The organism is Streptomyces sp. NPDC088097 (genome assembly GCF_044741845.1).
Taxonomy (GTDB): Bacteria; Actinomycetota; Actinomycetes; order Streptomycetales; family Streptomycetaceae; genus Streptomyces.
Map to the genome: position 1 here is coordinate 394,598 of NZ_JBIUTJ010000004.1, position 57,217 is coordinate 451,814.

Consider the following 57,217-nt stretch of genomic DNA (forward strand, 5'->3'; position numbering starts at 1 on the left):
CTCCCTGTGGCCGCTGGTGGTGATCGCCCTGATCGAGGGGATCCTGCTCGGCCTGGCCGGCCCGGCCTCCGGGGTGCTCCTGCCCATGTTCGCCCGGGGGGAGCAACTGGCCCGCGCCAACTCCCTCTACGCGATGGTCCTGCGGGTGGCCCCGATCCTCGGCGCCCCGGCCGGCGCCTTCCTGATCACCGTCGGCGAACTGTGGGTGGCCCTCGTCGTCGGCGCGGTGAGCGGCGCCCTCTGGTTCGGCTGCCTGCTGCACGTCACCCACGGGTTCGTCCGGCCCGAGCCCGAGCCCGGCGTCTCCCTCGTCAAGCGCTCCGGTGACGGCTTCCGCCTACTGGCCCAGAACCCGCGGCTGCGCTGGATGTTCATCGCCGCGCTCTGCCTGGACCTGGCCTTCAGCTGGCCCGCCGAGGTCGCCCTGCCCCTCCTGGTCTCCGAACGCGGCTGGGGTGTGAGCGCGGTGGGCATCGTGCTCGCCGCCTTCAGCGTGGGCGCGCTCGGCTCCAGCGCGGTGGGCGCGGCCCTCGCGCACCGCATCCCGATGTTCGTACGCCTCGTCGTGACCGGCATCGGCCTGGCCGCCGGGATCCTGGTGATGGCGCTGATGCCCTCGGTGACCTCGCTCACCGTCGTCGCGGCCGGCGTCGGACTGCTGTCGGGCCTCAACGGCCCGGCCATCGTGACCCTCTACCAGCAGTCGGCCCCCGAGGACCGGATGGGCGCGGCGATGTCCACGCTGTCGCTCGCCGGGATCGGTACGGCGCCCCTGTCGATCGCCGTCTTCAGCTCCCTCTCCCTGGTCCTCGGCATCCAGACCACCTGGCTCCTGTGCGGGGCCATCGCCTTCGTCTCCCCGGTCGCCGCGGTCATGGCCCTGCGCCAGCCGGAGCGGGTCGACGCCGTGGAGCCGGCCGTGACGGAGTCGCCCGTCCCGGCCGCGGTGTGAGCGGGGCCGGGGTGGGCCTGCTCGCCGAAGGGCTGCTCCTGCCGCGGGAGCTGGACCCACAGGCCGCGCCGACCCTGGTCCTCCCGCTGGGCGCCGGTCCGGAGCTGTGGCTGGTGGACACCACCGCGCACCGGGTGCAGGCGGCCCGGCACGCGCCGGGCACGCTGGACGCCCAGGAGCTGGTGCGCGCGGCGGAGTTCGCCCTCGCCGCCGACCGGGACAGCTACGTCTGCGCCCACGTGGCCCTGCGCCGACTGCTCGGGGCCTACCTGGGGACGGCCCCGCGCGAGGTGGTCGTCGAGCGGGCTCCGTGCTCGCACTGCGAGGAACCGCACGGGCGCCCCGTACTGCCGGGCGGGGCCCTGCACTTCTCGCTCTCGCACTGCACCGGGATCAGCCTGCTGGCCTTCGCGACGGCCCCGGTCGGGGCGGACGTGGAGGAGCTGATCCGGCCGGACGTGATCGCCGACACCGCCGACGTCCTGCACCCGGGGGAGGCGGCCGAGATCGCCCTGCTCCCGGCCGTCGAACGACCCTTGGCCTTCACCCGGGTGTGGACCCGCAAGGAGGCCTACCTCAAGGGGCTGGGCGTCGGCCTCTCGGGGGACCCGGCCGCCGACTACGTGGGGTCGGGTCCCCGCCCGAGCGATCCCCCGGACTGGAAGGTCTCGGACGTCCGGGCTCCGCGGGGGCACTGCGCGGCGGTGGCCCTGCGGACGGGCTGACGCCGTCGGCGCGCTCAGCCGCGCGGGAGGACCGAGGCGAGGACCGCCGGGAGCGGGTACCAGTCCGAGGAGGCGATCGAGGCGTGGTGGGAGGCCATCAGGGCGAGGCGGGCCCGCGCCTGCTCCTCGGTGGGGTGGACGGAGTCGATGGCGGGGGCGACGCCGTGGGCGTCGGTGGCGATCAGGAGGTAGTGGTTGCGGTCGTACCAGGCCGTGTCGATGGAGCCGGAGGCGTAGGCGCTCGCGTCCCCGTCGAAGACCACGAACCAGGGCCGCAGGGAGGCGTCCGCGTAACGGGCGCGCGGGTCGCCGGCCTCGGCGCGGTGCACGGCGGGGAAGGCCGCGGCCCGGTCGAGGCGCCCCGAGGCGGCCAGGGAGCGCAGGTGTTCGGCGTACTCCCGGTCGGTCCACAGCTTGTCGGCCGCGTTGCCCTCCTCCAGCGTGCCGGGGATCAGCTCGACGAGGAACTTCCCGGCCATCGCGGAGCGGGCCGGCCAGGCCCCGGCGCGGGCGGCCGCGTCCAGGTCGGGGTGACCGGCGGCCAGTTGCCCGGGCCGGTAGAGGGCGTCGCCGAGCTTGGAGTCCAGCAGGGCGTCGAGCTCGGCGGGGCCGCGTCCGAGGTTGGCGGCGAAGCCGTCCTTGAGCTCCATCTTGAGGACGATCGGGCGGTGTCCCGGGTGGGCGTCGTGCCAGCTGCGGATGTCGGAGAGGCAGCCCGCGAGGTTCTGGTCGCGGGACTTGGTCCGCAATTGCGCGGGGCTCGTGGCGTTCTCGCAGTTGCTGTTGTTGCCGAAGGGGTTGTCGTGGGCGACCCGCCAGGAGCTGCCGAAGAAGTTGGTCCACACGTCGAGTTCGAGCATGGCCGCGCCGGAGTCCAGGGCGTCGGCGAAGTAGGGGAACTTGGCCTTCTCGTAGGCGTTGTGCACCCCCACCCCGGTGGAACCCGCGTACGGCAGGTCCGCCGCGCCGGCGGCCGGGCCCGTCGCGCCCGCGGGGGCCGTGCCCAGGGTGAGGGCCAGGGTGAGGGCGGTCAGGGCGGCGACCGCCGCGCCCATCGTCCGGTGTCGCGTGCTCATGCGTCCGACTCCCATTGGCTCGTGGCATTCAAATCGCCGCGAGACTAAGGGAGTTGGATGGACTCGGAAAGGACTCCGGATGACCGGCGGGCAGCGTGGCCTGATACCGCCGGTCCGGGTCGATGGGGCGCCGGGGGCCGGGGGCGGGGGCCGGGGTGGCGCCTCGGAATCCGGTGGGCCTCGGGATCACCCCGGCCTCGGGACTACTTGGATTCGACGCGTCCGTAGGCGTCGGGTCCGGTGGTCAGCGCGTCCCGCGCCGTCTGCCAGGCGTCGTCGGCCGGATTGAAGGCGGTGCGGAGGTAGGCGGCGGCGAGTTCGGCGACCACGGCGACGCGGTCGGGGCTCTCGTCCGTGGTCTCGGTGCTGTCGAAGCCCTGGATGCCGCCCAGGAGGTGTTCGCCGTCGAAGACGGTGAGCAGGGCCTTGGGGCCGGGGGCGAGGTGGTAGGGGTCGGCGTGCCAGTCCGGTCCCATGGTCGTCCAGTGCCGAGAGTCGTCCTTGTCGCCGGCGACGACGAGTGCGGGGGTGGTCATGGTGGTGAGGTCGGTGGTGCGGAACACCGGCATGTACTCGGCCATGAACCCGTTGAAGGTGTCACCGCCCCGGCCGATGCCGCAGAGGACCACGCCCTGGGTGATGCGGGCGTCGAGCGCGTTGACCTCTTCCCCCGTGTCGGGGTCGGTGACCTTGGCGCCGAGGAGGAGTTCCGCGGTGAAGGCGCCCAGGGAGTGTCCGGCCACGGCGATCTTGCTCCGGTCCACGCGTCCGGCGAGCTGCGGGACGGCCTGCTCGATCTCGGCGAGGCGGTCGATGATCGCGCTCATGTCCTGAGTGCGGGAGCGCCAGAAGTAGGGCGCTCCGGGCTTGTCGCCGACCTGACGGCCGAGCCGGGGGGCGCTGAGGTGGTTGGGCTGGATCACGACGAAGCCGCGGGCCGCCCAGACCTTGGCGAGGGGGAGGTATCCGTCGGAGGAGGAGAGGCCGTAGGCCGCGCCGTGGCCGTGCGACAGGAGGATGACCGGCAGATCGGTGCCGGTGACGGGCGCGGAGACGCGCACTTCGAGGTCCAGCGGGCGTCCGGGGACCGCCAGCGTGACGGGGCTGACCGACATCACGGGCGGGGCGGACGGGTTGAGGTGGGTGTCGGCGACGGAAGTCCACTCGGCCATGGTGTGCCATTCCCTTCAGGGGGTCCGCCGCGCGTCCCGCGGGGCGACGCGGCTAGACTGGATGCAAAACGGAACGTTGCTCCGCCGACGATACGGAACAGCGCTCCGCTTCGCAATCGGACACGCCCCGCCGTGGCGGCGGTCGTGGGAGACGGGGGACCTGTGCCCGGTACGGAACGGCCCGGAAAAGCCCCGGCCGCGACCAAGCGGGCCGATGTGGCGCGCAACGAGGAGAAGCTGCTCGCCGCCGCCGCGGAGGTGTTCGTGACCTCCGGCGTCGACGCGCCCGTCCGGGAGGTCGCGGCACGGGCGGGAGTCGGCATGGGCACGCTCTACCGCCACTTCCCCACGCGCGCCGACCTCGTCGTGGCCGTCTTCCGCCACCAGGTCGAGGAATGTGCCGACGCCGGACCCCGCCTGCTGGCCGAATCCGAATCGCCGCTGACGGCCCTACGCCAATGGATCGACCTGTTCGTCGACTTCCTGGTCACCAAACACGGCCTCGCCGACACCGTGCAGCCGACCAGCAGCGGCTACGCCACCCTGCACACCCACTTCATCGACCGCCTGCTCCCCGTCGCCGGACAGCTCCTCGACGCCGCCGTCGCCGCGGGCGAGATCCGACCCGCCATCGAGCCCTACGAGCTGATGCGCGGCATCGGCAACCTCTGCCTGGCCCCCGACCCCCGCTGCGACCCGCGCAAACTCATCGCCCTGCTCCTGGCCGGGCTCCAGCACCCGAAGGCACCCTGACCAAGGTGATCAGGCACCGACCGCGCGGACTCGACGTCCCGGCACCACACGTCCCCCAACCTCCCAAGGGAGAGCCGATGTTCCTCACGAGCGCGTGCGCGCCGTGTCCGGTGGTGCGGTGAGACGGCGGCGGGGCGCGCGGGTCGGTGTGCTCGTCGCCGTCTGCTGCGCGGCGCTCGCGGCCGGGGTGGGGCTGCTCTGGCCGCGCCTGTTCGGCCCGCTCGCGGACGGGGACCCGGTGCTCGGGCGGTACGTCCAGGACGCGGCGCTCGCCGACGCCTCGGGCGCCGCCCTGGAGGGGCTGACCCGGGCCGCTCCGCCGGTCGGGGCCCTGGCGCCCCGGGCCCGGGGCGAGTGGCGGCCCTCCGAACCGCTGGAGGCCGTGGTCGCGCCGACCGAGCCGGCGATAGGGGCGCTGTTCTCCCCCGGCGCGGACTGGGACGGCGACCACCACTGCTCGGGCAGTGTGGTCCACTCCCCCGGCGGGGACCTGATCGTCACCGCCGCGCACTGCGTGTACGCGGGCGGCTTCCGCACCAACCTCGCCTTCGTCCCCGGCTATCGGGACGGCTCCGCCCCCTACGGCGTCTGGGTGCCGACCCGCATCGAGGTGGACCCGCGCTGGGTGGAGTCCTCCGACCCCGACCACGACGTGGCCTTCATCCGGGTGCGCCGCTCCGGGCCGGAAGGGGAGCCCGGGCCGCGGTTGGAGGAGCTGACGGGGGCACATCCCCTCGGGATCCGCGCCGCCCTGCCGGAGCGGGCCCGCCTGGTGGGCTACCCGAACGACTCGGAGGAGCCCCTGGGCTGCGCCAACACCGCCGAAGCCGCCGGACCCACGCAGCTGCGGCTGGACTGCGCGGACGTGCCCAACGGGACCAGTGGCGGCCCCGTCCTGAGCGCGGCGGGAACCCTGATCGGGGTGATAGGCGGTCGCGACGGGGGCGGGGACGAGGTGACCTCGTACAGCAGTCGGTTCGGCGAGGACGCCCGCGCCCTGTACGAGCGGGCCGTCAGGGGCTGACCCGTGGCGGGGCCGCGTGGTGGGGCGGGTAATCCTCGGTCGGCGGGGCCGTCGGCAGGCGCCACTTGGACAGCACGCGCAGCACCGTCCAGGGGGTGAGGAGGGTGTTCGGCGGGGCGGACAGCGAGAGGACGCCGAAGAACCGCGCGCAGATCTCCGGGTCGGTGTTGGCCCCGACCATCACCCGGGACATGTAGCCCTGGAGGAACCGCGTGGCGCGGTCGGGCGGCGGTCCCTCGGTGCCGGGGTAGCGGAGGTCCTCGCTGGTGGCGATCTGCCAGGCGACGGAGGCGGCCTCGGCGATACGTCGTTGCACGCGCCGGGCGGCGGCCGGGATCCGCTCGGCGTCCAGCCCGGCGAGCGCCTCGTCCAGGGCCTCGGCACCGAGGGCGGCGACGGTCATGCCGTGTCCGTAGACCGGGTTGAAGCGGCAGGCGGCGTCCCCGAGGACGACGAGGCCGTCGGGCCGGCGGTCCATGCGCTCGTAGTGGTGCCACTCGTTGGCGGTGCCGCGGAACCCGACGGGGTCCGAGAGCGGCTCCGCCCCGCGCAGGGCGTCGTGGAGGGCGGGGCTGCGCAGGCCTCGGGCGAACTCCAGGAACGCGGGGTCCTTGGTGGGCGGCGCGTGCTCGCCGTTGCCGATCAGGGTCACCAGCCAGCGGTCCCCGTCCAACGGCACCAGCACGCCCCCGCGCGGGCTGTCCGGGCGGCCCTGGACGTAGACGCCGTGCCAGCGCCTGTCGGCGTCGGCGGGGACGGCGTAGGTGCGGCTGGAGTAGGCGAGGTGGGAGTCGTAGCGGGTGGTCTCGGGGACGGGGTGGCCGAGCGCGGCCAACCAGGCGGGGGTCTTGGAGCCGCGGCCGGTGGCGTCGACCACCAGCGCGGCGGTGATCGGGTCGCCCTCGCGCAGGGTCACGCCGGCCACGGACCGGTTCCCGTCGGGCCCTGGGAGGAGTCCCGTGGCGAGGGTGCCGCCCAGGATCCGGATCCGGGGGTCGCGCAGCACGGCCCGGCGGACGGTCCAGTCGACGGTCTCGCGGGCGCCGACCAGCACCCGGGCGCCGGGGACCGACCCGAACCAGTCGGCGGGGCTCAGCCAGAGGAAGTCGCGCGGGGACTCCAGCAGCGCGGAGCCGCCGGCCGTCAACTCCGCCGTGATGCCGGGCAGTAGCCGCTCCAGCGCCTCGATGCCCCGGGACCACAGGATGTGCACGTGCCGGGACTGCGGGACGCCGGGCCTGAACCGCGGCCCGTCCTCGGGGAGTTCGTCGCGCTCCACGACGGTGACCCGGGCGAAGCGCTCCGCGAGGACCCGCGCCGCGAGCAGCCCCGCGATGCCGGCCCCCAGGACCACGGCGTGGTCCCGGGGGGCGGGTCGTGCGGTTTCTGGGTGGTTGTCCGGAGTGTCGTCCATGCCGTCGAGTGTCCGCCCCGTCCGCCGCCCCGGTCAGGGGTCGCCCGGGGCGGACGGAGGCGCGGCGGGGCGGACGGGGGCGACCGGGGGCGCGCCCCGGGGCGGACGGGCTCCGAAGGGCCCGGGTCAGGGGCAGAGGACGGTCCAGGTGACCTTCACCAGGCCGTCGTCGTCCCCGCGGAACTCCGTCGTCCGGGTGCCCGGTCGGTCCGTGTACGGGTCCCAGGCCGCCGTGCCCCGGGCCGCGAGGTCGTCGGCGGAGGAGGCGTCGTGGTCCCAGAGAAACGCGGACACCTCGAACGGACCCGGTCCGTAGCCCGTCCCGTCGCCGACCCGCTGGTGGAAGTAGGGGTCGGGGTTGCTGCGGGCGCCCTTGTTGGGGAAGGTCGAGGGGTCGGATCCGGAGCGCGTCCAGACGGCGGTGCGGGCGCCGGGCGCGGCGGGGTCGGCGCCGACCGAGAGGTCCCCGTAGAGCGCGGGGCGGGTGGTTCCGTCGTCGAAGTACGTCAGCTCCGCGCCGTCCACCCGCAGCCGGCAGGCCGGGACGCCCGAGGCCGGGGTCACGGTGTAGGTCACCGAGGCCTCGCCGCCGTCCACTCCGCGCATGCGGGCGGTGAACCGCCCGAAGCCCAGGGACGGGTCCCAGTGCACGCGGCCCGCCGCCATCACGTCGTCGTTGTTCCCGGCGGTGTGATCGGCGTCGGTGAGGTAGGCGGTGACGGTGGCGCCGGTGGTGAAGGTGCGGCTGCGGGTCGAGTCGTCCAGGCCGAACCAGGGGTCGTGGGCGGGGAAGGCGGTCGCGCCGTCGCGGTCGCGGTGCCACAGCGGGCGGGCGGCCCCGTCGGTGGTGAGGGTGAGGCCGTCGTACAGCTCGGGGGCGCTCTCGCCGGTGGAGGTGAAGCGGGCCTCGTTCACGGTGATCCGGAACGGCCCGGTCTTGAGCTCGGCCGGGGTGCTGGGGTCGAGGGAGAACTCCTCGACGATGCGGGCGCGGACCCAGTCGTTGGACAGCAGCCCGTAGTGGGAGGGGCAGCCGCTGTCCCCGACGGGCAGGAGGTGGTTGACGGCTCCGGCGAGCGCGGTGGAGCGCGGGGCGCGGTCGTCGCCCGGCGGGATCTGCTCGTCGCAGGCGGAGGCGAAGGTGGTGTAGCGGGTGGCGCCGGGGGTTTCGTCGCCCGCGTTGAGGGAGGTCAGGAAGGCGCTGCCGGGGGCCATCTCGGCGAGGGAGGCGGCATGGATGTCACAGAAGGCGCCGAAGGGGCCGCAGGGGGCGGCGTCGCCCGCGCCGTGGTTGGGTCCGCCGAGCGAGACCCAGGCGCGGACCCGCGAACTTCCGCCGTCCTTGAGGAACTTGCGGGTCAACAAGGAGCCCATGCTGTGCGCGACCACGTTGACGGGCCGGTCGGCGCCGAAGCGTTCGGTGAGGAAGTCGGCGAAGCGGCCTGCGTTGGAGTCGTTGGTCGCGGCCCAGTCGTAGCCGAACTCGGCGAGGTCGGAGGCGAGCCAACCCCGGGCCCGGAGGTGGTCCTCCAGGCCGTCGAGGGAGGCGGCGGTGTCCCCGAACCCGTGGACGAGGACCACCGGCGTACGGTGCCGCGCGCCGGGGGCGCCGGCGGTGTCGGCCCGCGCCGCCGTGGGAGCGGTGACGAGGGCGGCGCACAGGGCCAGGAGCAGGGCCGGGAGCAGGGCGGGGAAGAGGGCGCGGAGCGGGGACGGGCGCGGCGGGGAAAGGGGGGTGAACGGGCGGGCGGGCAGGGCTGATCGACGCATGGCTCTCCCGTGGGGGTTGCGGCTCGACGACCTCAAGTGACCGGCGGGTAGCCACCGGCGAGTAGCAAGCTAACCCCCGCGCGGTCAGCGCGGTAGGGATGCGTACGAGACTCCCGTGAGCTTCTCGGAGGCGGCCCAGAGCCGTTCGCCGGACTTGTCGTCCAGGGTCCATTTCGCCCGCCAGGACGGTGCGGGCGCCCCGCGCCAGCCGAGCCTCGGCCCGAGGAACGCGTTCTGCTCCACCCCGGGCGCGGTGGCCGCGTAGAGGGTGGGCAGGGCCCCCGAGGCGGCGGGCTGGGCGAGGACGGAGTTGCCGAACGCCATGGCCCGGGAGCCGAGCGTGCGGCCCTCCATGCCGGAGGCTCCGGCGTGGAGGTTGGTGGAGGCGTAGCCGGGGTGCGCGGCGGCGGCGGTGATCGTGGAGCCGGCGGCGGCGAAGCGGCGGCCCAGCTCGTGGGTGAAGAGCAGGTTGGCGGTCTTGGAGCGGCCGTAGGCGGTCCAGCGGTGGTATCCGTCGGCGCCCCCCACGAGCCGGGCGGGGTCGGCGAGTTCCTCGGGGCCGAGCCGGCCCAGCACGTGGAAGCCGCTGGAGACGTTGACGATCCGGGCCCCGGGGGCGGCGGCCCGCAGCCGGGGCAGGAGCAGGCCGGTGAGCGCGAAGTGGCCGAGGTGGTTGACGCCGAACTGGGTCTCGAACCCGTCGACGGTGCGCCCGTAGGGCAGCGCCATCACGCCGGCGTTGTTGACGAGGAGGTCCAGGGTGGGCCGGCGCCGCCCGTACGCCTGCGCGAACTCCCGTACCGAGCCGAGGTCGGCCAGGTCCAGCTCGGCGAACTCCACCTCCGCTCCCGGCACTTCGGTGCGCAGCCGGTTCACCGCGGCCCGGCCCCGGGCGGCGCTGCGGCAGGCCAGGGTGACGGCGGCCCCGCGCCGGGCCAGCTCGCGGGCGGCGGCGAGGCCGATCCCGCTGTTGGCTCCGGTCACTACGGCGGTCCGGCCGCTCTGGTCGGGGATCTGGGTGGCGCTCCAGCCGGGCATCTCGACTCCTTCACGACGGCCTCGTCGGGCGCGGCCAGGCTACGCCGCCGCCCGCGCTCCCCCGGCCCCGGGGCGGGCGGCCGGGAGGAGCGGGGACGGCGGCCCGCACCGCGCGGGGCGGTCGCCCGGACCTCGCGGGGGCGGTCGCCCGGGAGGAGTGGCAGGCCAGTAGGCTGCGGGTCCACCCACAGGCCCCAGGACCGCCCCCGGCCGGCCCGCTCCCTTCCTCCCGAGGTACCGCGCAGTGAGCCCCGCAGCACCCCCCACCCCCGTGACGGTCGTCGGCCTCGGCGCCGACGGCTGGGCCGGGCTCTCCGCCGGCGCGCGCGCCGCGCTGGCCTCGGCCGAGGTGCTGATCGGCGGCCCCCGGCAGCTGGACCTACTGCCGGCCGAGGAGTGCGCCGGGGAGCGGGTCGCCTGGCCCAGCCCGCTGCGCCCCGCCGTGCCGAAGCTGGCCGCCGAACACGCCGGGCGCCGGATCGCGGTGCTGGCCAGCGGTGACCCCATGTTCTACGGGATCGGCCGCGCCCTCTGCGAGGAGCTGGGCCCGGACGCCTTGCACGTCCACCCGCACCCCTCCTCCGTCTCCTACGCGTGCGCCCGCCTGGGCTGGCCCGTGGAGGACACCGAGGTCGTCACCGTGGTCGGCCGGCCGGTGGCCCGGCTCGCGGCGGCCCTGCACGAGGGGCGGCGGGTGCTCGTGCTGAGCGCCGGAGCCGGGAGCCCCGCCGAGATCGCCGCCCTGTTGCGGGAGCGGGGCTTCGGCCCGAGCCGGATGCGGGTGCTCGAACAGCTCGGCTCCGAGCGCGAGGACGCGTACGAGGGCACGGCCGCGCACTGGGAGCGCCCACCGGGCGACCCCCTCAACGTGGTCGCCGTCGACTGCCGCCGCGACCCCGCCCACCCCGCGCCCCGGCTCGGCGCCACCCCCGGTCTGCCCGACACGGCGTACGAGCACGACGGCCAGCTCACGAAACGGCACGTGCGCGCCGCGACCCTGTGCGCGCTGGCGCCGGCCCCCGGCGAGCTGCTGTGGGACATCGGCGGCGGCTCCGGCTCGATCGGCATCGAGTGGATGCGTACGCACCCCTCCTGCCGTGCGGTGGCCGTGGAGCGCGTCCCGGAGCGGGCCGCGCGCATCGGACGCAACGCGGACGCGCTCGGTGTGCCCGGCCTGCGCGTGGTCGTCGGAGCGGCCCCGGACGCCCTGGCGGGGCTTCCCGCGCCCGACGCGGTGTTCATCGGCGGCGGGCTGACGGCGCCCGGCCTGCTGGACGCGGCGTGGGCCGCGCTGACGCCCGGCGGCCGGCTGGTCGTCAACACCGTCACCCTGGAGTCGGAGGCCGTCCTCGGGGCGCGCCACCGCCTGTACGGCGGGGAACTGGTGAAGCTGGCCGTGTCGCACGCCGTGCCGGTGGGCGGCTTCACGGGCTGGCGTCCGGCGATGCCCGTCACCCAGTGGTCGGTCACCAAGCCGGCCGCCACCGCCTCGAACGAGAAGGATCAGACGACATGACCGTGTACTTCATCGGAGCGGGCCCCGGCGCCGCCGACCTGATCACGGTGCGCGGTGCCCGGACCCTGGCCGCCGCCCCCGTCTGCCTCTACGCGGGCAGCCTCGTCCCGACCGAGCTGCTCGCCGAATGTCCGGCCGGCGCCCGCCTCGTGGACACCTCGGGGCTGAACCTGGACGAGATCGTCGCGGAGTTCGTACGGGCCCACGGGGCGGGGCTCGACGTGGCCCGGCTGCACTCCGGCGACCCCTCCGTCTTCAGCGCCGTCGCGGAGCAGATGCGGCGCCTGGACAGCGCCGGCATCCCCTACGAGGTGGTCCCGGGCGTCCCGGCCTTCGCCGCGGCGGCCGCCGCCCTCAAGCGGGAGCTGACCGTCCCCACCGTCGGCCAGACCGTGATCCTGACCCGGATCTCCCAGCAGGCCACGCCGATGCCGCCCGGCGAGGACCTGGCCACGCTCGGCCGCAGCGGCGCGCTGCTGGTGCTGCACCTGGCCACCCGGTACGTGGACCGGGTGGTGGAGGAGCTGCTGCCGCACTACGGCGCCGCGTGCCCGGTGGCGGTCGTGGCGATGGCCAGCCGCCCCGACGAGCTGATCCTGCGCGGCACGCTGGCCGACATCGCGCCGCGGGTGAAGGAGGCGGGTCTGGTGCGCACCGCCGTGATCATCGTGGGCCAGACCCTGGGCGCGGAGCAGTTCCCCGACAGCCACCTGTACTCCCCCGAGCGCGACCGGCATGTCTGCTGATCCACCCGGCCCGGCGGACCGCCCCGGCGGCCCTCCGTACGAGCCCGCCGACCTGACGCGCGAGCACGTCCTGATCCTGGGCGGCACGACGGAGGCCCGAAGTCTGGCGGAGGCGCTGGCCGGCGATCCCGCGTACCGGGTGACGAACTCCCTTGCCGGACGAGTGAGTTCCCCGGTGCTGCCGCCGGGCGAGGTCCGGATCGGCGGCTTCGGCGGGGTGGCCGGACTCGCCGGCTGGATCGTCGCCCACGATGTGACCCGGGTCGTCGACGCCACCCATCCCTTCGCGGAGCGGATGAGCTTCCACGCCGCCGAGGCCGAGGCGCTGACGGGCGTACCCCTGCTGGCGCTGCGGCGGCCCGGTTGGAGTCCGGGTCCGGGCGACGACTGGACCTTCACCGACTCCCTCGCCGGGGCGGCCTCGCTGCTGCCGGGGGCGGGCCGCGAGCGGGTCTTCCTCACCACCGGGCGGACGGGCCTGCACGCCTTCGCACACCTCACCGAGCCCTGGTTCCTGGTCCGTTCGGTGGATCCGCCACAGGCGCCCGTGCCGCCCCGCCTGGAAGTGCTGCTGGAGCGGGGGCCGTTCACCCTGGACGGGGAGCGGGAGCTGCTCGCGCGGCACCGGATCGACCTGCTGGTCACCAAGGACAGCGGCGGCGGGGCCACCGCCCCCAAACTGACGGCCGCCCGCGAGGCCGGCGTCCCGGTCCTGGTCGTACGACGCCCACCGGTCCCGGAGGCAGTGGCCCGGGCGGGCTCGGTGGAGGAGGCCCTCGCCTGGCTCCGCGCCGACGACCGGCCGGACGCGGGCGGGCGCGCGCCGCACTGACGGCGCGGCAGGTCGGCCGGCCGCCCCGTCGCGGCCACGTCCCGGCCGCTCCCGGTGCGTTCGCCCACCCTCTAGGCTGAGGGAATGCGGATACGTCACTCCCTCGCCCTGCTCCTCGCCGCCGCGACCCTGCTCACCGGGTGCGGCGAGAAAGGGGAGCCCAGGGGATGGGAGCCGGACGACGCACTCCAGCGGGCCGACAAGAGCCTCGGTGAGGACACCGGCAACGGTGGCCGCGTGACCCAGCGGGGGACGGGGTTCCTCGCCTCGGGGCTGAACAAGACCCTGGAGACCGGCGGGGAGAGCCAGTACCGCTTCGACATCGCCTGTGACAGCGAGGAGAGCCCCCGGGTCAGTCTCGTTCTGTCACGGGACGGCGGGGCCGGCGACCGCTCGTTCGACGTGGCGTGCACCGCCGGGGAGGTCACCCGGATCAATTTCCCCGCCGGCGGCGCGCTCACGGCGCGCGTCGAGCCCCCGGCGAAGGACGATTCGCCGCCGCTCGGCGTGCTGTCCTGGCAGTTGCTCACCCTCGACCCGAAGAGCGTCCAGGGCTGTACGGACCAACTCTCGGGCTGCCAGGGCTGAACAGGAGCCGGTGTCCGGATCGATCCCCGGCCCGGGCATCGCTGTCCGGGGCCGGACCGGGCCGATGAGCGGCCGGGTCCGGTCCCGGGTGGCGCTCACGCGTAGCGGCGCGGGGTCCACGTCACGCGCGAGCCGTCGGCCCGCTCGGTGACCTGGGTCTGCGAGGATCCGATCAGCAGGATGGTCCGCATGTCCACCTCGGCCGGCTCCAGTTCGGCCAGCGTGAGGATCCGCACCGACTGCTCCGGGCCGCCCACGTCCCGCGCCACGACCACCGGGGTCAGCGGCGAACGCAGCTCCAGCAGCAGCTCCTTGGCCCGCGCCACCTGCCAGGTCCGGGTGCGCGAACCGGGGTTGTAGAGGGCGAGCACCAGGTCGGCGGCGGCCGCGGCGCGCAGCCGCTCCGCGATGACCTCCCACGGCTTGAGCCGGTCGGACAGCGAGACGGTGGCGTAGTCGTGGCCCAGCGGGGCCCCGGCCGCGGCGGCCGCCGCGTTGGCCGCCGTCACGCCGGCGAGCACCCGTACGGGTACGTCCGCGTAGTCGGGCTGGGCCGCGACCTCCAGGACGGCGGTGGCCATGGCGAAGACCCCGGGGTCCCCGCCGGAGACCACGACGACCCGCTTGCCGCGCCGGGCGAGGTCGAGGGCGAACTCGGCCCGCTCGGACTCGACCTTGTTGTCGGAGCCGTGGCGCACCTGGCCCGGCCTGACCGGCACCCGGTCCAGGTAGGTGGTGTAGCCGACCAGCACCTCGGCGTCGGCCAGGGCCCGCCGGGTCTCGGCGGTCAGCCAGAGGGGACCGGCCGGCCCGGTGCCGACGACCGCGACCTCGCCGGGGCCGGACGGCACGCTGCCCGGGTTCCCGATCCGGCTGGGCACCACGGCGACGGCGAAGTACGGCACCGAGTCCGGGTCCGTGTCGGCGAGGACCCCGGTGCGCTCCCCCTCCATCGTGGCGCGCTCCACGTAGCGGGCCTCGGCGAGCCGTCCGCTGCGCTCCATCGCGCGCCGCACGGTGGGGAAGGTGCGGCCGAGCTTCATGACGACGGCCGAGTCGGTGGCGGCGAGGCGGGCGGTCAGTTCCTCCTCGGACAGGGTGCCGGGCAGGATCGTCAGCACCTCCTCGCCTTCGACCAGCGGGGTGCCGAGGCGGGCGGCGGCGGCGCTCACGGAGGTGACGCCGGGGATCACCTCGGCCTCGTAGCGGTCCGCGAGGCGCTTGTGCATGTGCATGTACGAGCCGTAGAAGAGCGGGTCGCCCTCCGCGAGCACGGCGACGGTGCGGCCGGCGTCCAGGTGGGCGGCGAGCCGGGCGGCGGAGGCCTCGTAGAACTCCTCCATCGCGCCCTGGTAGCCGCCGGGGTGGTCGGTGGTCTCGGTGGTGACCGGGTAGACCAACGGTTCCTCGACGTGGTCGGAGCGCAGGTGCTTCGCGGCGATGGACCGGGCGATGGACCGGCCGTGGCGGGCGCTGTGGTAGGCCACGACGTCGGCCTCGGCGATCACCTCGACGGCCCGCAGGGTCATCAGGGACGGGTCGCCGGGGCCGAGCCCGACGCCGTACAGCTTTCCGGTGCTCATTCTTCCTCGCTCGCGATCGCGTTGACGGCGGCGGCGGCGATGGCGCTGCCGCCGCGCCGGCCGCGCACGATCAGGTGGTCGAGGCCGGAGGAGTGCGCGGCGAGGGCGTCCTTGGACTCGGCGGCCCCGATGAAGCCGACGGGCACGCCGATGACGGCGGCCGGGCGCGGGGCGCCCTCCTCGATCATCTCCAGCAGTCGGAACAGCGCGGTGGGCGCGTTGCCGACGGCGATCACCGCACCCTCCAACAGGCCCCGGTCGCGCCAGACTTCGAGGGCGGCGGCGCTTCGGGTGGTGCCCATCTTCGCGGCGAGCGCGGGCACGGCCGGGTCGGAGAGGGTGCAGATCACCTCGTTGTCGGCGGGCAGCCTCTTGCGGGTCACCCCGCTGGCGACCATCTGTACGTCGCACAGGATCGGCGCGCCGGCCCGGAGGGCGGCGCGGGCCCGCAGGACCACCTCGGGGGTGTAGCCGAGGTCCCGGGGGAGATCGGTCATCCCACAGGCGTGAATCATGCGCACCGCGACCTGGGCGACGGAGGCGGGCAGCCCGGAGAGGTCCGCCTCGGCGCGGATCGTGGCAAAGGACTGGCGGTAGATCGCGGCGCCGTCCTTCTCGTACTCGAACACGGTGTACTCGCTCATTTCTTCACTGCGACGGGTCTGTTGCGGGTGTGGTGCGTGCGGCGCGGAGGGCGTCCGCCAGTGCCGCGAGGTCCTTACGGGGGGTCGTCGCCGGGGTCCGGCCCGGCGCGGTGAGCGCGTAGCCGTCCGGGGTCGCCACGAGGTCCACCCAGGCGGCGCCGCGCGGATGACCGCAGCGCCGTTCGCAGCCGGACCAGTGCACGGGGAGTTCCCCGGCGGACCGCTCGACGACGGCCCGCGCGTCGGCGCGCACGTCGGCGCGGGACTTGGCGCAACCGGGCTGTCCCGTACAGGCGGTGACGGACCGCCAGGGGTCTTCGGCGGAGGTGACGAGCCCTGCGGCGGCGAGGTCCGCGAGGGCGCGCGGGGCGGCTTCGGCGGGCAGGCCGGGGACGACGATCCCGCGCCAGGGCGTCAGCCGCATCCGGCCGGTGAGGCCGGCCAACCGCGACCACTGGGCGGTGCTCAGCCGGCCGAGGGGGGCGAGGACGCTGAGGGCGACGGTCCCGCCGGGGACGCCGGCGATCGGGCCGAGCGCGGGGGTGGGGGCGGGTGCGGGCGGGCGGCGCGGTACGTCCGCCACTTCGCCCCCTCGACCCACCCGACGGGCCAACTCCGTTACATCCAAGGCATGTTCGGGGGGCAGCTCGCCGACCCGCCAGGCGCGGGTGCCGGCGGCGCGGACGGAGTCGAGGAAGTACAGGGCGGCGGCGAGGGCCGCGCGGGGCGCGTCGGAGGCCGCGACGACGACCCCCCGGCGGGCGCCGCTCGTCCACAGCAGGGCCCCGCCGGTCCCGTGGGCGGCGAGGGTGATGTCGCCGTCGAGGGCGGCGACGTCGCCGCGGCCGTCGTCGAGGGCGAAGAGGAAGCGCCCCGACAGTTCGGCCGCCGCCGGGCTCGCGCACAGCAGCCGGTCCAGCTCGGCGACCCAGGCGGACACGTCGGGCAGGCCCGCGCGGTCGAGGCCGGTCAGCGGCGAGGCGACGACGTTGCGGACCCGTTCGTGCGTGGGCGCCGGCAGCAGCCCGGCCCGCGCGAGGACCGCCTCCAGTTCGCCGCCGCAGCTCGCGCCGAGTCCGCGCAGCTGGGCGTTGCCGCGCGAGGTGAGGTCGATGTGCCCGTCGCCGAGCCGGTCGGCGGCCTCCGCGAGCAGCAGCGCGGCCGGCCCGTCGAGCAGCCCGCCGGGGATCCGGATCCGGGCCAGGAACCCGTCGTCCGCCGCGTGCAGGCGCAGCGCGCCCGGGCAGGCGTCGCCGCGATCCCGTATGACGGGTTCGTCCCGCGGCGCGGCGGAGGGGGGCTGGGGCATGGCCGCGAGCATACCCACGATTGCGCGGCCCCGACCTGTGGCCGTCACCACCCCCGCCCCCCGGACCAGCGAGGACCCCCGCCCCCGACGGCAGCCCGTCGGCGCACCCGACGGCACCCCACCGGCGCACCCCACCGGCACCCCGCCGCCCGTCCCGCCGCCCGTGCACCGGACCCGCCCCGGCCCGCCCCGAACCCGCCCGGCGCCCGGCAGGATCGACGGGAGCGCCCCGGTGCCGCACCGCACCACCGCACCACCCCGAACCGAACCGAACCGGCCCCGGCCGGGGTTTCGCGGGCACGGGCGCGGGAAGAGCCCCGACGTCACAGCGTCCCGCCCCCGACCGTCCCGCCCCGCGCCCCCGACCGTCCCGCCCCCGCGGATCGCGGCGGGGCCCGCCGCAGCTCCGTCCGGTCCGGTACGACCCCCACTCCCGGCCAGGGAATTCGCCGCCTAGGATGACCTTCCGACGGGCCGTTCGGCCCGTCATCGCCGAGGACGGCGACATGGGAGGAAGCCCGGTGCGATTCCGGCGCGGTCCCGCCACTGTGAACCCCGCGGAGCGATCCGCCGGGTGAGTCAGGAACTCCCGCCGTCCTCACTGCCCGGGGCGCGGAAACCCCGAGGAAGGCCTGCCGCCGCATGATCCTGCTGCTGTCGACGTCCGACACCGATCTGCTGAGCGCTCGCGCCGCCGCGGACGGACCCGTCCCGTACCGGTTCGCGAACCCCTCCCGCCTTCCCCTGGACGACCTCCCCGGGCTCCTCGACGGCGTCACCCTCGTCGTCGTACGCCTCCTCGGCGGCCTCCGCGCCTGGCAGGAGGGCCTCGACCTGCTGCTCGCCCCGGGGCAGACCCGCCCGGTCGTGGTGCTCACCGGCGAACAGGCCCCCGACGCCCAGCTGATGGAAGCCTCCACCGTCCCGATCGGCATCGCCGCCGAGGCGCACGGCTACCTCGCGCACGGCGGCCCGGCCAACCTCGAACAGCTGGCGCGCTTCCTCTCCGACACCGTGCTCCTCACCGGCCACGGCTTCGAGCCGCCCGCCGCCTCCCCCACCTGGGGCCCCCTGGAGCGCCCGGCGTCGCAGGTCGACGGCCCCCGGGTCGCGGTGCTCTACTACCGCGCCCACCAGATGAGCGGCAACACCGCCTTCGTGCACACCCTGTGCGAGGCCATCGAGGCCAAGGGCGCGCGTCCGCTGCCGCTCTACGTCTCCTCCCTGCGCACCCCCGAGCCGGAACTGCTCGCCGAACTGGCCGGGGTCGACGCCGTCGTCACCACCGTCCTAGCGGCCGGCGGCACCCGCCCCGCGACCGCCTCGGCGGGCGGCGACGACGAGTCCTGGGACGCGGGCGCCCTCGCCTCCCTCGGCGTGCCGATCCTCCAGGCCCTGTGCCTGACCGGTTCCCGCGGCAACTGGGAGGCGAGCGACGAGGGCCTGTCCCCCCTCGACTCCGCCACCCAGGTCGCCGTCCCTGAATTCGACGGCCGACTGATCACCGTCCCGTTCTCCTTCAAGGAGATCGACGAGGACGGCCTGCCCGCCTACGTCGCCGATCCCGAGCGGGCCGCCCGCGTCGCCGGCATCGCCGTGCGCCACGCCCGCCTGCGGCACATCGCGCGCGGCGACAAGAAGATCGCGCTCGTCCTGTCCGCGTACCCCACCAAGCACTCCCGCATCGGCAACGCGGTCGGGCTCGACACCCCGGCCAGCGCCGTGGAGCTGCTGCGCCGGCTCCTCGCCGAGGGCTACGACTTCGGTCCCGTCGACGAGATCCCCGGCCTGGTCTCGGGCGACGGCGACGAGCTGATCCGCGCCCTGATCGAGGCCGGCGGCCACGACCAGGACTGGCTCACCGAGGAGCAGCTCGCCCGCAACCCCGTCCGCATCCCGGCCGCCGACTACCGGCGCTGGTTCGCCGAGCTGCCGGCCGATCTGCGGGGCGGCGTGGAGGAGCACTGGGGCGAGGCCCCGGGCAATATGTTCGTGGACCGTTCCGCGAACCCGGAGGGCGACATCGTCCTCGCGGCGCTGCGCCGCGGGAACCTGCTGATCCTCATCCAGCCGCCGCGCGGCTTCGGCGAGAACCCGATCGCGATCTACCACGACCCGGACCTGCCGCCCTCGCACCACTACCTGGCCGCGTACCGCTGGATCCAGGCCTCCGTCGAGGAGGGTGGTTTCGGCGCCGACGCGATGATCCACCTGGGCAAGCACGGCAACCTGGAGTGGCTGCCCGGCAAGAACGCCGGTCTGTCCGCGTCCTGCGCGCCCGACGCGGCCCTCGGCGACCTGCCGCTGATCTACCCCTTCCTCGTCAACGACCCGGGCGAGGGCACCCAGGCCAAGCGCCGGGTGCACGCGACGTTGATCGACCACCTGGTGCCGCCGATGGCGCGCGCGGAGTCGTACGGGGACATCGCCCGCCTCGAACAGCACCTGGACGAGTACGCGCAGATCAGCTCCATGGACCCGGCGAAGCTGCCGGCGATCCGGGCGCAGATCTGGACGCTGATCCAGGCGGCGAAGCTGGACCACGACCTGGGCCTGGCCGAGCGCCCCGACGACGACGGCTTCGACGACTTCCTGCTGCACGTCGACGGCTGGCTGTGCGAGGTCAAGGACGCCCAGATCCGCGACGGCCTGCACGTGCTGGGCGGCGCCCCGACCGGTGAGGCCCGGATCAACCTGGTCCTGGCGATCCTGCGCGCCCGCCAGATCTGGGGCGGTACGACGGCCCTGCCCGGCCTGCGCGAGGCCCTCGGACTGGACGAGTCGGCGGCCACCCGCACCTCGGCGGACGCCGTCGAGGAGACGGCCCGCGCCCTGGTGCGGGCGATGGAGGAAGCGGGCTGGGACCCGGCCGCGGTGGCCGCCGTCGCCGATGGCCACGGCCCGGACGTGGCGGCGGTCCTGACCTTCGCCGCCCACGAGGTGGTCCCGCGCCTGGCGGGCACCGTGAACGAGATCGAGCACGTGGTCACCGCGCTGGACGGGGCCTTCGTCCCGGCCGGCCCGTCCGGATCGCCGCTGCGCGGCCTGGTCAACGTCCTGCCGACCGGCCGCAACTTCTACTCGGTCGACCCGAAGGCCGTCCCCTCCCGCCTCGCGTGGGAGACCGGGCAGGCCCTCGCGGAGTCCCTCCTCACCCGCTACCGCACCGACCACGGCGAGTGGCCCCCCTCGGTGGGCCTGTCCCTGTGGGGCACGAGCGCGATGCGCACGGCGGGCGACGACATCGCCGAAGCCCTCTCCCTGCTGGGCGTGCGCCCCGTCTGGGACGAGGCCTCGCGCCGCGTCACCGGCATCGAGGCGATCCCCCTCGCCGAGCTGGGCCGTCCCCGCATCGACGTCACCCTGCGCATCTCGGGCTTCTTCCGCGACGCGTTCCCGCACGTCATCGGTCTCCTCGACGACGCGGTCCGGCTCGCGGCCTCGCTGGAGGAGCCCGCCGAGGACAACCACGTACGGGCCCACGCCCAGGCGGACCTGGCCTCGCACGGTGACGAACGCCGCGCGACGACCCGTATCTTCGGCTCGCGGCCGGGCACGTACGGCGCGGGCATCCTCCAGCTGATCGACTCCCGCGACTGGCGCACGGACGCCGACCTCGCGGAGGTCTACACGGTCTGGGGCGGCTACGCGTACGGCCGGGGCCTCGAAGGGCGCCCCGCCCGCGAGGAGATGGAGACCGCGTACAAGCGCATCACGGTCGCCGCCAAGAACACCGACACCCGCGAGCACGACATCGCGGACTCGGACGACTACTTCCAGTACCACGGCGGCATGGTGGCCACGGTCCGCGCACTGCGGGGCACGGCCCCGGAGGCGTACATCGGCGACTCCACCCGCCCGGAGACGGTCAAGACCCGCACCCTGGTCGAGGAGACCTCCCGCGTCTTCCGCGCCCGCGTGGTCAACCCCAAGTGGATCGAGGCGATGCGTCGCCACGGCTACAAGGGCGCCTTCGAGCTGGCGGCGACGGTGGACTACCTCTTCGGTTACGACGCCACCACGGGCGTGATCGCGGACTGGATGTACGACAAGCTGACCGAGACGTACGTCCTGGACCCGGAGAACCGCGCCTTCCTGGAGGAGGCCAACCCCTGGGCCCTGCACGGCATCGCGGAACGCCTCCTGGAGGCGGAGTCGCGCGGCATGTGGGAGAAGCCGGACCCCCAGGTCCTCGAAGCCCTGCGCCAGGTCTACCTGGACACCGAGGGCAACCTCGAAGCCGAAACGGACTGACCGGGCCGCGCCGGCGGCCGTGTGCCGCCGGTGCGGCTGCCGCCAGATCCCGCCGATCAAGGAGTTCATCGCCGAGCACGAGGCGGTGAGGAGCGCGGCCGGGGACGCGCGCTGCGGGCCCTGGCGGCCCCTCCTACCGTTCGGCGGGGCGTCGGGGCGGGGAATGCGGGACATGTCACCTGATGAAGTGAACTCCCCCTTATCCGACCGGCCACCGGGGTAGGGCCCTGCTGATCTCGTGCGGGGGCCGGGGTCCTTCCGGTCCCCGCGCCCTTGACGAAAGGCCTGCCCCGCCGTGACCCAGCCGTTTCAACTGCCGGATTTCTACGTGCCCTATCCGGCCCGACTGAACCCCCATCTGGAGGCCGCCCGGGTCCACACGAAGCAGTGGGCGCGCGACTTCGGAATGCTGGAGGGCTCCGGCGTCTGGGAGGAGAAGGACCTCGACTCGCACGACTACGCCCTGCTCTGCTCGTACACCCACCCGGACTGCGACAGCGACGCCCTGTCCCTGGTCACCGACTGGTACGTGTGGGTCTTCTTCTTCGACGACCACTTCCTGGAGATGTACAAGCGCTCCCAGGACCGCGCCGGGGCCAAGGCCTACCTGGACCGGCTCGCCGCCTTCATGCCGATGGACCTGGCGGACGGCTTCCCCGAGGCGACCAACCCGGTCGAGGCCGGTCTCGCCGACCTGTGGGCACGCACCGTGCCGGCCATGTCGGTCGAGTGGCGGGAACGGTTCTCCCTGTCCACGGAGAACCTCCTCAACGAGTCCATGTGGGAGCTCGCCAACATCAACATCGGGCGGGTCGCCAACCCCCTCGAATACATCGAGATGCGCCGCAAGGTCGGCGGCGCCCCATGGTCGGCCGGCCTGATCGAGTACGTCTCCGCCGAGGTCCCGGCCCGCGTGGCGCACGCGCGTCCGCTGGCAGTCCTGCGCGACGCCTTCTCCGACGCCGTCCACATCCGCAACGACATCTTCTCCTACGAGCGCGAGGTCACCGACGAGGGCGAACTGTCCAACGCCATCCTCGTCCTGGAGACCTTCCTCGACTGCACCACCCAGGAGGCCGCCGAGTCCTCCAACGACCTCCTCACCTCCCGGCTCCAGCAGTTCGAGCACACCGCGCTCGTCGAACTCCCCCAGCTCTTCGCCGACCACGCCATGGACCCGGCCGAGATCGGCGCCGTCCTCGCCTACACCAAGGGCCTACAGGACTGGCAGTCCGGCGGCCACGAATGGCACATGGTCTCCAGCCGCTACATGAACAAGGAGGCCAAGGCCACCGCCCCGCTCACGCTGCCCTTCCTCCCCACGGGCCTCGGCACCACCGCCCTGGACCTGGGGTCCCTGTTCAACCGGCGCTCCCTCGCACTGCGCACCCGTTCCCACACCCACGTGCCCTTCGAGCGCACCGGCCCCTCCGTGATCCCCGACATCCACATGCCCTTCGAGCTGACCATCAGCCCCCATCTGGACCACGCCCGCGAGGGCTCCGTGGCGTGGGCCCGGCGGATGGGCCTCCTCGACCCGCAACCCGGCGACCCCGGCTCGGCGATCTGGACCGAGGACAAGCTGCGCGGCTACGACTTCGCGCTGTGCTCCGCCGGCATCGACCCCGACGCCACCCCCGAGGCCCTGCTGCTCAACGCCTGCTGGCTGACCTGGGGGACGTACGGGGACGACTACTACCCGGCGGTGTTCGGCCCGACCAAGAACCTCGCCGCCACCAAGGCCACCACCGCCCGCCTGATCGCGATGATCCCCGTCGACCACGCCGAACAGCCGCCGGCCGGGACGGCGATGGAGCGTTCCCTGGCCGACCTGTGGGTGCGCACGACCACGGGCATGTCCCCGGAGGTCCGCGGCGAGTTCCGGGCCACGCTGGTGAGCATGCTGGAGAGCTGGGTGTGGGAGATGGACAACATGGTCCACCACCGCATCCCGGACCCGGTCGACTACGCCGAGATGCGCCGGCGCACCTTCGGCTCCCACCTGACGATGTACCTGTGCCGGCTCGGGCAGGCCGGCCGGGGCATCCCCGACGCGATCTACGCCTCCGGGACCATCCGTTCCCTGGAGAACGCGGCGGCCGACACCGCGTGCATGGTGAACGACGTCTTCTCCTACCAGAAGGAGGTGGAGGTCGAGGGCGAGGTCCACAACTACGTGCTCGTCACCCGGAACTTCTTCGACATCGGCTACCCGGAGGCCCTGCACATCTGCCATTCGCTGATGACGCGGCGCACGGAGGAGTTCCAGCACATCGTCGCCGACCAGCTGCCGCTGCTGTACGACGACTGGCAGCTGGACGCCGGGGCACGGGCCGGGCTCGACGCGTACGTCGGCGAGCTCCAGGACTGGCTCGCCGGGATCCTCCACTGGCACCGGAGCGTGCGCCGCTACCGCGAGGAGGACCTCCACCGACCGGCCGACCCCCTGGCCGCGGGGGTCCTCGACTCCGCCTTCGGGATGTCCGCGGCCCGCATCGGCCTGCCGGCCTGAGCGCGGCGGGGGCGGTCCGGCCGCCCCCGCCCACCGCCGTCCCCGCCCGCCCGCCGCCCCGCCCCGCCCGCCTCAGAACTCGTCGGCGGTGTGCGGCAGTCGGGCGGTCGCGAGCGCCGTGTCCAGGGACGCCGCCGCGCCGGGGGCGTGTTCGGCGACGAGTCCGGCGGCCACCAACTCCGCGACCCGGGTCCCGCCCAGGTAGCAGGCCGCCAACTCCCGGACGTCCAAGGTCAGGTCGGGTGCCGCGCGGGCACGCTCGTACGCCACGCCGTCGGGGCCCGCCTTGAGCCGGAAGCGGCCGGAGTTGGCGGGCAGGCGGGCGTCGGACAGCTCCAGGACCACCTCCACGGGCGCCGCCCAGGAGCGGGCCTTCAGCGCCGCCGCCACGTCGACCAACCTCAGCCACAACGCCGGGAACTGGGCGGTGACCCTGACCTGGTCCCGGTCGGCGGCGAAGTGCAGCAGGGGGTCGTCGGTGGGCCGCCCCCAGGCGGAGACCTTCCCGGTCAGGTCGAGGGAGGCCACGCAGTCCCACAGGGCGGCGGCCACGGCGGGGCTGTCGGCCTCCAGTTCGTCCACCCGGACCAGGCCCGGAACGCGCACGGGGCCGTCGTCGTCCTGCGGCTTGGTGCGGTAGAGGACGTATCCCGCGACCGGTTCACCCGGCTCCCCGAGGACGATGACCCGTGGCGGGCTCAACTCATCGTCCTCTTCGGCCTGTTCGCACAGCCACTCCCCCGTCCACCGCCGGGCGCTGCGGCTCGGCCGGCCGGCCCGCGACGCACGGGCCGCCTCGTGGCAGGGGCCGATCACGTCGAGGACCTCGTCCGGTTCCAGCAGCCGCAGCGGGCGCGGGTCGGGGGTGACGCGCAGGGCGAGGGGACGGCCCGAGTCGATCTCGATGGTGGCGCCCTGGGTGGCGGCCCCGTAGCCGAAGCGGCCGTAGATGGCGGCCTCGGAGGCCCACAGGGCCGCGAGGGGAGCGCCCTCGGCGGCGGTCCGGCGCAGTCGCTCGTCCATCAGGGCGGTGAGGATCCCGCGCCGGCGGTGGGTGGGGGCGACGGAGACGAAGGTGAGCCCGGGGCAGGCGAGGTCGGCGCCCGGTACGGAGAGCCGGAAGTCGTGCGCGGCCATGAAGCCGACCAGGGTCCGCCCGTCATAGGCCCCGAGGCGGGAGCAGTGGGCGAGCAGCTCGTGGTGGCGCTCGCGCGCCTCCTTCTCGGGGCGGTCGTGGAAGACCAGGTAGGCGAGCTCCAGCGCCCGTTCGATGTCGGATTCGGGTACGTCGCGGATCTCCACCATGATCCGGAGACTAATCGGTCATCGCGGACCGGTCACCCCATAATGGCCGGATCAACCGATGTGACCGGATTTCGCGCCTACGGCGGGAATCTCCGGACTCCACGGACGAAGGGCGCGACCCCCGTACCGGGGTCGCGCCCTTCTTCGTTCATCCGCGGCCGTCAGGCCGGCCCCCGCTTCAAGCGACGGAGCCGATCCGGCTGATCACCGTCTTCTTCGAGGGGTCCGGGTGGATCGGGATGTGCGCGCCGGTGAGGGCGACCCCGCTGCCGCCGCGGCGGTTCGCGACGATCTCGGCGGCGATGGACAGCGCGGTCTCCTCCGGGGAGCGGGCGCCGAGGTCCAGGCCGATCGGGGAGCGCAGTCGGGCGAGCTCGATCTCGGTCACGCCGACCTCGCGGAGCCGCTTGTTGCGGTCTTCGTGGGTGCGGCGGGAGCCCATGGCGCCGACGTAGGCGACGGGAAGTTTGAGGGCCAGTTCGAGGAGCGGGACGTCGAACTTGGCGTCGTGGGTGAGGACGCACAGGACGGTGCGGGCGTCGACGACGCCGGCGTCGGCCTGGGCCTCCAGGTAGCGGTGGGGCCAGTCGACCACGATCTCGTCCGCGTCGGGGAAACGGTTCTTCGTGGCGAACACGGGCCGCGCGTCGCACAGGGTCACCCGGTAGCCGAGGAACTTGCCGATCCGCACCAGGGCGGAGGCGAAGTCGATGGCACCGAAGACGATCATCCGGGGCGGGGGGACGCTGGACTCGACCAGCACCTTGAGGGGCTCTCCGCAGAGCCGGCCGTCGGCGCCGATCTCCAGCACCCCGGTCCTGCCCGCGTCCAGCATGGCGCGCGCCTCTTCGGCGAGGGTGCGGTCCAGCTCGGGGTGGCCACCGAAGCCGCCTTCGAAGGAGCCGTCGGGGCGCACCAGCAGGGCGCGGCCCATCAGCTCCTCGGGACCGGCCGCGATCCGGGCCACGGCGGCCGCGCCGCCCTCGGCGGCGGCGGCCAGGGCCCGCTCGATCACCTCGCGGTGGGCGGAGCCCACCGGAACCGGGGTGACCAGGATGTCGATGATTCCGCCGCAGGTCAGACCCACGGCGAAGGCATCGTCGTCGCTGTACCCGAAGCGCTCCAGGACGGTCCCGCCGTCTTCGAGCGCCTGTCGGCACAGCTCGTACACCGCGCCCTCCACGCATCCGCCGGAAACCGAGCCGATCGCCGTACCCTCGCCGTCGACGGCGAGGGCGGCTCCGGGCTGCCTGGGCGCACTCCCGCCGACCGCCACGACCGTGGCGATGGCGAAGTCACGTCCCTGCTCGACCCACCGGTTGAGTTCTTCGGCGATGTCCAGCATGTGCGGCCTCCTCGGAGACGTTTCGGATTCCAGTATGGGATGCGTGGAGGGTCAGGTGGGTGTCACGGGGTTCCCCGTTACTTCACGCCGAGCCACGCCTCGATGGGGTGGAGCGCGAAGTAGATGACGAAGATGCCGGTCAGGACCCACATGAAGGCGCCGACCTCGCGGGCCTTGCCCTGCGCGACCTTGATCGCCACGTAGGAGATGACACCGGCCGCGACACCCGCGGTGATCTGGTAGGTGAACGGCATGATCACGACGGTCAGGAAGACCGGGATCGCGGTGGCCGAGTCGGCCCAGTCCACGTGGCGGGCGTTCTGCATCATCATCGCGCCGATGACCACCAGGGCGGCCGAGGCGACCTCGCCCGGGACGATCTGCGTGATCGGGGTGAAGAAGAGGCAGGCGGCGAAGAAGAGGCCGGTGACGACGGAGGCGAGACCCGTCCGGGCACCCTCACCGACGCCGGTCGCGGACTCGACGAACACGGTCTGGCCGGAGCCACCCGCGAGGCCACCGATGGCGCCACCGGCGCCGTCGATGAACAGGGCCTTCGACAGACCCGGCATGCGGCCCTGCTCGTCGGCCAGCTTGGCCTCGGTGCCGACGCCGATGATGGTGGCCATCGCGTCGAAGAAGCCGGCGAGGACGAGGGTGAAGACGATCATGCCGATCGTCATGACACCGACGTCGCCCCAGCCACCGAACTCGACCTTGCCGAAGAGCGAGAAGTCGGGCATCGAGATGGCGGAACCGGAGAGCTCCGGCGAGCCGTTCTTCCAGGCCTTCGGGTCGATGTCGACCACGGCGTTGAGGATGGCCGCCAGGACGGTGCCGCCCACGATGCCGATCAGGATCGCGCCGCGGACCTTACGGGCCTGCAGCATGAAGATGGCGAGCAGGGTGACGCAGAAGAGGAACACGGGCCAGCCCGCGAGCTCTCCGGTGGCGCCGAGGCTGACCGGAGGGGCGAATTCCCCGCCGTTGCCGACGAAGCCCGCCTTGACGAGGCCGATCAGGGCCACGAAGAGGCCGATGCCCATGGTGATGGCGTGCTTGAGCGCGAGGGGGATCGCGTTCATGATCATCTCTCGGAGGCCGGTGACGACCAGGAGACAGATCACGACGCCGTACATCACGCACATGCCCATGGCCTGCGGCCAGGTCATCTGCGGGGCCACCTGCGAGGACAGCACACCGGAGACGGAGAGTCCGGCGGCCAGGGCGAGCGGCACCTTGCCGACGAAGCCCATCAGGAGGGTGGTCAGGGCCGCGGCGAACGCCGTGGCCGTGATCAGCGCCTTCTGACTCATGGTGTCTCCGGCGACGTCCTTGCCGGAGAGGATCAGAGGGTTGAGCAAGAGGATGTACGCCATGGCCATGAAGGTCGTGATACCGCCACGAACCTCGTTGCCGACGCTGGAGCCTCTGTGCGTTATGTGGAAATACCGGTCGAGCCAAGAACGCCCGGCGGGGTTCAGGGAGCCGTCGCCGGCTTCCTCCGCACTGGTCTTGGGCTCCACGGATGACTGGGTCATGGTGCCTAACTCCCAAGGTTCAAAGGGGCACCCGCATAAAGATTGGAGACACGGGATTTGGGAAACTGCGTTTGGCTGCACGACCCGGGGTGACGGCCCGAGGCGACGCGAATGTGCACTGCGTGTACTGCGGGTAGTGCGGGGGTGACCGCTGGTACTACGGGGGTTTTGCAGGGGTTCTGCGGGGGTTCTGCCAGGTGACGAGGACCGCGAGCGGTGCGGTACTGCGTGCTCCGGACGATGTGACTGGAAGTGTGACGTTCCCGTGTCACACCGCCCGGAAATCTTTGGGGGTGGGTCCGGGGGCCTCGCGGCCCCCGGACCACGCCGTCCTAGAGGGTGCCGGTGAGGGCTTCCGGACGGATCGGCGTCTTGTTGATCTCCAGACCGGTCGCCGCCCGGATGGCCGCGATGACGGCCGGGGTGGACGAGAGGGTCGGGGCCTCGCCCATGCCGCGCAGGCCGTACGGGGCCTTCGGGTCGGCGAGCTCCAGGACGTCGACCGGGATGGTCGGGGTGTCGAGGATGGTCGGGATCAGGTAGTCCGTGAAGGAGGGGTTGCGCACCTTCGCGGTCTTCGGGTCCACGATGATCTCTTCCATGATCGCGACGCCCAGGCCCTGGGTGGTACCACCCTGGATCTGGCCGACCACGGAGAGCATGTTCAGCGCCTTGCCGACGTCCTGGGCGGTCGCGAGCTCGACGACCTTGACGAGGCCGAGCTCGGTGTCCACCTCGACGACCGCGCGGTGCGCGGCGAAGGTGTACTGGACGTGACCGTTGCCCTGGCCGGTGACCAGGTCGAAGGGGACCGTCGGGTGGTGACGGTACTCAAGTTCGAGGTCGATCGCCTCGTCCTCGAGGATCTCGGCGATGTCCGCGAGGACCTCGCCGCCGTCGGTGACGATCTTGCCGCCTTCGAGCACCAGCTCCGCGGTGGCCCACGCCGGGTGGTACGAGCCGTTCTTGCGACGGCCGATCTCCAGGAGGGCCTCGCGGACCGCCTCACAGGTGTTCTTCACGGCGCCACCGGTCATGTACGTCTGCCGGGAGGCGGACGTGGAACCGGCGGAGCCGACCTGCGTGTCGGCCGGGTGGATGGTCACCTGCGTGACACCCAGCTCGGTACGGGCGATCTGCGCGTGGACGGTGATGCCGCCCTGACCGACCTCCGCCATGGCCGTGTGGACCATCGCGACGGCCTCGCCGTTGATGACCTCGAGCCGCACGCGGGCGGTCGAGTAGTCGTCGAAGCCCTCGGAGAAGCCGACGTTCTTGATGCCGACCGCGTAGCCGACGCCGCGGACGACGCCCTCACCGTGGGTGGTGTTGGAGAGGCCACCGGGCAGCGCGCGGACATCCGCGCCCTCGCCAGCGGTCTCCCACTGACGCTCGGGCGGCAGCGGACGGGCCTTGACCCGGCGCAGCAGCTCGGCGACGGGCGCCGGAGCGTCCACGACCTGGCCCGTGGGCATGACCGTGCCCATCTCCATGGCGTTCAGCTGACGGAACTCGACCGGGTCCATGCCCAGCTTCGCCGCGAGCTTGTCCATCTGGGCCTCGTAGGCGAAGCAGGCCTGGACGGCGCCGAAGCCGCGCATCGCGCCACAGGGCGGGTTGTTCGTGTAGAGCGCGATCGCCTCGATGTCCACGTCCTCCAGGACGTACGGACCGACCGAGAGCGAGGAGGCGTTGCCCACGACCGCCGGGGAAGCGGACGCGTACGCGCCGCCGTCCAGGACGATCTTGCACTTCATGTGCGTGAGCTTGCCGTCCTTGGTGGCGCCGTGCTCGTAGTAGAGCTTTGCCGGGTGACGGTGCACGTGGCCGAAGAACGACTCGAAGCGGTTGTAGACGATCTTGACCGGCTTGTTCGTGGCCAGGGCCAGGAGGCAGGCGTGGATCTGCATCGAGATGTCCTCGCGACCACCGAAGGCACCGCCGACGCCCGAGAGCGTCATGCGGACCTTCTCCGGCGGAAGGCCCAGGACCGGGGCGATCTGCTGGAGGTCCGAGTGCAACCACTGGGTGGCGACGTACAGCTCGACGCCGCCGTCCTCGGACGGCACGGCCAGGCCGGACTCCGGGCCGAGGAAGGCCTGGTCCTGCATGCCGAAGGTGTACTCACCCTTGACGATGACGTCGGCGCGCTTGCGGGCCTCTTCCACGTTGCCGCGGAGGATCGGCTGGCGGTGCACGATGTTCGGGTGCGGGACGTGACCGATGTGGTGGTCGTCGCGGCCCTCGTGGATCAGCGGCGCGTCCGGGGCGGTGGCCGAGGCCTCGTCCGTGACGAGCGGCAGCTCGCGGTAGTCGATCTTGATCTTGGCGGCCGCGCGGCGGGCGGTCTCCGGGTGGTCGGCGGCCACGAGGGCGACCGGCTCACCGTGGTGACGTACCCGGCCGTTGGCGAGAACCGGGGTGTCCTGGATCTCCAGGCCGTAGTTCTTCATCTCGGCGGGCAGGTCGTCGTACGTCAGCACCGAGTAGACGCCGGGCATGGCGAGCGCCTCGGAGATGTCGATGGAGACGATCTCGGCGTGGGCGACGGTGCTGCGCAGGGTCTGACCCCAGAGCATGTCCTCGTGCCACATGTCCGAGGAGTACGCGAACTCGCCGGTGACCTTGAGGGTGCCGTCCGGGCGGAGCGTGGACTCGCCGATGCCGCCCTTGGTGTGCTTCTGGCTGACGTTCGTCGGTGCGCCTGCGGGCACGGTGCGGGTGTTCTGAGCCATGGTCAGACCGCCTCTCCCTGACGGGCGGCCGCGAGGCGGACCGCGTCGAGGATCTTCTCGTAGCCCGTGCAGCGGCAGAGGTTGCCGGACAGGGCCTCACGGATGTCCTGGTCGGACGGGTCGGAGTTCTCCTCCAGGAGCGCGTCCGCCTGGACGAGCAGACCCGGGGTGCAGAAACCGCACTGGACGGCTCCGGCGTCGATGAACGCCTGCTGGATGTTGGAGAGCTCGATGCCCTCACCGGTCTGGGAGTCGCCGGGCTTGGCGGCCCAGCGCTTGGCCTCGTCGGTGGTGACGCCCTTGCCGCCACAGCCGCCGCCGGTGCCGCAGGCACCGCCGTGGCCGTGCTCCGCGCGCTGCTTGGCGAAGTCCGCCAGGCCCTCGACGGTCACGACGTCGCGGCCCTGGACCTGACCGGCCGCGACCAGACAGGAACAGACCGGCACGCCGTCGAGACGGACGGTGCAGGAACCGCACTCGCCCTGCTCACAGGCGTTCTTCGAACCCGGCAGGCCCATGCGCTCGCGCAGGACGTACAGGAGGGACTCGCCCTCCCAGACGTCGTCGGCTTCCTGGGGACGACCGTTGACAGTGAAATTGACGCGCATGGTTACGCAGCCCCTTCAAGCGAGCGGCCGTTCGTGCCGCGGTACTGCTCCCACGTCCAGACGAGCTGACGGCGAGCCATGATGCCTACCGCGTGGCGGCGGTACTTCGCCGTGCCGCGGACGTCGTCGATCGGGTTGGCCGCGCCGGTGGCGAGCTCCCCGAACTGCTTGGCGATCGACGGCGTGATGACCTTGCCGGACTCCCAGAAGCCACCCTCTTCGAGCGCGGCGTTCAGGAACTCTTCGGCGGCCTTCGCGCGGATCGGGGTCGGCGCTGCCGAACCGATGCCGGTACGGACCGTCCGGGTGTCGGGGTGCAGGGCCAGGCCGAAGGCGCACACCGCGATGACCATCGCGTTGCGCGAGCCCACCTTGGAGTACTGCTGGGGGCCCGAGGCGTTCTTGATGTGGACCGACTTGATGAGCTCGTCGGCGGCGAGCGCGTTGCGCTTGACGCCGGTGTAGAACTCGTCGATCGGGATCAGGCGCGTGCCGCGGACGGACTCGACCTCGACCTCGGCGCCTGCGGCGAGGAGGGCGGGGTGGGAGTCACCGGCGGGCGAGGCGCAACCGAGGTTGCCGCCGACACCACCGCGGTTGCGGATCTGCGGGGACGCGACCGTGTGCGAGGCGAGCGCGAGCCCGGGCAGCGTACCGCGCAGGTTCTCCATGATCTGGGTGTACGGAACGGAGGCGCCCAGCTTGGTGACCTCCTCGCCTACCTCCCACTCCCGCAGCAGACCGATGCGGTTGAGGTCGAGGAGGTACTCCGGACGGCGGTGGTCGAAATTGATCTCGACCATGATGTCGGTGCCACCCGCAATCGGCACAGCTGTGGGGTACTCGGCCTTAGCGGCGAGCGCCTCCTCCCAGCTGGCGGGGCGAAGGAAGTCCATGTGCGGCTCTCTTCTTCTTCTTAATCGGGTCGTTCACTTCAAGCCAGGAGGCCGAAGGGCCCTCGACTGGTCGTTCACGTGCTGTTAATGCGGTGTGGAGTCAGTACACAAGCCACGTGTCCTCCGGGTGCAGTCACCGAAACCATGAAGGAGTTGGCTGGCATCCTCCCTCGTCTTGTAGATTCGTATGAATGGCAGGATGCGACGACCTGCCCGATTTCCAACGGCAACATCGAGACAGATCGGCGGCGACATCATGCGGCTGCGCGCACTGCTGGAAACCGAGGCGCTGGGGCTGCGGCTGCTGGGCGGCGAGGATGAGCTCGACCGTACGGTCCGCGGGGTCATGACCACCGACCTCAGGGACCCCAGCCGATACCTCTCCGGAGGTGAGCTGGTCCTCACTGGCCTGGCATGGCGAAGAAATTCAGCCGATTCCGAGCCGTTCGTACGAATCCTCGCGAGCGCGGGGGTCGCCGGGCTCGCGGCGGGCGAGGCCGAGCTGGGCGACATCCCCGACGACATCGTTTCAGCCTGTCGGCGCAACCGGCTGCCGCTGTTCGCCGTCAACGAGGACGTTGCATTCGCCACCATCACCGAGTACGTGGTGCGGCAGGTCTCCGGCGAGCGCGCCGGGGACCTCGCGGCCGTCGTCGACCGGCACCGCCGGCTGATGACCTCGGGCCCCGCGGGCGGCGGACCCGACGTGGTGCTGGATCTGCTCACCACCGACCTCGATCTGCGGGCCTGGGTGCTCTCGCCCACCGGCCGCCAGATCGCCGGGGCGGGCGAACCGCTGGCCCCGGGGGTCTGCGCAGCGCTGGCGAGCGAACACCTCGCGGCGGTCCGGACAGGCCGCAGGGGCCCTCACCGGATGTCCATCCAGGGTATTACCTACTCCCTGTTCCCGATCAGGGGACACGGCCGCGGACCGGGTCCCGGTGCGCGGGACGTCCGCGAGAGCGTCCTGTCGGACTGGCTGCTGGCCGTCGAGGCCGACGCGGGCGACTGGCCCGCCGAGCGGCTGGACCTGCTCCAGGGCGTCACCCAGCTCATCGCCGTCGAGCGGGACCGCCGTGACGGGGCGCGCACGGTGCGCCGCCGGCTGGCACAGGAGGTCCTCGAACTGGTCCAGACGGGCGCCGCGCCCGCCGAGATCGCCGCCCGCCTGCGGGTCGCGGCCCCGGTGCTGCTGCCCGGACTGGGCGGCGCCCCGCACTGGCAGGTCGTCGTGGCGCGGGTGGACTGGGACGGCGGGGACATCGCCGGCGGCCCGGTGGCCCAGTCGCTGCTGGAGGAGATCCTGGTCGACCCCTCGATGGCCGGTCCGGAGCCCTCCGACCGGATCGCGGTGGCCCACGCCGGCGACGAGGCCATCGCCCTGGTGCCCCTGCCCGCCCCCGCGGGCGAGCCCGGCGAGGAGAAGGGCCCGGACACCGCCCTGCACGCCGACGCGCTCCTGGCGGCCGTGCGCGAGCCCCTGGCGGCCGGTCTGGCCGACGACGGGCGCCTGACGCTGGGCGTCAGCGCGGCCGTGCACTCCGCCGAGGGTCTGCGCGGGGCCCTGGAGGAGGCCCGGCACGCCCGCCGGGTCGCCGCGGCCCGCCCGGGCCGCGTCTGCGCCGCGGGCCACCACGAGCTGGCCTCGCACGTGCTGCTGCTGCCGTTCGTGCCGGACGACGTGCGCCGCGCCTTCACGGCCCGCCTGCTGGACCCGCTGCGCGACTACGACCGCCGCCACCGCGCGGAGCTGATCCCCACCCTGGAGGCCTTCCTCGACTGCGACGGGTCCTGGACCCGCTGTGCGACCCGGTTGCACCTCCACGTCAACACGCTGCGGTACCGGGTCGGGCGAATCGAGCAGCTGACGGGGCGCGATCTTTCCCGGCTGGAGGACAAGCTCGACTTCTTCCTCGCCCTGCGCATGAGCTGAGCGAACACCCTCCCCGGGGGCCGGAAGGGCGGCTGACGCCGCGTCCGGACTTTGTGAAAGAGTTCACCCGACCCCTTGGCCGATGCGGCAGATCCGTGCTCTCATTTCGCCCCAGGGCTCAACGACGTGCTGCTTGGTTGCTTCGGGGAGGGCAATGTGGCGGATACCGCCATGTCCGGTGCGGGATCGACGGGGGGCGACGACCCCCTCCAGCGGGCGATATGGCGGCTGCGTTCGCGCGGCTGTTGGACGGACGCCGCGGCGCTGCTGACGCCGCACGCGCACAACGCCGGGGCCGCCGTGCAACGGGCCGCGCTCCTGGTGGAACGGTGTCTGTTCACCGGCCAGGGCTGGGCCGAGGCCGAGGACGCCCTGCGGGTGGCCGAGGCGGTGGCCCGGGACGACGACGAACGGGGAGCGGCCGCCTGCGAGCGCGGCCAGCTCGCCTACGCCTCCACCGTGCTCGGGGTGCACGACCGGGCCGACGAGGCCCGCTCCGCGCTGGGCCGGGCGGCGGCGCTGCTGTCCCCGGGGTCGCGGACCCGGCCGCTGCTGGACTTCCGCCGGGGCCTGGTCGCCGAGCACCTGGCGGACGCCCCGGACGCCGCCCGACCGGCCTACCACCGCGCCCACGCGGGGGCGGAGGCCCACGGGGACACCCTGCTGCTGTCGTTCACCTGGCGCCACCTGGCGGCGCTGGCGCTGCGCGACGGGGAGGTGGCGGAGGCCCGCAAGGGGTTCGCCGAGTCCCTGCGGATCCGCGAGGACCTGGGCTTCCTGGTCGGCACGGCCCCCGCGCTCGCGGCCCTGGCCGAGGCCGAGCCGGAGCACGAGGCCGCCCGGCTGCGCGCCGAGGCCCGACGCCTGTTCCACCTGCTGGGCGGCATCCCGACCTGGCTGGCGGAGCAGTTGCGGCCCGCTCCCGCCTGATCCCGGACGGGGCGGGCGCCCTCAGCCGGCGGAGCCCGCGAAGTGCTCCCGTACGAGTGACTCCACCACGGGGAGGTCCCGGGCGATCAGGGCCTCCAGCAGGGCCGAGTGCTCGGCCGCGTCGGCCACCAGGTCGGCGCGGCGCACCCGGGGAGCGCCCGGCAGGGGCCATTGGGCCCGGCGGTGCAGTTCCTCGGCGATCCGCACCAGCTCGGCGTTGTCCGCGAGGCGGAGCACCGCCCGGTGGAAGGCGCGGTCGGCGTCCGCGTAGCCCGGCAGGTCGCCCGCCGCGGCCGCCTCGGCGGTGGCCCGGGCCGCCGGCAGCAGCGATTCCCAGGTGGCGGCCGGTACGGTGCGGGCCAGTCGGAGCATCACCGGCACCTCGATCAGCGCCCGGACCTCGGCCAGCTCCGCCAGGGCGCGCGGGGTGCCGGCCAGGACGCGGAAGCCCCGGTTGGGCAGGCACTCCACCGCCCCCTCCAGCGCCAGCTGCTGCATCGCCTCGCGCACGGGGGTCGCGGAGACCCCGAAGCGTTCGCCGAGGGCGGGGCCGGAGTAGATCTCCCCCGGTACGAGTTCACCGTCGACGAGGGCCGCCCGCAGGGCGTCGAGGATCTGCCCGCGCACCGAGTGACGCAGGACTTTCTGTGCCGGTACCAGTGGCTTCTCCGACACCCGGGGCTGGGCCGCTTCGCGCACTCGGTCCTCCTCCAGGTCTAGACCGATACCGAGGATAAGTGACGACCCCGCACGCGTCGTGGGGCACGGGGGTGCGAAATTCTGGAGTTCGGGTAAGGTAAGGCTAACCTTTCAACGATCGGCGAATCGGTGATCCTCCATGCCCGGCACGGCTGTTGACGTCCTGCTCCCGCCCGCGCCCGCCCCGGACGGCTCTCCGGTGACGGAGGCGTACGGCCGACTGACGGCCGCCTACCCCGGCCTGCGGATCGAAGAGCGCGGCGCGCACGACCCCCTCCCTCGCGGTGTGGGATGGGTCGGCGCGGACGAGCTCGCCGCGGGCGGGGAGGCCCTCGAAGCCCACCTCGCCTGGGACGCGGCCCAGGTGGTGCGCGACTACGGCCGCCCCGCGCGGCCCGACGTGGTGGCCGGCTTCGGCCTGCACCGCTACGCCTGGCTCGCCTGCCTGCTGATCACGGTCCCCTGGTTCCTGGAGCGTCGGGTGCCCCGACTTCCGGTGGACGCGGTGTCCTTCCACCGGACCTCGGGGCGAATGTCCGTACGCGTCGAGGAGTTCGCCTGCCTGCCGGACGATCCGGCGGCCTCCCTGCCCGGGGCGTGGGTCGTCCCCGACGAGGAGGCGCTGCGCGAGGAGGTGCGGGCTGCGGTGGCCCGGCACCTCGGACCACTGCTGGAGGGGTTCGCCCCGCGTCTGCGGCGCGGCCGGCGGGGCCTGTGGGCGATGGCCACGGACGAGGTGACCGACGGGCTCTGGTACCTGGGGAGCCTGTTGGGCGAGGAGCGGCGCGCTCTCGACGAACTGGAGGCGTTGCTGCCCGGCGGGACCGCCCCCTACACCGGCGGCGCCGCCTTCCGCACCCTGCGCGCCCCCGACGGGGCGGAGCTGACGACCCGCGACCGGGCCGGCTGCTGCTTCTTCTACACGATCCGCCCGGAGGACACCTGCACGACCTGCCCGCGCACTTGCGACGCCGACCGCGTCGCCCGACTGACGGCGGAGGCCGCCGCCGGCTGAACCCACTCGTGCGGATGAAGTGGAATCGAACTCAACCCCAAGGAAACGCAAGGGAGTTCGAGACACAACACCCTATCCGACGGGCCCCGCCCCCCGATGGCGTCCACTTGCCCCGAAAACCGCGTGCACCACGGACCGGCTGCGCCACTATGGCGCCCGGAAGGCCGCATACGCGAGGCAAGGGACATCCGCATGAGACTGACCGACATATCGCTGGACTGGCTGCTGCCCGGCAGCCTGTTGATCCTGGGCGTACTTGCGGCAGTGGCGGTACTGGCCCGGGGCAAGCGGGAGGGCGAGAAGGCCGCGGCCGAGGACAGTTGGGAACGCAGCGAGGAGAGGCGCCGGCGCAAGGAGGCCGTCTACGGCACCGCCTCGTACGTCCTGCTCTTCTGCTGCGCGGCGGTGGCGGCCGCCCTGTCCTTCCACGGGCTGGTCGGCTTCGGCCGGCAGAACCTGAACCTCTCGGGCGGCTGGGAGTACCTGGTCCCCTTCGGGCTCGACGGCGCCGCCATGTTCTGCTCGGTGCTCGCCGTCCGCGAGGCCAGCCACGGCGACGCGGCCCTGGGCTCGCGCATGCTCGTCTGGCTGTTCGCGGGCGCGGCCGCCTGGTTCAACTGGGTCCACGCGCCGCGCGGGATCGGGCACGACGGGGCCCCGCAGTTCTTCTCCGGGATGTCGCTCTCGGCGGCCGTGCTCTTCGACCGGGCCCTCAAGCAGACCCGCCGGGCCGCGCTGCGCGAGCAGGGCCTGATCCCGAGGCCGCTGCCGCAGATCCGCATGGTCCGCTGGATGCGCGCGCCCCGGGAGACCTTCGGCGCGTGGTCACTGATGCTGCTGGAGGGCGTGCGCACCCTCGACGAGGCCGTGGACGAGGTGCGCGAGGACAAGAAGGAGAAGGAGAACGACCGTCACCGCAGGCGGGACCAACACCGCTTGGACCGGGCGCACATCAAGGCGATCGGTCGCCAGAACAGGGCGTTCGGACGGGCCCGGTCCCGCCAGGTCGACGTGCCGGGGCTGGCCCCCGGATCGGGTTCCGCGCCGGTCGGCGCGGAACCGGCCATACCGGGAGCGGGACAGCTGCCCCACCTCTCCCAGCTGCCCCTGGCGGGCACGCCGGGAAGGCCCTCCCTGCAAGCGGTGAACGGAAGTGACTCCCTCGACCCCTCCGACCCGCGGAAGGTGGACCTCACCGCCGAGGACGACACCCAGACCATCCCCCGACTCGATTCCCTGGAGCGCAAACTGAAGGACCTGGAGCAGCAGTTCGGCTGAGGCGCCACCGGGGGGCTTCGTCCGGTCAGTCCGCGTCGTCCGCGACGAGTTCGAACCAGACCACCTTGCCCCCGCCCAGCGCCGGCACGTCCACGCCCCAGCTCGCGGCGAGCGCCTGCACCAGGACCAGCCCCCGCCCGTGCGTACCGTCGTCGGCGGACGGTACGTGCGGGCTCGGGAGCCGGTTGGTGTAGTCGCGGACCTCGACCCGTAACCGGGTGGCCCCCATGCGGGCCCGGACCTCGGCGCCCTGAGGGGTATGGACGAGGGCGTTGGTGACGAGTTCGGTGATCAGCAGCTCGGCCACCGCGGCGGTGTCCGTCTCGCAGCGGTGCCGCAGCAGCTCCCGCAGGGCCCTGCGGACCTCTCCCACCGCTTTCAGGTCCGCCCGGCGCACGCTGCGCCGGATCTCCCGCTCGTCCACCGCCGCCTCCCTGCCGGGGTCGGACGGCTCCCGCGGTACGGGCATTCCCCTGCGCCACGGCTTTCCGGTCTTCGCCCCCACCGGCACGGCGATGTACCTCCCACGCTCCGAAGTGCTCGAACTGGCCTACGGAATGCATGCCCTCCGGAACGGTCCGCACTCATTCGGGCTCACGGGCGGGGCACGTTGCGCAGGTTGGATCGAGCCATTTGAAGCATCCGACCCACCCCTCCGTCGAGCACGATCTTGCTGGCGGATAGTGCGAAACCGGTCACCATGTCCGCACTGATCCTCGGCGGAATCGACAGGGCGTTGGGGTCGGTCACCACATCCACCAGGGCCGGCCCCTTGTGCCGGAAAGCGTCCCTCAAAGCCCCTGTGAGCTGCTTGGGCTTCTCCACCCGCACCCCGAAGGCACCGGCGGCGCGGGCAATGGCGGAGAAATCCGGGTTCCGGTTCGTCGTTCCGTATGACGGGAGGCCGGAAACCAACATTTCCAGCTCCACCATTCCCAGGGCGGAGTTGTTGAACAGGACCACTTTGACGGGCAGGTCGTACTGCACCAGGGTGAGGAAATCTCCCATCAGCATCGAGAAGCCACCGTCACCGGACATCGACACCACTTGACGTCCGCGATCCGTGAACTGTGCGCCGATGGCCTGGGGAAGGGCGTTGGCCATGGAGCCGTGGCTGAAGGAGCCGATGATGCGGCGCTTGCCGTTCGGGGAAAGATAGCGCGCAGCCCAGACGTTGCACATGCCTGTATCCACGGTGAACACCGCGTCTTCGTCGGCGAGTTCGTCGAGGACGGAGGCAACGTACTCGGGATGGATCGGCGTGTGCTTCTCCACCTTGCGGGTGTAGGCCTTCACCACCCCTTCCAGCGCGTCCGCGTGCTTCTTGAGCATCCGGTCGAGGAAGCGGCGGTCCGACTTGACCCTGACCCGCGTGTTCAGCGCGCGCAGGGTCTCGCGTACGTCACCCCAGACGGCGAGGTCCAACTGGGATCGGCGGCCCAGGTGTTCCGGACGGATGTCCACCTGGACGATCTTCACGTCGTCGGGGAGGAAGGCGTTGTAGGGGAAGTCGGTGCCGAGGAGAATCAGCAGGTCGCACTCGTGGGTGGCCTCGTAGGCCGCGCCGTAGCCGAGCAGTCCGCTCATGCCCACGTCGTACGGATTGTCGTACTGGATCCACTCCTTGCCGCGCAGCGCGTGTCCTACGGGGGCCTTGACCCGGCCCGCGAACTCCATCACCTCGGCGTGCGCGCCGGCCGTGCCGCTTCCGCAGAACAGGGTGACCCGCTCCGCCTCGTCGATGAGCCGGACCAGCTTCTCGATCTCCCCCTCGCCGGGGCGCACGGTGGGCCGAGCCGTCACGAGGGCGTGCTCGATGCTCTTCTCCGGGGCCGGGAGGGAGGCGATGTCGCCGGGCAGGGCGACCACGCCGACGCCGCTGCGGCCGATGGCGTGCTGGATGGCGCTCTGGAGCACCCGGGGCATCTGCTTCGGGTTGGAGATCAGCTCGCAGTAGTGGCTGCACTCGGTGAACAGCCGGTCGGGGTGGGTCTCCTGGAAGTAGCCGAGGCCGATCTCCGCGGAAGGGATGTGCGAGGCGAGGGCGAGGACGGGGGCCATGGAGCGGTGGGCGTCGTAGAGCCCGTTGATCAGGTGCAGGTTGCCGGGGCCGCAGGAACCGGCGCAGGCGGCGAGCCTGCCGGTGATCTGGGCCTCAGCGCCCGCCGCGAAGGCGGCCGTCTCCTCGTGCCGCACCTGGACCCATTCGATGTCGCCGGTCCGGCGGATCGCGTCGACCACCGGGTTCAGGCTGTCGCCGACGACTCCGTACATCCTGCGCACGCCCGCGCGCACGAGGATGTCCACGAACTGCTCCGCCACGTTCTTCTTCGCCATGGAGGGGGCGCCCTTTCCGGTCTCTCCGGTCTCTGCCGGTTCTCGCGAGCCGTGTCCGCCTCCCATCCACGCACGTTCCACCGCCTCCCGCCTCCCGGGGCCTGCCGGTCGGGGGCGTGCGGGAGGGCACGCCCTACGCTTCCCAGATCGCGGCCGCCGTCCGGTCGTCGGCGTAGCCCTTGAGGCGGAGCTGGGTGTCGGCGAGGAAGGCCGCGAGGCCGGGCGGCTCCCCGTCCGACCAGCGGGCGGCCAGCTCGGCCGGAAGGACGCTCTCCTCGCGCAGGGGCTCCGCGAGGCCGCCGGAGCACAGCAGCAGGGTGTCGCCGGGGCGGGCGACGGCGGCCCGGAAGCGGAAGCCGCCCGCGCCGCCCTCGTCTCCCGTGGGGGGTTCGTCGGGCTCCAGGTCCTGCCAGTGGCCCGCGCGGAGCCGGAAGAGCCCGCCGGCGCCGGCGCCGAAGCAGATCCGGTTCGCGCACAGGGGGTCCAGCGGGAGCAGCAGTGCGCGCAGCCCGGCGGTGTACGCCTCCTCGGCGAGGCCCAGCTCGGCGGCGCGGGCCCGCAGCCTGCCGTAGCCCCGGTCGGTGAGGCGCTGGAGCCCCGACAGGAGGGCCTCGCGGCGTCCGCCCCGGATGTCGTCGGCGAGGCGCTCGCGGCTGCGCCCGACGGCCGCCGCGACGCAGTGCCCCAGGTCCGCGGCGGCCTCGCGGGCGCCGGGGGCGGCTCGGTCCCCGCCGGCCAGCACCACCAGGAGCAGGCCGTCGTCGCCGCTTCCGAAGCGGGCGGTGAGCAGGAAGTCCCGGCGGGCCTCGCCCCGGAAGCGGGCGGAGTCCCCGCGCACGGAGGCGGCGCGCAGGGTGTAGGTGCCGTAGCGGGCCCCTTCGAGGGCGGTGTCGGGGGTGAGGAAGCCCAGCGCGGCCGGGTCGGCGGCGGGGAGCGCTTCCGGTTCGGCGGCGTAGGTGGGGGCGCGGTCGCCGAGGTGTCGGACGGCGGGCCGTTCGGGCCGGGTCGACGCCGGTTCGGGAGGCTCGGGGGGCGCGGGGGGTGCGGGGCTCGCCTCGGGTGCCGGTACGGGTGGTGGCGCGGCGGGTGCCGGCACGGGCGGGTCGGGCGGTCCGGCGGGCTCGGCCGGCGGTACCGGGGGCACGGTGAGGCTCCCCCGGGCGTACCCGGTCTCCCCGCCCACCCGCGGATCACGCGGCTCGGCGTCGAACGCCTCCCTCGACGGGGACCCCTGCGGCCCCGCGCCCGGCGGCAGCCCGCGCCCGGGGCCGCCCGCGGGCCGCGTGTCCGGCCGGGAGTCCGTGTCCGGCCAGGACTCGGGCAACGCCTCGGGCCGCGCCCCGGGCGGGGTCTCGAAGCGGGCCCCCGGAGCGGCGCGCGGCCAGGACTCCGGCAGCGCCTCGGGGCGCGGGGCCGGCGGGAGCCCGGCGCGAAGACCCTGCGGGGGCTGCACGCGCGGGACGTGCGGGGGCTCGGCGCCGGGGTCCGGCGCGGGCCCGGGCGGGGTGCTCGGTACGGGTCCCGGCGAGGTGCTCGGTACGGGCCCGGGCGGGGTCGTCGGCGGCGGTGCGGGGTCGGGCCAGGATTCCGGGAGGGCCTCCGACCGCATCCCGGGCAGGATCGCGGGCCGGCGCTCCGGCGGGGCCGGGGTGGCGGGGGCGTCGGGAGTGGCCGGGGTGGCGGGGGTGTCCGACCTGGCCGGGGTGTCCGGTGGGGGTTGTGGGTCGCGCGGGCCCGGGATGGACCCCCCCGCCCGCGCCGCGGCCTCCGGGTCGGTCACGACCACCGCCGCCGAGCGGAAGCGTTGGTCCAGCGTGTCCCCCGGATCGGGCTCGGGTGCCGCCTCCGGGTCCTCGTAGAGCTTCTGCCACCAGTCCTGCGCGCCCCGCTGACTCATGCCCACATTGTCGGCCTCGACGGGCGGCGGAAAACCCCGAACGCGCGAAAAGGGCCCACCGGGCCGCCGCCCGGTGGACCCCTTCCGCATAACCCGAACGCTCTAGCGGACTTCGTACGCCCGCATGACCGTTTGGGTGACCGTGGCGCCGTTCGCGTCGGTCAGTTCGACCTTCAGCGAGACCGGCTTGCCGGAGGCTCCGGCATGGTTGACGACGGCGCTCCACCGGCCGCCGCTGCGGTCGACCGCAGCCTGCGTCCAGTTCTCACCGTCGTAGGAGTAGGACAGCTTCGCCGAGGTCAGCACGCCGGGGGTGTACCCCGCGTGCCCGGTGGCGGAGAGGCCGATGCGCTGCCCGTCGGTCGCCGCGACGGTCTTGAGACCGTCCGTCGGGGCCTCGTAGCGCGGGAAGAGCACCGGCAGGACCTGCGAGTACGCCGAGGGGTCGAGCTTCGAGGTGAATCCCCAGATGGTCCGCACGGCGCTGGAGCGCTGCCAGGTACGGGTGGGCGCGCCGATCTTCTCGATGCTCTGGACGAGTTCGTAACGGCCCTCCTCGGCCGGGACCTCGAACACCCCGGACGGGTACCAGCTCTCGCCGATGACCTCGCCGTCGCGCTTGAGCTGGAGCCCGCCGACGTCGCCGAAGCCGCCCGGCTGGGCGTAGTGCGAGCCGTCGCCCCACATGGCGGGGGCGAAGCCGATCAGGTTGCCCTGGCGTTCGGCGGCCAGGACCTCCTTGCCGGACCGGTCGCGCGGGGCGACCGGTGCGGTGATCCCGTCGTACCAACGGGCCGTGGTCCGCGAGCCCTTGGCGTAGGTGCGCTGCTCGCCCGTCATGAACTCCCCCCAGGGGAAGCTGCTGGACAGGGTCTGGTCCCAGGCGGTGTCGCCGGCGGTGTGGTACTCGGTGCGCGTGCCGGGCACGGCGACGGTCTCGATCCCGCCGAAGAACACGGCGGTGCCGATGGGGCGGTAGGCGCCCGCGAGGTCGACGAAGTCGGACGCCACGCCCATGGAGGTGTAGGTGGCCTCGACCTTCCCCAGGTCACGGTCGCGGACCCGGTAGGCGTGGTTTCCCTTGACCTGCCCGGTCTCGGGGAAGGCGAGGGAGTAGACGTACGGGCTGCGGGCGGTGCCCCTCCACTGGAGGGTGACCTTGCCCGAACCCAACTTCGCCAGAAGGGACTTGCCCTCGGCGGACTCGACCCCGAGGACCGGGACCGGGGCGCCGGCGAAGCCGGTGGAGGGGGTCCAGCGGCCGGGGGCCTCGCGGTAGCCGAGGACGGCCTTGGCGCCGGCCTTCTTCGCCTCTTCCGCGGCGTCCAGCAGGGAGCCGTCCTCGGTCCTCACCAGGACCACGGCGTCCTTGGCACCGGCGGCCGCCAGTTCCTCGGGGGTGCCGGAGCCCGCGTCGACCAGGGGCGCGGCGCCGTTGCCGTCGAGGTTGTCGCTGCCGGTGGAGGCGGTGACCGGGTGCAGGGCGGGGCCCCCGGCGACCTTCAGCTCGGAGAGCACGGGGGCAGCGGCCCGCCAGTAGCTGCCGAACTCGAACGTGCCGTCCTCGGCCCGGCCTTCGACGTCGGCGTAGTAGCCGCGGATGGAGCGCCCGCCCATCGCGGTGCCCGCGTGGAGCCAGACGTCGTCCCAGCCGCGGGCGAAGGCGAGGGTGGTGTTGCGGGCTTCGAGGGGTCGGTCGCCCTCGATGGTCAGGCGCCCGGCCTTGCGTGCGTCCAGGACGACGGTGGTGTCCTTCTTGATCTCGGTCTGCGGGCGGCCGAGGTAGGTGAGGGAGTCGGTCATCGTGGCGCCCTCGCCCGCGTCGGGGGTGCCGACGAACGCGGAGAGGAAGTAGGCGCCGGGACGGATCCGGTAGACCTGGTCGGCGGCTCCGTCGTTGAAGCGGCGCTCACCACTGGCGTCGTCGGTGCCGATGACGTCCAGGGAGGAGGGCCCGGCGGCCGGCTTGCCCGCGCGGTCGAGGAGCTTGACGCGCAGGGTGACGGTCTCGGGCTCGACGTAGAGGGAGAAGGGGGTGGAGACGCGGACCCCGTCGGCGGTGGCGACGACCCGGCCGGTGACGTCCCCGTACTGGGAGCGCCCCAGCTTCGCGGTCGGGTCCAGGGCGAGGGGCACCTTGACGGTGGCCCCGGCCGGGACGGTCACGGTGCGCCGGGCCGGCCGGGCGACCTGGCTGCGTACGGCCGAGCCGTCGTTGCCGGTGACCTTCTCCACGGAGAGGTTCAGCGTGACGGGCTTCGCGCCGGTGTTGGTGTAGGGGACCTCGACGCTCGTGCGGTCGCTGCGGTCCTGCGGCCAGTTGTAGGAGCCGCCCTGCACGGCGGGGGCGCCGGTGACGGTGGTGTCGATCGCGGCCTTGACGTCGAGGCGTCCGCCGCCGGTCTCGCGCACGTCCCCGGGGACGGCGGTCTGGGCGGAGGACACCAGGGCGGCCTTGATCTGCTGACCGGTCCATTCGGGGTGGCGCTGCTTGACGACGGCGGCGGCGCCGGCCACGTGCGGGGTGGCCATCGAGGTGCCGGACATGGACTGGTACGCGTACACCCCGCGCCCGCCCATGTTGGCGGCGGAGATCCCGACCCCGGGGGCGGTGATCTCGGGCTTGAGGGTGTGCGCGAGTCCGGCGGGCCCGCGGCTGGAGAAGACGGCGGTGGTGTCGTCACGGTCGACGGCGCCGACGGTCAGCACGCTGGGGGCGCACCCGGGCGAGGAGACGGTGTTTTTGCCGGGGCCGGAGTTGCCGGCGGCGATGACGAACAGCGGTCCCTGCCGGGAGAGTTGTTCGGCGGCTGCGGCGAGCGGGTCGTCGCAGGCGGTCTGCGAGGGGTCTCCGAGGCTCATGGAGACCACGTCCGCCTTGGACTCGACGGCCCACTCCATGCCGGCGATGATCCACGAGTCGAGGCCGTAGCCCTGGTCGTTGAGGACCTTGCCGCTGAGGAGTTCGGCGCCGGGGGCGACGCCCTTCTTCGCGCCGCCGCTCTCGGCCCCGGAGCCGCCGACGGTGGAGATCGTGTGCGTGCCGTGGCCCTGGCGGTCGGCGTCGGTGTCGGAGTCGGTGAAGTTCTTCGACGCCGAGACCCGGCCCTTGAGGTCGGGGTGCTCCAGGTCGGTGCCGGTGTCCAGGACGGCCACCTTGGCGCCCTTGCCGTCGTAGCCGGCGGCCCAGGCGGCGGGCGCGTTCACCTGCTTGGTGGAGCGCTCCAGATTGGCCTGCACCTTGCCGTCGAGCCACAGCTTCTTGAGCCCGCCGGTGGCCCGCGCGCGACCGCCCACCGTGACGGCCGCGGAGACGTCGGCCCAGAAGTCGGCCGCCCGTTCCTTGTCCGCGGCGAGCGCGACCGCGCCGATGGAGTCCAGGACCAGGGAGCGTTCCGCGCCGCGCGGGGTGGGCGGGGCGCTGCGCGCGACGTTCACGGAGCCGTCGTACACGGCGATGAGGGGGAGCTTCTTGGCGTGGGCGTCGTCGTAGCCCTGCCGGATGAGGCCGGTGACGTTGAAGAGTTCCGGGTCGACGGCGCCGGCGGCGAGGGCCTTGGCCGCGCTCTCGGGGTAGACGTAGAGGTCCTTGCCGCTCTGACGGGTCTGGACGACGGATTGCGCGCCGTTCTCGCGGGGCATCGCGGTGGCGGCGGTGCGTCCCGAGGCGTCGGTGGAGACCAGGATCCGGTCCCCGGTGACCAGGGTGACGGTGATCGGCCCGGTGGCCCCGGCGGCTCCGGCCGCACTGCCGACGAGCGGTCTCTTGTCGGGCCCCTTGTCGCTCGGCTGTGCCGTGGACGGGCCGACGGCGGTGACGGCGAGGACGGCCGCTGTGGCTGCCCCGAGTGCCGTGCGCGATATCGGGCGCATCGCTCTCCCCTGGTGAATTCCGGCCAACTGCTGCATTGCACGGCAAAGTTGCCGCTTTCATGGCTTCTGGCCGGCGGATGTTGGTGCTGCGGTGGCGTCACCTTGGCAGAGAGGCGGGAGGTGCGGTGATGATGTCCGCGGCGGGTTTGCGCCGTGGCCGCTTCCCGCCAGGAACGGCTCGGAGAATGAGGTGGACGGGTTGCTGGGTGCGATAGGCCTGGACGAGGGTCAGGAGTCGGCTTACCGCGCGCTGGTCGCGCTCGGCGCGGCGGAGGTGTCGGACCTCGCGCACCGGCTGACGCTGGCGGTGCCGCAGACCGAGCGGGCCCTGCGCCACCTGGAACGGCACGGTCTGGCCGCGCAGTCCTCGGCCCGCCCCGGGCGTTGGGTCGCGGCGCCGCCCGGAGTGGCCCTGGGGGCCCTCCTCACCCAGCAGCGGCACGAGCTGGAGCAGGCGGAACTGGCGGCGGCGCTGCTGGCCGAGGAGTACCGGGTGGAGGCCGCCGAGCCGGCGGTGCACGACCTGGTGGAGGTGGTCACGGGCGCGAGCGCGGTGGCGCACCGCTTCCACCAGCTCCAGCTGGGCGCCGTCGAGGAGGTGTGCGCCCTGGTCAGCGGGCGGCCTCAGGTGGTGACGGGGATGGAGAACGAGGCGGAGGAACGGGCCGCCGTACGGGGCGTCGCGTACCGGGTCGTCATCGAACGGGAGGTGCTCGCCCTGCCGACGGGCATCCGGGAGGCCTCGACGGCCCTGGCACGCGGGGAGCACATCCGGGTGACGGGCGAGGTGCCGACGAAGCTGGTGATCGCGGACGGGAACCTGGCCATGGTCCCGCTCACGGCCCGCGGCGCCGAACCGGCCGCGCTGGTGGTGCACGCCTCGGGTCTGTTGGAGTCCCTGCGGGGGCTGTTCGAGGCGGTGTGGCGGGAGTCCCTGCCGCTGCGGCTGGGCGCGACGGGGTACGCGGAGGAGGGGGACGGCGGCCCCGACACCACCGACCTGGAGATCCTCTCCCTCCTCCTGGCGGGGATGACGGACGCGAGCGTGGCCAAACACCTGGAGCTGGGCCTGCGGACGGTGCAGCGGCGGGTGAAGGGGCTGATGGAGCTGTCCGGGGTGACGACGCGTCTCCAGCTAGGCTGGCACGCGTACGAACGGGGCTGGGTGGCCCGGTAGCCCCTGGTCGGGCAGGCTGGGCAGATGGATCTGCCTCAGCTGCTCCTGGTGGGGCTGGTGCTGTCGCTCGGGGTGCTGGGCGTGATGGTGCCGGGTGTCCCGGGGACCTGGCTGGTCTGGGCGGGGATCCTGTGGTGGACCTTGCACGAGCGGTCCGCGACGGCGTGGGGGCTGCTGGCCGCGGTAACGGCGCTGCTGTTGGTGGTGCAGGTGGTGAAGGCGCTGCTCCCGCCGAGGCGGCTGCGCCCGGTGGGGGCCGATTCCCGCATGGCGGTGTACGCGGGCGCCGGCGCGCTCCTCGGCTTCGTCGTCCTGCCGGTGGTGGGGGCGGTCCCCGGTTTCGTGGGCGGCCTCTACCTGTGCGAGCGGCGCCGCCTGGGCACGGACGCCGAGGCAAGGGCCTCGGTGCGGGCGGTGATGCGGTCGGTGGGGACGAGCGTCCTGGTGGAGCTGTTCGCCTGCCTGGTGGTGGCGGCGGCCTGGCTGGGGGCGGTGCTGGCGGGGGGCTGAGGCCGGAAGTCCTCGGGCCGCGGCCCGATGCGACGGGCCCGTCCGGCCGGCAGCCTGGATCCCATGACGGACAAGAGCGCGCCGACGGAACACGGCACCTTCGAGGGCTTCGACGAGGCCGAACTCTCCTACCTGCGCTCCCAGCGGCTGGGCCGGCCGGCGACGGTGGATCCCTCGGGGCAGCCGCAGGCCAACCCGGTCGTCTTCTTCCCGCAGGACGACGGGACGATCCTGGTCGGCGGCCTGGCCATGGGCGCGTCCAAGAAGTGGCGCAACCTCGGGCACAACCCGCGGCTGGCCCTGGTGGTGGACGACGTGGTGAGCACGGTCCCGTGGCGGGTCCGCGGCATCGAGATCCGCGGCCACGCCACCCTGGAGACGGGCCCGCACTCCCTGGGCCCGCACTTCAGCCCGGAGGTGATCCGGATCCACCCGGAGCGGGTCCACACCTGGGGCCTGGAGGAGTGAGGGCGTTCCCGCTCCGGGGCGGTACGGCACACCCGTGCGGCCCCGGAGCGGACAACGGGCCCGGCCCCCGGCGGAGTTCGCCGGGGGCCGGGCGGTGCCGGGCCGCATCGGGGGGCGGCGTACGGCCCCCGGGACGGCGCGGCCGGGGTCAGACGCGGTCGCCGCGCTTGGCCGCGTGGTTGGCGCGCCCCTCGGCCGCCCGCAGGCGCCAGTCCCGACGGATCTCGGAGCGCATCCGGGCGTCCGTCTTGGCGACGATCCGCTGGTTCTCGCGCAGCAGCTTGCGGTAGCTGTCCAGCCGCCGGTCGGACAGTTCGCCCGTGGCCAGCGCCTCCAGGACCGCGCAGCCCGGCTCCGCCTCGTGGGCGCAGTCGTGGAAGCGGCACCGGGAGGCGTACTCCTCGATCTCGGAGAACACCTGCCCCACGCCCGCCTCTGCGTCGAAGAGGCCCACCCCGCGCAGTCCGGGGGTGTCGATCAGGACCCCGCCGCCCGGGAGGGCCAGCAGGTTGCGCGTGGTGGTGGTGTGGCGGCCCTTGCCGTCGACGTCACGGGCGGCCCGGACCTCCATGACCTCGGCCCCGAGCAGGGTGTTGGCCAGGGTGGACTTGCCGGCGCCGGAGGTGCCGAGCAGGACGCTCGTACCGCCGGCGACGACCGCTTCGAGCACGTCCGTGCCCTCCCCGGTGAGGGAGGAGACGGTGAGCACGGCGACGCCGGGGGCGGCCGTCTCGACGTCTTGAACCAGGTGGCCGAGGACGGCCGGGTCCGGGACCAGGTCCGCCTTGGTCAGGGCGACCACCGGCTGCGCACCGGATTCCCAGGCCAGCGCGAGGAAGCGTTCGATCCGACCGAGGTCGAGTTCGACGGCGAGGGAGACGGCGATGATCGCGTGGTCCACGTTGGCGGCGAGGATCTGCCCCTCGGAACGCTGCGAGGAGGTGGACCGCACGAAGGCGGTCCGACGCGGCAGGTACGCCTTGACGTAGCGGGGGTTGCCGGACGCCTCGACGGCCGCCCAGTCACCGGTGCAGATGACCCGGAGCGGGTCGTGCGGGGTGACGAAGGCGGTGTCGGCGCGGACGGTTCCGTCCGCGGTCAGCACGTCGCACTGGCCGCGGTCGACCCGGATCACCCGGCCGGGCAGGAGTCCCTGCGCGGCGTACGGGGCGAATTCGGCCTCCCACGCGTCGTCCCAGCCGAGGAAGGCGAGGGGGTGCGCGGCGAACGGGGAGGAAGGAGAGGTGGAGAAGGAGGAGGACGAGAGGGACAAGGGAAACCCTTCACAGGGTGGTCCCGGCGGCACGCGCACCCGCTCGACGGCGGCGCGCGGACAGGTCTGGGGTCAGCCGGAGACCACAGGGGTGGGAACGATGGTGAACTCCTGAATGCGGGCAACACCCGTCACGGTGACACTCATCAATGTCCTCACCTCCTGCGTACTCGACGAGCCGACGCGACTCTCTTCCGGAGGCGGCGGATCGCCGCGGGCCCGGAACACCGAAACGATAACCCGGTCCCCGCGGACGGCACCACCGGATTTCTTTCGGCCGCCCGGAGGGGAGGAAATCGGCCATCCTGAGGGGGCCGAAGGGGCGGGGCCGGCGCGCGCGATGTCCGTTTCCTTCAAGACCTCGGGCCGGGCCGGTGCATAGCCTGCCGACATGACTCCACGACTCGACATGATCGGCCTGGTCGTCTCCGACATGGCCGCCTCGCTCGCCTTCTACCGGCACCTCGGCCTGGACGTCCCGGCCGAGGCCGCGTCCCTGCCCCACGTGGAGGCCGTCCTTCCCGGTGGGCTCCGGATCGCCTGGGACACCGAGGACACCGTGCGGTCCTTCCACCCCTCCTGGACCCCGCCCACCGGGAGCGGACGCCGGGAGCTGGCCTTCCGGTGCGACTCCCCCGCCGAGGTGGACTCGCTCTACGCGGCCCTGACCGAGGCGGGCCACGGCGGCCTGCTCGCGCCGTGGGACGCGGTCTGGGGGCAGCGCTACGCGGTGGTCCTGGACCCGGACGGCTGCGAGGTCTCCCTCTTCGCCCCGTCCGACGCGGACGCCTCCGAAGCGGCCCTGTAGGCGCCCAGGGTGGTCCCGGCCAGGGCGCGGACCTCGCGGGCGAGGTGCGGTTGGTCGGCGTACCCGGCGGCGTGGGCCACCTCGGCCTGCGGCAGTCCGCTCCGGGCCAGGGTCAGGGCCCGCTGGAGGCGCAGCACCCGGCCGAGGGTGCGGGGGCCGTACCCGAAGGCGTCGAGGGAGCGGCGGCGCAGCTGCCGTTCGCCGAGGCCGACGGCGTCGGCGATGCCGGCCACCGGCCGCCCGGCGCGCAGTGCGGCCACCACCCGCTCGATCAGCGGGTCGGGGGGCGCCGCGACGGCGGCCAGGGAGTCGGCCAGTGCTTCCAGTCCCGCGCGGGGGTCCCCGTACCCGGCGACCCTCTCGGCGAGGATCCGCACCCGGCGCTCGGGCCACAGGTCGGCCAGGTCCACGCGCAGGTCGCGCAGGGCGTGGGCCGGTACGCCGAGCAGCGCGGGCGCGGTCCCGGGGGCGAGGCGGAGTCCGGCGACGGCCCGGCCGGGGACCTCTCCGGCGGGGTGCGGTCCGGTGTCGGGGCCGGCGACCAGGAGGCGGCCCCGGGCCCAGAGGAGGTCGATGCACCCGTCGGGCAGCACGGCCTGCCCGGGGCCCTCGGCCCGCCAGAGCACGGCCCCCGCCACGACCGTCGACGGCGCTTCCTCGTACACACCGCCAGGCTACGACGCGTCCGCGACCTCCCGCCGGGCGGCCCCTACCCGGGCCCCGCGGTCCGTACCCCCCGGCCCTGCGGTCAGTGCTTGCGCAGGCGGGAGGAGTAGTCCTCCGGCGGCAGGAACTTCGACCAGCGCTCGGGGAACTCGGAGGGCATTCCGGCGTCCTCGTCGTCCTCGGACTCCCCCTCGGCCAGCGCCCGCCAGGCCGCCGCCCGCGCCACCAGTTGCGCGGCCTCGGCCTCCCGTACCCGCTCGTTGGCCTCGCGGGCCGCGGCGGTGGCCACCGAGGGCCAGACCCGGTCGATGGCGGCGTTGACGGCGGCGCCCACGAGCACCGCGAAGGCGGAGATGCCGATCCACAGCAGCACCGCCACGGGGGCGGCGAGGGAGCCGTAGATGGTCGGGCCCTCCACGGTGTTGGTCAGGTAGATCCGCAGCAGGAAGGAGCCCAGCACCCACATCGCGAGGGCCACGAGCGCGCCGGGCACGTCCTCGATCCACGGCGACCGCACGGGGACGGACACGTGGTAGAGGGTGGTGAGGAAGACGATGGAGAGCACGGTGACGGTCGGCCAGTAGAGGACCGCGATCAGCTCGGTCCCCCAGGGCACCAGCCGGACCACCGCGTCCGGGCCGACGACCATCAGCGGCAGCAGGATCGCCCCGACCACGAGGGCGATGACGTAGAGGAGGAAGGCGAGCAGCCGGGTCTTGACGATGCCCCGTTGCCCGTCGAGCCCGTACATGACGGTGATGGTGTCGACGAATACGTTGACGGCGCGGGAGCCCGACCAGAGGGCGAAGGCGAAGCCGAGGGAGATGAGGTCGGGCCGGCCGCGGCTGGTGACGTCGTCGAGCATCGGTTTCGCGATGTCGTTGACGCCCCGGTCGGACAGGACGGTGCCGACCGCGCGCAGGATGTTCTCCTCGATGCTGGCGACCGAATTGGTCTCCGTCCAGCCGTCCACGTAGCCCAGGAGGCCGAGCAGGCCGAGGAAGAGCGGGGGCAGCGACAGCAGGGTGAAGAAGGCCGCCTCGGCGGCGAGACCGAGGATCCGGTACTCGATGCACGAGTTGACGGTGTCTTTGAGGAGCAGCCAGGCCATCTTCCGCTTGGAGACGTTGCGGTAGAGGGCGCGGGCCCGGTGGAGCCGTCCTGGGATCCGCTCGGGTGTTTCTTTTGCTGGCTGCACGTCCTTACGGTATCCGCATGGCAGCCACCACCCACACAGTCAGCAACCAGGCCCCTCCTCTGGTCGGCCACGAGGTCTACCTCGGCGATCACGCCCTGCGCGAGGGGGTGGAGCGCCATCTGTCGGACGCGGCCCCCGAACTGCGCGAGGAGGTCGGGGAGGAACTCACGACGCTCGGGCGCGCCGCCGGCTCGGCGCAGGCCCAGGAGTGGGGTCGCCAGGCGAACGAGAATCCGCCGGTGCTGCGCACGCACGACCGGTACGGCAACCGGATCGACGAGGTCGAGTTCCATCCCGCCTGGCACCGGTTGCTCGGGCACGCGGTGACCTCGGGGCTCACCGACGCCTGGGGGCGTCCGGCCGGGCACCTGCGGCGCGCGGCGGGCTTCTTCGTGTGGTCGCAGGCGGAGGCCGGGCACGGCTGTCCGGTGTCGATGACGCACGCCGCGGTGCCGGCGTTGCGGGCCGATCCGGCGCTGGCCGCCGAGTGGGAGCCCCGGTTGACCTCGCACGTCTACGAGGAGGGCCTGCGCCCGGCGGCGCACAAGGGCGGGGTGCTCTTCGGGATGGGGATGACGGAGAAGCAGGGCGGGAGCGACGTCCGGGCGAACACCACCCGGGCCGTGCCCCTGGACGCCTCCGGGGAGTACCTCCTGACCGGGCACAAGTGGTTCTGCTCGGCGCCGATGAGCGACGGATTCCTGGTGCTGGCGCAGGCGCCCGGGGGGTTGACCTGCTTCCTCGTGCCGCGCGTGCTGGAGGACGGGACGCGCAACGTCTTCGGGATCCAGCGGCTGAAGGACAAGCTGGGCAACAAGTCGAACGCGTCGAGCGAGGTGGAGTTCGACGGGACCTGGGCGCGGCGGGTGGGAGAGGAGGGGCGCGGGGTGCGGACCATCATCGAGATGGTCGCGGCGACCCGGTTGGACTGCGTGATCGGTTCGGCCTCCTTGATGCGACAGGCGCTGACCCAGGCCGTCCACCACGCAGAGCACCGCTCTGCTTTCGGAGCGGTGCTCATCGACCAGCCGCTGATGCGCAACGTGCTCGCCGACCTCGCCCTGGAGTCGGAGGCGGCCACCGTGCTGACCCTGCGCCTCGCGGCCGCGTACGACGCCGGGACGGAGCAGGAGCGGGCCTTCCTGCGGCTCGCGGTGCCCGCCGCGAAGTACTGGGTGACCAAGCGGTGTACGCCGATGGTCGCCGAGGCCCTGGAGTGTCTGGGGGGCAACGGCTACGTGGAGGAGTCCGGGCTGCCGCGCCTGCTGCGCGAATCCCCGCTCAATTCGATCTGGGAGGGGTCGGGCAACGTCCAGGCCCTGGACGTGCTGCGGGCCCTCCAGCGGGAGCCGCAGGCGCTGCACGCGTTCCTCGGAGAGGTCGGACTGGCCCGGGGCGCCGACCACCGTCTGGACGCGGCGATCAAGGACCTGCTGACCGATCTGGCCGACCTGGACGGCATCGAGGCCCGGGCCCGGCGCGTGGTGGAGCGCATGGCGCTGGTGCTCCAGGGTTCGCTGCTGGTGCGGTGGGCCCCGCCGGCGGTGGCGGACGCGTTCTGCGCGTCGCGGTTGGGCGGTGACTGGGGCGCGGCCTTCGGGACGCTGCCGCACACCCTGGACCTGGGGGCGGTCGTGGCACGGGCGCGGATCACGGGGTGACCGTGGCACGGGCGCGGATCGCGGGTCGGGAGCGGTCCCCAAACCGTCCGGCACCGGGATCCGGGCCCGTAGTGGTGGGACCGGGGTGGCGCCGCGCCGACTCGGCACCACCCACGATCCGAGAAGCCCCGAGGAAGGAGCTGCACGCCGCTCGCGGCGTGGCGATAGTTTCGGTCGGGTGACCGGGGGTTGGCGAGAGTTGCATACCGTTGCAACCCTGCGGTCCTCGGATCGGAAGCCGCCCGTCGCGCGCGCCCGGGGAAGGGCGCGCACGGCGCGGCGGGCGGCTCGCGCAGTACGTCCTGTTCAGCACGGGGAGGTTCCGGTGGCCCACACCTCAGGCGGTACGGCCGATGTGGCCCGCATCTCGGCCATGGACGCGCGGCAGGCGGCGCGTCTGCTCAAGGGGGTACGGGCCGCCGCGCTGGCCGGGGACCGCCCGCCGACCGCGGTCCGTCCGGAGATCGCCGAGTCCTGGCGGCGGATGCTGGCGCGCGGGGTGCACCCCGACCGGGACGCCCGTTCGCGGCTGCTGTCGGCCGCCGAGACGGAGGAGCGGCGGCAGGTCTCGGTGCTGCGCGAGGTGCTCCCGATGCTGCGCGAGGGGCTGCTGCCCGCGCTGGACGAGGCCCTGCACATCATGGTCGTCGCCGACGCGGACGGCCGGTTGCTGTGGCGGGAGGGGCACCGCTCGATCCTGCGCAAGGCGGACCGGCTGGGCTTCGCGGTGGGGGCGGACTGGGCGGAGGGCGTGGTCGGCACCAACGGGGTGGGCACCGCCCTGGTGGCGCGGCGCCCCGTCCAGGTGTTCTCGGCGGAGCACTTCGTCTCCAGCCACCACGACTGGACCTGCGCCGGAGCCCCCGTGCACGACCCCCGTGACGGGCGGCTGCTGGGCGTGGTCGACGTGAGCGGACCCCTGGCCACCATGCACCCCGCGACGTTGGCCTGGGTCAGCTCGGTGGCCCGCCTCGCCGAGCGCGAGCTGCGGGTGCGCCACCTGGAGTCCCTGGAGCGGCTGCGCACCGTGGCGGCCCCGCTGCTGGCCCGGCTGCCCGGTCGGGCCGTCGCGGTGGACCCGCACGGCTGGACGGCGGCGGTGACGGGGCTGGCGCCGGCGGAGCGGGTCGCGCTGCCGAAGGCGCTCGCGGCGGGCCGGGTGTGGATCCCGCAGCTCGGCGAGTGCGTGGCGGAGCCGCTGCCCGGCGGTTGGCTGCTGCGGATCGCGCAGCCGCCGGCCGCGACGGGGGCCGTGAGCCGGGTCGTCCTGGACCTGAGCCGGCCGGGGGCGTGGTCGGCGACGGTGTACGGGGCCGCGGGCAGCTGGTCCCGGGAGTTGAGCCCGCGCCACGCGGAGCTGCTCTTCCTGCTGGCGGAGAGCCCGCGGGGGCGGTCGGCGGCCGAGCTGGCCGCGGAGGTGTTCGGGGACGCCGGCCGCACCGTGACGGTGCGCGCGGAGCTGTCCCGCGTCCGCCGCCACCTCGGCGGGGTGCTGGCCCACCGCCCGTACCGCTTCGCCGAGGACGTGGAGGTCGAGCTGATCCGGCCCCCGGACCCGGCGCGGCTGCTCCCCCACTCCACGGCGCCGGCGGTGATCCGGGCCCGCGTGGGTCCCGGCGGGCCCGGCGTGGTTCCCTGAACGGCATGAGCACCATCACCCTGACCACCTGGTCCCTCGAAATGTCCTCCCTCCAGGATCTGGTCCCGGCGGCCGCGCCCGGCCCCGAGGTGCGGATCGAGCGCGCGGAGGTCCCCTCGCCGGAGTTCAGCCGTTTCCTGTACGCCTCGGTGGGCGGCGACATCCACTGGACGGACCGGTTGTCGCTGACCCGCGCGCAGTGGGTGGAGCAGCTCGGGCGTCCCGGTGTGGAGACGTGGGTGGCGTACGACCGGGGCACCCCGGCGGGGTACGTGGAGCTGGACCCGCAGCCCGACGGCGTGGTCGAGATCATGTACTTCGGGCTGCTCCCCGACTTCCGGGGTCGGCGCATCGGCGGGCACCTCCTGACCTTCGGCGTGGAGCGCGCCTGGGACCTGGCCTCGCGCTGGCCCGAGGACCGGGAGCCGACCCGCCGGGTGTGGGTCCACACCTGCAGCCAGGACGGCCCGACGGCGATGGCCAACTACCAGCGGCGCGGGTTCCAGGTCTTCAGGACGCAGACCGAGGAGAAGCCCCTCACCCCCACCCCGGGGCCCTGGTCGGGCGCGTAGGCCGGCTCTTTCGGATCCGGTCCCCCCGGCCGGGAGGGAATCGGATCCGGCCACGCCCCCGGGCCCCGGGCCGGGCGACACGGCCGTGCGTTCCGGCCCGGCGGGGGCACCGCGGGTGGCGTGACGAGGGGGTCCGGGACCCCGCCCGTGCCCCGCGCGAGGAGCGCTCCCGCGTGACCCCGGTCACCCCGTCCCAAGATTCGGGACGAGTTCGTCCGCATCGTGGACAGTAGTGGACTCCTCCAATCGGCACATGACACGCTTCCGCCATGAATGGAGCTGGAATTGCCTTGGTGAGTCGACGACACGTCGACCTCGGCCGCATGTCCAGCGCCATCTGTCCGGCGCGCTGACGGAACCAGCCACCGCCGCACCCCGACCGCGTCCCCGCCACAGCGGACCCGTCGGGCCCCGTAAGCCCCTTGAAGGCCGAATACCGCCCTCCTCACCGGCAAAACCGGTCAAAGGGTGGCGATCTGCCGCACCTGCTCGAAGACGCCGGCGTGACAGGGGCTCGCCGCCGCTCTCCCCTGCCCTGCCTTGAGCCGTTGAAGAAGGACGTACCCCCCATGGCCGCCACTCCCGAAACGCCCGCAGCCGCACCCGCAGCCGCAGCGCGCCGCAAGACCGGTCGTCACCGCGGTGAGGGCCAGTGGGCCGTCGGACACCACACGCCCCTCAACGGCAACGAGCAGTTCAAGAAGGACGACGACGGTCTCAATGTGCGGGCGCGCATCGAGAACATCTACTCCAAGGCGGGCTTCGACTCGATCGACCCCAACGACCTGCGCGGCCGTATGCGCTGGTGGGGCCTCTACACCCAGCGCAAGCCCGGGATCGACGGCGGCAAGACCGCGATCCTGGAGCCGGAGGAGCTGGACGACAAGTACTTCATGCTGCGCGTCCGCATCGACGGCGGCCGGCTGACCACCGAGCAGCTCCGCG

Annotated in this window: 45 protein-coding genes and 1 riboswitch (2 of these 46 cut by a window edge); of the genes, 23 read left to right on the forward strand and 22 right to left on the reverse strand. The window is 73.5% G+C overall.

The window, feature by feature from the left end:
• Positions 1-952: the 3' portion of an MFS transporter gene (locus tag ACIOD1_RS15730; protein WP_401902714.1), read on the forward strand. 344 nt of this gene lie to the left of the window's left edge; only the last 952 of its 1,296 coding nucleotides appear in the window; the start codon falls outside the window, past its left edge; the stop codon is at positions 950-952.
• Positions 949-1,677 (forward strand): 4'-phosphopantetheinyl transferase family protein, encoded by a 729-nt coding sequence (locus ACIOD1_RS15735; protein WP_401902717.1) that lies wholly within the window; start codon positions 949-951, stop codon positions 1,675-1,677. The genes ACIOD1_RS15730 and ACIOD1_RS15735 overlap by 4 nt, the downstream gene beginning before the upstream one ends.
• Before the next feature lie 14 nt (positions 1,678-1,691).
• Here ACIOD1_RS15735 and ACIOD1_RS15740 read toward each other — a convergent pair whose 3' ends face one another.
• A complete protein-coding gene (locus ACIOD1_RS15740) occupies positions 1,692-2,753 on the reverse strand; it encodes a phosphatidylinositol-specific phospholipase C domain-containing protein (RefSeq protein WP_365616807.1) in 1,062 nt (353 codons plus the stop codon).
• Between the two features lie 203 nt (positions 2,754-2,956).
• On the reverse strand, positions 2,957-3,925 hold the full coding sequence (locus ACIOD1_RS15745; protein ID WP_401902720.1) for an alpha/beta hydrolase family protein: 969 nt from the start codon (positions 3,923-3,925) through the stop codon (positions 2,957-2,959).
• A 162-nt stretch (positions 3,926-4,087) separates the two neighbouring features.
• On the opposite strand from ACIOD1_RS15745, the gene ACIOD1_RS15750 reads away from it, so the two are divergent.
• Together ACIOD1_RS15750 and ACIOD1_RS15755 are read left to right on the forward strand one after the other, a co-directional pair.
• Positions 4,088-4,678, forward strand: a complete 591-nt coding sequence (locus tag ACIOD1_RS15750) for a TetR/AcrR family transcriptional regulator (RefSeq protein ID WP_365616803.1) — start codon at positions 4,088-4,090, stop codon at positions 4,676-4,678.
• 118 nt (positions 4,679-4,796) lie between these two features.
• On the forward strand, positions 4,797-5,702 hold the full coding sequence (locus tag ACIOD1_RS15755; protein WP_365616801.1) for a trypsin-like peptidase domain-containing protein: 906 nt from the start codon (positions 4,797-4,799) through the stop codon (positions 5,700-5,702).
• Here the strand turns inward: ACIOD1_RS15755 and ACIOD1_RS15760 are convergent.
• The 3 genes from ACIOD1_RS15760 to ACIOD1_RS15770 form a co-directional block, all read right to left on the reverse strand.
• Complete coding sequence (locus ACIOD1_RS15760; protein ID WP_401902722.1) at positions 5,692-7,116, reverse strand: FAD-dependent oxidoreductase; 1,425 nt, start codon at positions 7,114-7,116, stop codon at positions 5,692-5,694. The genes ACIOD1_RS15755 and ACIOD1_RS15760 overlap by 11 nt on opposite strands.
• A 126-nt stretch (positions 7,117-7,242) precedes the next feature.
• Positions 7,243-8,886 carry an esterase/lipase family protein gene (locus tag ACIOD1_RS15765; protein WP_401902725.1) on the reverse strand — a complete coding sequence of 548 codons (1,644 nt, stop codon included), beginning with the start codon at positions 8,884-8,886 and terminating at the stop codon, positions 7,243-7,245.
• An 84-nt stretch (positions 8,887-8,970) separates the two neighbouring features.
• Positions 8,971-9,924 (reverse strand): oxidoreductase, encoded by a 954-nt coding sequence (locus ACIOD1_RS15770; protein ID WP_401902727.1) that lies wholly within the window; start codon positions 9,922-9,924, stop codon positions 8,971-8,973.
• 244 nt (positions 9,925-10,168) lie between these two features.
• Between ACIOD1_RS15770 and cbiE the strand changes: the two genes are divergently transcribed.
• The 4 genes from cbiE (at position 10,169) to ACIOD1_RS15790 (ending at position 13,606) form a co-directional block, all read left to right on the forward strand.
• On the forward strand, positions 10,169-11,440 hold the full coding sequence (gene cbiE / locus ACIOD1_RS15775) for a precorrin-6y C5,15-methyltransferase (decarboxylating) subunit CbiE (protein ID WP_365616794.1): 1,272 nt from the start codon (positions 10,169-10,171) through the stop codon (positions 11,438-11,440).
• Positions 11,437-12,186, forward strand: coding sequence for a precorrin-4 C(11)-methyltransferase (gene cobM, locus ACIOD1_RS15780; RefSeq protein WP_401902730.1), 750 nt, complete (start codon positions 11,437-11,439; stop codon positions 12,184-12,186). The genes cbiE and cobM overlap by 4 nt, the downstream gene beginning before the upstream one ends.
• On the forward strand, positions 12,176-13,018 hold the full coding sequence (locus ACIOD1_RS15785) for a cobalt-precorrin-6A reductase (RefSeq protein WP_365616791.1): 843 nt from the start codon (positions 12,176-12,178) through the stop codon (positions 13,016-13,018). The genes cobM and ACIOD1_RS15785 overlap by 11 nt, the downstream gene beginning before the upstream one ends.
• Positions 13,019-13,102: 84 nt before the next feature.
• Positions 13,103-13,606, forward strand: coding sequence for a hypothetical protein (locus tag ACIOD1_RS15790; protein ID WP_365616789.1), 504 nt, complete (start codon positions 13,103-13,105; stop codon positions 13,604-13,606).
• A gap of 95 nt (positions 13,607-13,701) precedes the next feature.
• Here ACIOD1_RS15790 and ACIOD1_RS15795 read toward each other — a convergent pair whose 3' ends face one another.
• Genes ACIOD1_RS15795 through cobG form a run of 3 tightly spaced genes read right to left on the reverse strand, consistent with a single transcriptional unit; the run spans position 13,702 to position 17,142 of the window.
• Positions 13,702-15,189 carry a precorrin-2 C(20)-methyltransferase gene (locus ACIOD1_RS15795; protein WP_401902732.1) on the reverse strand — a complete coding sequence of 496 codons (1,488 nt, stop codon included), beginning with the start codon at positions 15,187-15,189 and terminating at the stop codon, positions 13,702-13,704.
• A complete protein-coding gene (locus tag ACIOD1_RS15800) occupies positions 15,186-15,833 on the reverse strand; it encodes a precorrin-8X methylmutase (protein WP_365616785.1) in 648 nt (215 codons plus the stop codon). Before ACIOD1_RS15800 ends, ACIOD1_RS15795 begins: the two co-directional genes overlap by 4 nt.
• 4 nt (positions 15,834-15,837) lie before the next feature.
• Positions 15,838-17,142 carry a precorrin-3B synthase gene (gene cobG, locus ACIOD1_RS15805; RefSeq protein WP_401902735.1) on the reverse strand — a complete coding sequence of 435 codons (1,305 nt, stop codon included), beginning with the start codon at positions 17,140-17,142 and terminating at the stop codon, positions 15,838-15,840.
• Positions 17,143-17,652: 510 nt separating this feature from the next.
• Positions 17,653-17,731, forward strand: a riboswitch (cobalamin riboswitch).
• Positions 17,732-17,784: 53 nt separating this feature from the next.
• Here cobG and cobN point away from each other — a divergent pair.
• Positions 17,785-21,396 (forward strand): cobaltochelatase subunit CobN, encoded by a 3,612-nt coding sequence (gene cobN / locus ACIOD1_RS15810; RefSeq protein ID WP_401902737.1) that lies wholly within the window; start codon positions 17,785-17,787, stop codon positions 21,394-21,396.
• A gap of 295 nt (positions 21,397-21,691) precedes the next feature.
• The gene (locus ACIOD1_RS15815; protein WP_365616779.1) at positions 21,692-23,908 is read left to right on the forward strand and encodes a germacradienol/geosmin synthase; all 2,217 of its coding nucleotides are present in this window, start codon (positions 21,692-21,694) and stop codon (positions 23,906-23,908) included.
• Between the two features lie 72 nt (positions 23,909-23,980).
• On the opposite strand, the gene ACIOD1_RS15820 is transcribed toward ACIOD1_RS15815, so the two are convergent.
• From ACIOD1_RS15820 to ACIOD1_RS15845, 6 genes are all read right to left on the reverse strand, one after another.
• On the reverse strand, positions 23,981-25,213 hold the full coding sequence (locus ACIOD1_RS15820) for a GNAT family N-acetyltransferase (RefSeq protein WP_365616777.1): 1,233 nt from the start codon (positions 25,211-25,213) through the stop codon (positions 23,981-23,983).
• Between the two features lie 178 nt (positions 25,214-25,391).
• The gene (locus ACIOD1_RS15825; RefSeq protein WP_365616776.1) at positions 25,392-26,558 is read right to left on the reverse strand and encodes an XdhC/CoxI family protein; all 1,167 of its coding nucleotides are present in this window, start codon (positions 26,556-26,558) and stop codon (positions 25,392-25,394) included.
• 77 nt (positions 26,559-26,635) lie between these two features.
• Complete coding sequence (locus ACIOD1_RS15830; protein WP_365616774.1) at positions 26,636-28,099, reverse strand: NCS2 family permease; 1,464 nt, start codon at positions 28,097-28,099, stop codon at positions 26,636-26,638.
• Between the two features lie 332 nt (positions 28,100-28,431).
• Positions 28,432-30,834 carry a xanthine dehydrogenase subunit D gene (gene pucD, locus ACIOD1_RS15835; protein WP_365616772.1) on the reverse strand — a complete coding sequence of 801 codons (2,403 nt, stop codon included), beginning with the start codon at positions 30,832-30,834 and terminating at the stop codon, positions 28,432-28,434.
• A gap of 2 nt (positions 30,835-30,836) precedes the next feature.
• Positions 30,837-31,442, reverse strand: coding sequence for a (2Fe-2S)-binding protein (locus tag ACIOD1_RS15840; protein ID WP_365616770.1), 606 nt, complete (start codon positions 31,440-31,442; stop codon positions 30,837-30,839).
• Between the two features lie 2 nt (positions 31,443-31,444).
• Complete coding sequence (locus ACIOD1_RS15845) at positions 31,445-32,338, reverse strand: xanthine dehydrogenase family protein subunit M (protein WP_365616768.1); 894 nt, start codon at positions 32,336-32,338, stop codon at positions 31,445-31,447.
• Positions 32,339-32,594: 256 nt separating this feature from the next.
• Between ACIOD1_RS15845 and ACIOD1_RS15850 the strand changes: the two genes are divergently transcribed.
• Together ACIOD1_RS15850 and ACIOD1_RS15855 are read left to right on the forward strand one after the other, a co-directional pair.
• Positions 32,595-34,271: a PucR family transcriptional regulator ligand-binding domain-containing protein gene (locus ACIOD1_RS15850; RefSeq protein ID WP_365616766.1), complete on the forward strand. Its 1,677-nt coding sequence runs from the start codon at positions 32,595-32,597 to the stop codon at positions 34,269-34,271.
• 171 nt (positions 34,272-34,442) lie between these two features.
• Positions 34,443-35,201: a hypothetical protein gene (locus tag ACIOD1_RS15855; RefSeq protein ID WP_365616878.1), complete on the forward strand. Its 759-nt coding sequence runs from the start codon at positions 34,443-34,445 to the stop codon at positions 35,199-35,201.
• A gap of 21 nt (positions 35,202-35,222) precedes the next feature.
• Here the strand turns inward: ACIOD1_RS15855 and ACIOD1_RS15860 are convergent, their stop codons facing one another.
• Complete coding sequence (locus ACIOD1_RS15860; RefSeq protein ID WP_401902741.1) at positions 35,223-35,900, reverse strand: GntR family transcriptional regulator; 678 nt, start codon at positions 35,898-35,900, stop codon at positions 35,223-35,225.
• Positions 35,901-36,039: 139 nt separating this feature from the next.
• Between ACIOD1_RS15860 and ACIOD1_RS15865 the strand changes: the two genes are divergently transcribed.
• On the forward strand, positions 36,040-36,915 hold the full coding sequence (locus tag ACIOD1_RS15865; protein WP_365616764.1) for a (2Fe-2S)-binding protein: 876 nt from the start codon (positions 36,040-36,042) through the stop codon (positions 36,913-36,915).
• A gap of 192 nt (positions 36,916-37,107) precedes the next feature.
• Complete coding sequence (locus tag ACIOD1_RS15870; protein ID WP_365616762.1) at positions 37,108-38,193, forward strand: DUF2637 domain-containing protein; 1,086 nt, start codon at positions 37,108-37,110, stop codon at positions 38,191-38,193.
• 25 nt (positions 38,194-38,218) lie between these two features.
• On the opposite strand, the gene ACIOD1_RS15875 is transcribed toward ACIOD1_RS15870, so the two are convergent.
• From ACIOD1_RS15875 to ACIOD1_RS15890, 4 genes are all read right to left on the reverse strand, one after another.
• A complete protein-coding gene (locus tag ACIOD1_RS15875) occupies positions 38,219-38,662 on the reverse strand; it encodes an ATP-binding protein (protein ID WP_401902744.1) in 444 nt (147 codons plus the stop codon).
• A 125-nt stretch (positions 38,663-38,787) separates the two neighbouring features.
• Positions 38,788-40,530 carry a pyruvate dehydrogenase gene (locus ACIOD1_RS15880; RefSeq protein WP_365616760.1) on the reverse strand — a complete coding sequence of 581 codons (1,743 nt, stop codon included), beginning with the start codon at positions 40,528-40,530 and terminating at the stop codon, positions 38,788-38,790.
• A 133-nt stretch (positions 40,531-40,663) separates the two neighbouring features.
• Positions 40,664-42,427: a hypothetical protein gene (locus ACIOD1_RS15885; protein ID WP_365616758.1), complete on the reverse strand. Its 1,764-nt coding sequence runs from the start codon at positions 42,425-42,427 to the stop codon at positions 40,664-40,666.
• A 102-nt stretch (positions 42,428-42,529) separates the two neighbouring features.
• A complete protein-coding gene (locus ACIOD1_RS15890; RefSeq protein WP_401902747.1) occupies positions 42,530-46,300 on the reverse strand; it encodes a S8 family peptidase in 3,771 nt (1,256 codons plus the stop codon).
• A gap of 199 nt (positions 46,301-46,499) precedes the next feature.
• Between ACIOD1_RS15890 and ACIOD1_RS15895 the strand changes: the two genes are divergently transcribed.
• The 3 genes from ACIOD1_RS15895 to ACIOD1_RS15905 all read left to right on the forward strand — a co-directional run bounded on the left by ACIOD1_RS15895 (position 46,500) and on the right by ACIOD1_RS15905 (position 48,455).
• Positions 46,500-47,477 (forward strand): helix-turn-helix domain-containing protein, encoded by a 978-nt coding sequence (locus ACIOD1_RS15895; protein WP_365616754.1) that lies wholly within the window; start codon positions 46,500-46,502, stop codon positions 47,475-47,477.
• Positions 47,478-47,501: 24 nt separating this feature from the next.
• Positions 47,502-47,987: a DUF456 domain-containing protein gene (locus ACIOD1_RS15900; protein WP_365616752.1), complete on the forward strand. Its 486-nt coding sequence runs from the start codon at positions 47,502-47,504 to the stop codon at positions 47,985-47,987.
• 63 nt (positions 47,988-48,050) lie between these two features.
• Positions 48,051-48,455, forward strand: coding sequence for a PPOX class F420-dependent oxidoreductase (locus tag ACIOD1_RS15905; protein ID WP_365616750.1), 405 nt, complete (start codon positions 48,051-48,053; stop codon positions 48,453-48,455).
• 148 nt (positions 48,456-48,603) lie between these two features.
• Here the strand turns inward: ACIOD1_RS15905 and rsgA are convergent, their stop codons facing one another.
• Complete coding sequence (gene rsgA / locus ACIOD1_RS15910) at positions 48,604-49,728, reverse strand: ribosome small subunit-dependent GTPase A (RefSeq protein WP_401902749.1); 1,125 nt, start codon at positions 49,726-49,728, stop codon at positions 48,604-48,606.
• Positions 49,729-50,119: 391 nt separating this feature from the next.
• Here rsgA and ACIOD1_RS15915 point away from each other — a divergent pair, with 391 nt between their 5' ends.
• Positions 50,120-50,536: a VOC family protein gene (locus ACIOD1_RS15915; protein WP_401902751.1), complete on the forward strand. Its 417-nt coding sequence runs from the start codon at positions 50,120-50,122 to the stop codon at positions 50,534-50,536.
• Here the strand turns inward: ACIOD1_RS15915 and ACIOD1_RS15920 are convergent.
• Positions 50,452-51,201, reverse strand: coding sequence for a helix-turn-helix domain-containing protein (locus tag ACIOD1_RS15920; RefSeq protein ID WP_401902753.1), 750 nt, complete (start codon positions 51,199-51,201; stop codon positions 50,452-50,454). The genes ACIOD1_RS15915 and ACIOD1_RS15920 overlap by 85 nt on opposite strands.
• Positions 51,202-51,284: 83 nt before the next feature.
• A complete protein-coding gene (locus ACIOD1_RS15925; RefSeq protein WP_365616742.1) occupies positions 51,285-52,400 on the reverse strand; it encodes a YihY/virulence factor BrkB family protein in 1,116 nt (371 codons plus the stop codon).
• Positions 52,401-52,417: 17 nt separating this feature from the next.
• Here ACIOD1_RS15925 and ACIOD1_RS15930 point away from each other — a divergent pair, with 17 nt between their 5' ends.
• From ACIOD1_RS15930 to ACIOD1_RS15950, 5 genes are all read left to right on the forward strand, one after another.
• Entirely contained in the window at positions 52,418-54,061 is a 1,644-nt protein-coding gene (locus ACIOD1_RS15930; RefSeq protein ID WP_401902755.1) for an acyl-CoA dehydrogenase family protein, read from the forward strand.
• A gap of 373 nt (positions 54,062-54,434) precedes the next feature.
• On the forward strand, positions 54,435-55,700 hold the full coding sequence (locus tag ACIOD1_RS15935; RefSeq protein ID WP_365616873.1) for a GAF domain-containing protein: 1,266 nt from the start codon (positions 54,435-54,437) through the stop codon (positions 55,698-55,700).
• A gap of 5 nt (positions 55,701-55,705) precedes the next feature.
• Positions 55,706-56,272 (forward strand): GNAT family N-acetyltransferase, encoded by a 567-nt coding sequence (locus ACIOD1_RS15940; RefSeq protein WP_365616738.1) that lies wholly within the window; start codon positions 55,706-55,708, stop codon positions 56,270-56,272.
• A gap of 269 nt (positions 56,273-56,541) precedes the next feature.
• Positions 56,542-56,625: a putative leader peptide gene (locus ACIOD1_RS15945; RefSeq protein WP_312847410.1), complete on the forward strand. Its 84-nt coding sequence runs from the start codon at positions 56,542-56,544 to the stop codon at positions 56,623-56,625.
• A 216-nt stretch (positions 56,626-56,841) separates the two neighbouring features.
• Positions 56,842-57,217, forward strand: partial view of a nitrite/sulfite reductase gene (locus ACIOD1_RS15950; protein WP_365616736.1) — the 5' end (the start) only. The gene runs 1,331 nt beyond the window's last position; the window shows 376 of its 1,707 coding nt (coding positions 1-376); it begins with the start codon at positions 56,842-56,844; its stop codon lies off the right edge, out of view.

Excerpts from the sequence above, each read along its gene's own strand:
- ACIOD1_RS15740 (WP_365616807.1), bottom strand. The coding sequence starts at position 2,753 with ATGAGCACGCGACACCGGACGATGGGCGCGGCGGTCGCCGCCCTGACC.
- ACIOD1_RS15745 (WP_401902720.1), bottom strand. The coding sequence starts at position 3,925 with ATGGCCGAGTGGACTTCCGTCGCCGACACCCACCTCAACCCGTCCGCC.
- ACIOD1_RS15760 (WP_401902722.1), bottom strand. The coding sequence starts at position 7,116 with ATGGACGACACTCCGGACAACCACCCAGAAACCGCACGACCCGCCCCC.
- ACIOD1_RS15765 (WP_401902725.1), bottom strand. The coding sequence starts at position 8,886 with ATGCGTCGATCAGCCCTGCCCGCCCGCCCGTTCACCCCCCTTTCCCCG.
- ACIOD1_RS15770 (WP_401902727.1), bottom strand. The coding sequence starts at position 9,924 with ATGCCCGGCTGGAGCGCCACCCAGATCCCCGACCAGAGCGGCCGGACC.
- cobM (WP_401902730.1), top strand. The coding sequence starts at position 11,437 with ATGACCGTGTACTTCATCGGAGCGGGCCCCGGCGCCGCCGACCTGATC.
- ACIOD1_RS15785 (WP_365616791.1), top strand. The coding sequence starts at position 12,176 with ATGTCTGCTGATCCACCCGGCCCGGCGGACCGCCCCGGCGGCCCTCCG.
- ACIOD1_RS15790 (WP_365616789.1), top strand. The coding sequence starts at position 13,103 with ATGCGGATACGTCACTCCCTCGCCCTGCTCCTCGCCGCCGCGACCCTG.
- ACIOD1_RS15795 (WP_401902732.1), bottom strand. The coding sequence starts at position 15,189 with ATGAGCACCGGAAAGCTGTACGGCGTCGGGCTCGGCCCCGGCGACCCG.
- ACIOD1_RS15800 (WP_365616785.1), bottom strand. The coding sequence starts at position 15,833 with ATGAGCGAGTACACCGTGTTCGAGTACGAGAAGGACGGCGCCGCGATC.
- cobG (WP_401902735.1), bottom strand. The coding sequence starts at position 17,142 with ATGCCCCAGCCCCCCTCCGCCGCGCCGCGGGACGAACCCGTCATACGG.
- cobN (WP_401902737.1), top strand. The coding sequence starts at position 17,785 with ATGATCCTGCTGCTGTCGACGTCCGACACCGATCTGCTGAGCGCTCGC.
- ACIOD1_RS15820 (WP_365616777.1), bottom strand. The coding sequence starts at position 25,213 with ATGGTGGAGATCCGCGACGTACCCGAATCCGACATCGAACGGGCGCTG.
- ACIOD1_RS15825 (WP_365616776.1), bottom strand. The coding sequence starts at position 26,558 with ATGCTGGACATCGCCGAAGAACTCAACCGGTGGGTCGAGCAGGGACGT.
- ACIOD1_RS15830 (WP_365616774.1), bottom strand. The coding sequence starts at position 28,099 with ATGACCCAGTCATCCGTGGAGCCCAAGACCAGTGCGGAGGAAGCCGGC.
- pucD (WP_365616772.1), bottom strand. The coding sequence starts at position 30,834 with ATGGCTCAGAACACCCGCACCGTGCCCGCAGGCGCACCGACGAACGTC.
- ACIOD1_RS15840 (WP_365616770.1), bottom strand. The coding sequence starts at position 31,442 with ATGCGCGTCAATTTCACTGTCAACGGTCGTCCCCAGGAAGCCGACGAC.
- ACIOD1_RS15845 (WP_365616768.1), bottom strand. The coding sequence starts at position 32,338 with ATGGACTTCCTTCGCCCCGCCAGCTGGGAGGAGGCGCTCGCCGCTAAG.
- ACIOD1_RS15850 (WP_365616766.1), top strand. The coding sequence starts at position 32,595 with ATGCGGCTGCGCGCACTGCTGGAAACCGAGGCGCTGGGGCTGCGGCTG.
- ACIOD1_RS15855 (WP_365616878.1), top strand. The coding sequence starts at position 34,443 with ATGTCCGGTGCGGGATCGACGGGGGGCGACGACCCCCTCCAGCGGGCG.
- ACIOD1_RS15865 (WP_365616764.1), top strand. The coding sequence starts at position 36,040 with ATGCCCGGCACGGCTGTTGACGTCCTGCTCCCGCCCGCGCCCGCCCCG.
- ACIOD1_RS15870 (WP_365616762.1), top strand. The coding sequence starts at position 37,108 with ATGAGACTGACCGACATATCGCTGGACTGGCTGCTGCCCGGCAGCCTG.
- ACIOD1_RS15875 (WP_401902744.1), bottom strand. The coding sequence starts at position 38,662 with ATGCCCGTACCGCGGGAGCCGTCCGACCCCGGCAGGGAGGCGGCGGTG.
- ACIOD1_RS15880 (WP_365616760.1), bottom strand. The coding sequence starts at position 40,530 with ATGGCGAAGAAGAACGTGGCGGAGCAGTTCGTGGACATCCTCGTGCGC.
- ACIOD1_RS15885 (WP_365616758.1), bottom strand. The coding sequence starts at position 42,427 with ATGAGTCAGCGGGGCGCGCAGGACTGGTGGCAGAAGCTCTACGAGGAC.
- ACIOD1_RS15890 (WP_401902747.1), bottom strand. The coding sequence starts at position 46,300 with ATGCGCCCGATATCGCGCACGGCACTCGGGGCAGCCACAGCGGCCGTC.
- ACIOD1_RS15900 (WP_365616752.1), top strand. The coding sequence starts at position 47,502 with ATGGATCTGCCTCAGCTGCTCCTGGTGGGGCTGGTGCTGTCGCTCGGG.
- ACIOD1_RS15905 (WP_365616750.1), top strand. The coding sequence starts at position 48,051 with ATGACGGACAAGAGCGCGCCGACGGAACACGGCACCTTCGAGGGCTTC.
- ACIOD1_RS15915 (WP_401902751.1), top strand. The coding sequence starts at position 50,120 with ATGACTCCACGACTCGACATGATCGGCCTGGTCGTCTCCGACATGGCC.
- ACIOD1_RS15930 (WP_401902755.1), top strand. The coding sequence starts at position 52,418 with ATGGCAGCCACCACCCACACAGTCAGCAACCAGGCCCCTCCTCTGGTC.
- ACIOD1_RS15935 (WP_365616873.1), top strand. The coding sequence starts at position 54,435 with ATGGACGCGCGGCAGGCGGCGCGTCTGCTCAAGGGGGTACGGGCCGCC.
- ACIOD1_RS15940 (WP_365616738.1), top strand. The coding sequence starts at position 55,706 with ATGAGCACCATCACCCTGACCACCTGGTCCCTCGAAATGTCCTCCCTC.
- ACIOD1_RS15945 (WP_312847410.1), top strand. The coding sequence starts at position 56,542 with ATGAATGGAGCTGGAATTGCCTTGGTGAGTCGACGACACGTCGACCTC.